The sequence below is a fragment of the Paraflavisolibacter caeni genome (genome assembly GCF_025628885.1).
Lineage (GTDB): Bacteria > Bacteroidota > Bacteroidia > Chitinophagales > Chitinophagaceae > Flavisolibacter > Flavisolibacter caeni.
The window spans coordinates 115,344-173,014 of sequence record NZ_JAOTIF010000009.1; the positions used below are offsets into that span (position 1 = coordinate 115,344).

At 42.1% G+C, this 57,671-nt stretch carries 34 protein-coding genes (1 of these 34 only partly in view); 13 read left to right on the top strand and 21 right to left on the bottom strand.

The features are described 5' to 3' along the window. The 4 genes from OCK74_RS13220 to OCK74_RS13235 all read right to left on the bottom strand — a co-directional run. A protein-coding gene (locus OCK74_RS13220) for a SusC/RagA family TonB-linked outer membrane protein (protein WP_279297519.1) crosses the window boundary here: on the bottom strand, window positions 1-3,299 show its 5' portion. Its footprint begins 82 nt before the window's first position; only the first 3,299 of its 3,381 coding nucleotides appear in the window; it begins with the start codon at window positions 3,297-3,299; its stop codon lies off the left edge, out of view. Between the two features lie 28 nt (window positions 3,300-3,327). Further along, a complete protein-coding gene (locus OCK74_RS13225; RefSeq protein WP_279297520.1) occupies window positions 3,328-4,440 on the bottom strand; it encodes a FecR family protein in 1,113 nt (370 codons plus the stop codon). Window positions 4,441-4,506: 66 nt separating this feature from the next. Next, window positions 4,507-5,073 (bottom strand): RNA polymerase sigma factor, encoded by a 567-nt coding sequence (locus OCK74_RS13230; RefSeq protein WP_279297521.1) that lies wholly within the window; start codon window positions 5,071-5,073, stop codon window positions 4,507-4,509. Window positions 5,074-5,174: 101 nt separating this feature from the next. Continuing rightward, window positions 5,175-7,265 (bottom strand): beta-galactosidase, encoded by a 2,091-nt coding sequence (locus OCK74_RS13235; protein ID WP_279297522.1) that lies wholly within the window; start codon window positions 7,263-7,265, stop codon window positions 5,175-5,177. Window positions 7,266-7,440: 175 nt separating this feature from the next. Here OCK74_RS13235 and OCK74_RS13240 point away from each other — a divergent pair, with 175 nt between their 5' ends. The 4 genes from OCK74_RS13240 to galB all read left to right on the top strand — a co-directional run bounded on the left by OCK74_RS13240 (window position 7,441) and on the right by galB (window position 17,192). Next, window positions 7,441-8,970, top strand: coding sequence for a sialate O-acetylesterase (locus tag OCK74_RS13240; RefSeq protein ID WP_279297523.1), 1,530 nt, complete (start codon window positions 7,441-7,443; stop codon window positions 8,968-8,970). A gap of 411 nt (window positions 8,971-9,381) precedes the next feature. Next, window positions 9,382-12,459, top strand: a complete 3,078-nt coding sequence (locus OCK74_RS13245; protein ID WP_279297524.1) for a SusC/RagA family TonB-linked outer membrane protein — start codon at window positions 9,382-9,384, stop codon at window positions 12,457-12,459. A gap of 64 nt (window positions 12,460-12,523) precedes the next feature. Further along, on the top strand, window positions 12,524-14,239 hold the full coding sequence (locus OCK74_RS13250; protein ID WP_279297525.1) for a RagB/SusD family nutrient uptake outer membrane protein: 1,716 nt from the start codon (window positions 12,524-12,526) through the stop codon (window positions 14,237-14,239). 181 nt (window positions 14,240-14,420) lie between these two features. Then, window positions 14,421-17,192 carry a beta-galactosidase GalB gene (gene galB, locus OCK74_RS13255; RefSeq protein WP_279297526.1) on the top strand — a complete coding sequence of 924 codons (2,772 nt, stop codon included), beginning with the start codon at window positions 14,421-14,423 and terminating at the stop codon, window positions 17,190-17,192. Between the two features lie 12 nt (window positions 17,193-17,204). Here the strand turns inward: galB and OCK74_RS13260 are convergent, their stop codons facing one another. From OCK74_RS13260 to OCK74_RS13275, 4 genes are all read right to left on the bottom strand, one after another. Next, window positions 17,205-18,362, bottom strand: coding sequence for a Gfo/Idh/MocA family protein (locus tag OCK74_RS13260; RefSeq protein WP_279297527.1), 1,158 nt, complete (start codon window positions 18,360-18,362; stop codon window positions 17,205-17,207). A 67-nt stretch (window positions 18,363-18,429) separates the two neighbouring features. Then, window positions 18,430-19,290, bottom strand: a complete 861-nt coding sequence (locus OCK74_RS13265) for a sugar phosphate isomerase/epimerase family protein (protein ID WP_279297528.1) — start codon at window positions 19,288-19,290, stop codon at window positions 18,430-18,432. 2 nt (window positions 19,291-19,292) lie between these two features. Further along, the gene (locus OCK74_RS13270; RefSeq protein ID WP_279297529.1) at window positions 19,293-20,852 is read right to left on the bottom strand and encodes an MFS transporter; all 1,560 of its coding nucleotides are present in this window, start codon (window positions 20,850-20,852) and stop codon (window positions 19,293-19,295) included. A gap of 82 nt (window positions 20,853-20,934) precedes the next feature. Next, window positions 20,935-24,432 carry a PVC-type heme-binding CxxCH protein gene (locus OCK74_RS13275; RefSeq protein ID WP_279297530.1) on the bottom strand — a complete coding sequence of 1,166 codons (3,498 nt, stop codon included), beginning with the start codon at window positions 24,430-24,432 and terminating at the stop codon, window positions 20,935-20,937. Between the two features lie 148 nt (window positions 24,433-24,580). On the opposite strand from OCK74_RS13275, the gene OCK74_RS13280 reads away from it, so the two are divergent. Further along, entirely contained in the window at window positions 24,581-25,450 is an 870-nt protein-coding gene (locus OCK74_RS13280; protein WP_279297531.1) for an AraC family transcriptional regulator, read from the top strand. Here the strand turns inward: OCK74_RS13280 and OCK74_RS13285 are convergent. Genes OCK74_RS13285 through OCK74_RS13295 form a run of 3 tightly spaced genes read right to left on the bottom strand, consistent with a single transcriptional unit; the run spans window position 25,447 to window position 29,369 of the window. After that, window positions 25,447-25,938: a discoidin domain-containing protein gene (locus tag OCK74_RS13285; protein WP_279297532.1), complete on the bottom strand. Its 492-nt coding sequence runs from the start codon at window positions 25,936-25,938 to the stop codon at window positions 25,447-25,449. The two genes, OCK74_RS13280 and OCK74_RS13285, sit on opposite strands and share 4 nt — an antisense overlap. Before the next feature lie 50 nt (window positions 25,939-25,988). Next, window positions 25,989-27,761, bottom strand: coding sequence for a beta-N-acetylhexosaminidase (locus tag OCK74_RS13290; RefSeq protein ID WP_279297533.1), 1,773 nt, complete (start codon window positions 27,759-27,761; stop codon window positions 25,989-25,991). A 39-nt stretch (window positions 27,762-27,800) separates the two neighbouring features. After that, window positions 27,801-29,369, bottom strand: coding sequence for a right-handed parallel beta-helix repeat-containing protein (locus OCK74_RS13295; protein WP_279297534.1), 1,569 nt, complete (start codon window positions 29,367-29,369; stop codon window positions 27,801-27,803). Window positions 29,370-29,611: 242 nt separating this feature from the next. Here OCK74_RS13295 and OCK74_RS13300 point away from each other — a divergent pair, with 242 nt between their 5' ends. Beyond that, the gene (locus tag OCK74_RS13300; protein ID WP_279297535.1) at window positions 29,612-29,737 is read left to right on the top strand and encodes a hypothetical protein; all 126 of its coding nucleotides are present in this window, start codon (window positions 29,612-29,614) and stop codon (window positions 29,735-29,737) included. Here the strand turns inward: OCK74_RS13300 and OCK74_RS13305 are convergent. Both OCK74_RS13305 and OCK74_RS13310 read right to left on the bottom strand, forming a co-directional pair. Further along, entirely contained in the window at window positions 29,688-32,105 is a 2,418-nt protein-coding gene (locus OCK74_RS13305; protein WP_279297536.1) for a serine hydrolase, read from the bottom strand. The genes OCK74_RS13300 and OCK74_RS13305 overlap by 50 nt on opposite strands. A gap of 150 nt (window positions 32,106-32,255) precedes the next feature. Further along, window positions 32,256-33,182 carry a M10 family metallopeptidase domain-containing protein gene (locus tag OCK74_RS13310; protein ID WP_279297537.1) on the bottom strand — a complete coding sequence of 309 codons (927 nt, stop codon included), beginning with the start codon at window positions 33,180-33,182 and terminating at the stop codon, window positions 32,256-32,258. 466 nt (window positions 33,183-33,648) lie between these two features. On the opposite strand from OCK74_RS13310, the gene OCK74_RS13315 reads away from it, so the two are divergent. The 5 genes from OCK74_RS13315 to OCK74_RS13335 all read left to right on the top strand — a co-directional run bounded on the left by OCK74_RS13315 (window position 33,649) and on the right by OCK74_RS13335 (window position 43,076). Continuing rightward, window positions 33,649-37,608, top strand: a complete 3,960-nt coding sequence (locus OCK74_RS13315) for a rhamnogalacturonan lyase family protein (protein ID WP_279297538.1) — start codon at window positions 33,649-33,651, stop codon at window positions 37,606-37,608. 246 nt (window positions 37,609-37,854) lie between these two features. Then, the gene (locus OCK74_RS13320; RefSeq protein WP_279297539.1) at window positions 37,855-38,373 is read left to right on the top strand and encodes a hypothetical protein; all 519 of its coding nucleotides are present in this window, start codon (window positions 37,855-37,857) and stop codon (window positions 38,371-38,373) included. Next, window positions 38,370-39,497 (top strand): hypothetical protein, encoded by a 1,128-nt coding sequence (locus OCK74_RS13325; RefSeq protein ID WP_279297540.1) that lies wholly within the window; start codon window positions 38,370-38,372, stop codon window positions 39,495-39,497. The genes OCK74_RS13320 and OCK74_RS13325 overlap by 4 nt, the downstream gene beginning before the upstream one ends. 53 nt (window positions 39,498-39,550) lie before the next feature. Then, complete coding sequence (locus OCK74_RS13330) at window positions 39,551-40,474, top strand: glycosyltransferase (RefSeq protein ID WP_279297541.1); 924 nt, start codon at window positions 39,551-39,553, stop codon at window positions 40,472-40,474. Window positions 40,475-40,706: 232 nt separating this feature from the next. After that, complete coding sequence (locus OCK74_RS13335; protein WP_279297542.1) at window positions 40,707-43,076, top strand: ABC transporter permease; 2,370 nt, start codon at window positions 40,707-40,709, stop codon at window positions 43,074-43,076. A gap of 51 nt (window positions 43,077-43,127) precedes the next feature. On the opposite strand, the gene OCK74_RS13340 is transcribed toward OCK74_RS13335, so the two are convergent. Both OCK74_RS13340 and OCK74_RS13345 read right to left on the bottom strand, forming a co-directional pair. Beyond that, a complete protein-coding gene (locus OCK74_RS13340) occupies window positions 43,128-44,000 on the bottom strand; it encodes a pirin family protein (RefSeq protein WP_279297543.1) in 873 nt (290 codons plus the stop codon). Window positions 44,001-44,176: 176 nt separating this feature from the next. After that, a complete protein-coding gene (locus OCK74_RS13345) occupies window positions 44,177-44,590 on the bottom strand; it encodes a YceI family protein (protein WP_279297544.1) in 414 nt (137 codons plus the stop codon). 118 nt (window positions 44,591-44,708) lie between these two features. On the opposite strand from OCK74_RS13345, the gene OCK74_RS13350 reads away from it, so the two are divergent. Continuing rightward, window positions 44,709-45,092, top strand: a complete 384-nt coding sequence (locus OCK74_RS13350) for a winged helix-turn-helix transcriptional regulator (RefSeq protein WP_279297545.1) — start codon at window positions 44,709-44,711, stop codon at window positions 45,090-45,092. Window positions 45,093-45,190: 98 nt separating this feature from the next. On the opposite strand, the gene OCK74_RS13355 is transcribed toward OCK74_RS13350, so the two are convergent. Both OCK74_RS13355 and OCK74_RS13360 read right to left on the bottom strand, forming a co-directional pair. Then, window positions 45,191-46,762, bottom strand: a complete 1,572-nt coding sequence (locus tag OCK74_RS13355; protein ID WP_279297546.1) for a glycoside hydrolase family 43 protein — start codon at window positions 46,760-46,762, stop codon at window positions 45,191-45,193. A gap of 10 nt (window positions 46,763-46,772) precedes the next feature. Beyond that, the gene (locus tag OCK74_RS13360) at window positions 46,773-48,134 is read right to left on the bottom strand and encodes an MGH1-like glycoside hydrolase domain-containing protein (protein WP_279297547.1); all 1,362 of its coding nucleotides are present in this window, start codon (window positions 48,132-48,134) and stop codon (window positions 46,773-46,775) included. A gap of 275 nt (window positions 48,135-48,409) precedes the next feature. Between OCK74_RS13360 and OCK74_RS13365 the strand changes: the two genes are divergently transcribed. Next, the gene (locus tag OCK74_RS13365) at window positions 48,410-49,909 is read left to right on the top strand and encodes a PAS domain-containing sensor histidine kinase (protein WP_279297548.1); all 1,500 of its coding nucleotides are present in this window, start codon (window positions 48,410-48,412) and stop codon (window positions 49,907-49,909) included. Between the two features lie 100 nt (window positions 49,910-50,009). Here the strand turns inward: OCK74_RS13365 and OCK74_RS13370 are convergent, their stop codons facing one another. The 4 genes from OCK74_RS13370 to OCK74_RS13385 all read right to left on the bottom strand — a co-directional run bounded on the left by OCK74_RS13370 (window position 50,010) and on the right by OCK74_RS13385 (window position 57,650). Further along, entirely contained in the window at window positions 50,010-50,918 is a 909-nt protein-coding gene (locus OCK74_RS13370) for a metallophosphoesterase family protein (RefSeq protein WP_279297549.1), read from the bottom strand. Window positions 50,919-51,055: 137 nt separating this feature from the next. Continuing rightward, window positions 51,056-52,843: a RagB/SusD family nutrient uptake outer membrane protein gene (locus tag OCK74_RS13375; RefSeq protein WP_279297550.1), complete on the bottom strand. Its 1,788-nt coding sequence runs from the start codon at window positions 52,841-52,843 to the stop codon at window positions 51,056-51,058. 19 nt (window positions 52,844-52,862) lie between these two features. Continuing rightward, a complete protein-coding gene (locus OCK74_RS13380) occupies window positions 52,863-56,318 on the bottom strand; it encodes a SusC/RagA family TonB-linked outer membrane protein (protein WP_279297551.1) in 3,456 nt (1,151 codons plus the stop codon). A gap of 267 nt (window positions 56,319-56,585) precedes the next feature. Further along, complete coding sequence (locus tag OCK74_RS13385; protein ID WP_279297552.1) at window positions 56,586-57,650, bottom strand: FecR family protein; 1,065 nt, start codon at window positions 57,648-57,650, stop codon at window positions 56,586-56,588. Window positions 57,651-57,671: the final 21 nt, after the last annotated feature.

Consider the following 57,671-nt stretch of genomic DNA (forward strand, 5'->3'; position numbering starts at 1 on the left):
GAAGTAGGTACTTGTACTACTCCAGACTGTGCTGCAGATTGCGCATTGCGCAAACTAACCTCTGGATCAATCCCCTTGTAACCAGTAATGATCAATGTATTAAGTGATGCTACGTAAACCCTTGCGGACTGAAATAAATTAGTACCTGTTTTCCTGAAATTATACCCGAGGGTGATATTGTCTATTTTCCAGAAATCCCCATCTTCAATGTAATAACTATTAAACTCAACTGGCGATTTTAATTGAGTGGTTCCGAATACCGGGTCATATGCATTTTTCATCAGGTTATACTGTGCTTGCGTAGGATTCTCAAACATCATACGTTGCAAATTGGCCACCTGGAAATTGAAGGCACCTCTTTGCGTAATGGTTAAATCCCAGTTATTCAGCCTGAAGCTATTGTTCCAGGCCAGGTAATGCCTGGGAAGACCATTACCCAGCACTTTCTTGTCTTCAAAAGCATGGGCAAAATCTTTGTAATTGACCGGCTTTCCATCACGGCCTTCATATATCCATTGACCATAGTTGGCCACATCTGAAGGATCACCGCCTACACCAATTACTTTATAACCATAGAAATCACCAACTTCTCCGCCAACCCTTAAAAGGTGGGAAAAAGTTTGAATAGGAGGAAAAATAGCGCCTACTCGGATATAATCAGTTGAAGTTTTATAAAGGTCATTAGAGAGACTGATTAATTTGTTAGAGTTAGTAGAATAGTTGACCGTTGAATTCCATTCAAAGTTGTTTTTACGGACAGGCACAAAGTTGACCTGTACTTCTATCCCTTTGTTTTGCATGGTTCCAACATTGGCCATGGTCCGGTTGTAAAGATTTGGAGGACTTGGCACTTCAAACAAATAAAGCAGGTTATGTATTTTCCGGTTATACAAATCAATACTACCGCCAATCCGGTTATCCAACATGCTGAAGTCAAGGCCTATATTGGTCTCCCTTTTTTCTTCCCATTGAAGATTTGGATTAGCATTTTGCGACGGCACAAGCGTTTGCACCCACTCTCCATTAGATAACACAAAGCCACCATAACTGAGTGTTGCCAATCCTAGAAATGGCTGGTTGGGTTGCGATCCGGTAACTCCATAACCAGCCCGAAGCTTCAGGTCATTAAAAAGCTTTTGGTTATCCATAAATGATTCCCTGGTAATTCTCCAGCCTGCAGAAACAGCAGGAAAAGTTCCCCATGGATCGTTAGTGCCCCAAAGTTGGCTAGCTTCTTCACTACGGACGCTGGCCATCAAAAGGTACTTCTGATCATAGTTATAGGTGAGCCTGCCGAAAAATCCTATTAAGTTGGTGGTTGCTCTATAACTACCGATCAAACCTGTGTAATCTCCACTGCTAATGGCACGCCCTAAGCCGATATTATGCCAGCTAAACTGATCGGTTGGGAAATCCCAGTTGTTCGTAAAGTCACTATTGTAATCATTCTCCTGGTAACTATATCCACCCAAAAGGGTAAAGTTGTTCCTGTTGAAAGATTTTGAATATTCAGCGGTCAATTCAGCCAGCCGGTCTATAGATGAATTCCCCGAAACACTGGCATAGCCGTTTCTATTATCACGCAATGTGGATGCATGTTGCTTGGTCTCAGCATACCCCGCTTCTAACATTCTTTTGGTATAAGAAAATATACCGGAAAGTCTTAATCCTGTAATGGGTGTAAAAACAACTGAACCCTTATACCTTGAATTGCTTTCACTTGATTTACCATCACTTTCCATTAAATCAGATACTGGGCTCTGGTAATCAAATTTGGTCAATTCCTGGAACCAGGTACCATCAGGATTCTTTACAGGCGCTGTGGGATTCTGCATCGTCGCCTGCCTGTAAATGTTTGAATTGAAACCATTGAACTTACGGGAAGCACTAAAATAGTTTAGATTGATCTTCAGCTTATTGTTAAACATGCTATGGTTAAAATCCATACGCCCAGAAAATTGTTGGTTGTAGGATTTTAAGAACAAACCTTGCAGATCATTATAGTTCACACTTGCGAGGTAGTTGGTGGTTGCATTACCTCCACGGAATGTTAAGTTATGGTCCTGAGATACTGGAGTCCTGGTAATTTCTTTCAACCAGTCTGTACTGGCACCATGATCCAGCATGGGGTAAGAAGTATCTCCTGTAGGTGTAATCACAATGCGATCACCTGAAGCGATCTGGGCCCTGAAATCTTCTGCTGTCGACATATCCAGTTTTCTGGCTATAGTCTGTATACTAACATAACCGCCGTATTCAACTGTCGTCTTGTTATTAGCACCTGCCCTTTTAGTAGTAATCAAAATGACCCCGTTAGTCCCACGGGTACCATAAATAGCGGCTGCAGAACCGTCTTTGAGCACGTCAATAGATTCTATATCCTGGGGGGCTACCATCTTCAGATCTCCAGGCACACCATCAATCAACACCAAAGGATTTTGGTTCACCCCCATGAGTGTTGACTGGCCACGCAAGATAACCTGGGAGGTAGCAGTAGGATCTCCATTGGGAGAAATAATGGTTAATCCGGCTACTTTACCCTGGATCAACTGCCCGGCATCCTTTACTGTACCTTTTATAAAATTCTCTGCTTTCACAGTTGCTACCGAACTGGTCACTTCAGCTTTACGCTGCGTACCATAACCGATAACAACCACTTCATTTAAAGCAGTTCCTATGCCTGCAAGGATCACTGAAATATTGGATGAAGTGCCTACAGTGATTTCAGTTTTTTCAAAGCCTACTGAAGTGATCACCAATACATCACCTTCATTGGCATCGATTCTGAAGCTACCATTCCCATCAGTTGCGGTTCCTTTTGAAGTACCCTTAACGGACACGGTAGCGCCGGCAACAGGTGCCCCATTCTTATCAACAACCTTACCTGTAACATTCTTAGCATTTGATGAACTCACTGAGTTCAGGGAAATAGTATGAGTCTTTGGAGGAATCACAGTGATCACATTCTTTGACAATTCAAAGGAAGTGCCTGTCTGCTGGCTGATCTCTAACAGCAATTGTTTTAAGATAAGCACATCTTTCTTGATGGAGATGGACTTATTAATGTCTACTTCACTGGCATCATAAGCAAACCGTAAAGGAGTTTGTTGCTCCACCAGGCTAAAAAGTGCACCTAGCTTTTCTGATTTTTTAGAAATCTTAATATTGGCATCAAGAGGATCACCCTTGGTTTGCCCATAGTCAAATGCCATTGCTCCATACGTGCATAATATCAAAGCAAATGGCATGAGGAAATGCAATACTTTCCCCTGTAGCAATCGAAAGTTCAAGTTGCTCATACAGTTTGATTTTCGTTTTGAAATGATGTTATTTGATTACAATCGTATCCCCATTGGTAGTATAGGTTAACTTTTTAGAGAGACATATGCTTTCCACGATTTCCACAGCTGATGCGTTACTGAAACTACCAGTAAAACTCCACTGCTTCTTATGGCTTCTGTTCACAAGGTGGATATTAAAAGTCCTTTGAAAACGATCGGCTATTTCCTTAAAATCTGCATTCTTAAAGACAATAATACCTCGCTCCCATCCTAATTCTTCGTCAGGATTATATTTCTTTTTTTGAAGTGCTAAACTGCGCTTGCTGAATAAACCCATTTCTGAAGGATTCAGAAACATCGTTTCGCCAATTACTTTCTTACTTGTTGAATCGGCAATCCTGTCAAGCTTTACTTTCCCGGTAACCAGAGCTACCTTTATCTGCTGATCACCCTGGTAACATTTAACATTGAAGGAAGTCCCTAAAACAGTAGTCATCAGGTTCCCGGAAATGATATGGAATGGATGTAACGTATCCCTTTTTACATGAAAGAAAGCTTCTCCTGTCAAAGTCACTTCCCGCTGTCCTCCTGTAAACTTTGAAGGATAAACCAAACGGCTATCTGCATTTAAATGGACCTCGCTGCCGTCAGGCAGGAGAATACGGGCCTGCTCCCCCTTGGGTACGTATTTCTCCACCATAACTATATTTTCAGTTGCAGTGGATACTTTAGACACCTTGCTGTTGCGAAAAAATGAAAAATAAACACCTCCCAGCAGAACGACAGCCATGCTAAAAATAATGGCTTTACGCACCATCCTTTGTAACGGGCTTACTGAAATGATCTCGGTCTCCTCTAAATAATCATGGTCATTGACTACTTCTGTTTGCTGGAACAGATTAGTATTTCCATGTTCGGAAAGATTTTTTAAGGCGCCAGCAAAGCGCTGTTGTTCCTTTTGAAACTCAGCATCAGAAAGCCTGATAGAAAATGCTTCTATATAATTATTAGCCGAAATAATTACATCCAGCTTTTCAGGATGCCGGCTGATCCAATCAGTCCAGAACTGGATATCGGCTTCATTTTCCTTGAAATAATATCTTAGGTACGACTCATCTGTAACAAAGTCCTCCACCAAATATGCTAAGTAATCCTTCATTCAACCCGATTCTAAAGAAAAGACTGCAGGAAGTCATTTTTTTACCAGAAATTTTTCAACTTTTTTTTACGAAGAATAAGTAGAGGAAAGAAAATAGCGGAGTTGCTTCATAGCCTCATACATATGATTATAGATCGTGCGGGGCTCACTGTTCAGCAGTAGGGCAATTTCCTCAAAGCTTTTGTTTTCGAAAAACCGCAACCTGATGACTTCTTTTTGTTTTTTAGTAAGCTGAGCCAGAGCCTTATCAAGCTTGAGTCTGGTCTCATGCTCTGTTTGAAAAGCAATGATCACCTCTTCATAAGAAAATTGCATCTCATAATCTTCACTGGAGATATTTTGCTCTAAAAACTGTTCTTTTTTCAGAACATCAATAATTTTTCTACGAATGCAGGTGCACAGGTAAGCGCCAACAGAAGATACTGCTGGAATTTTCTCACGTTTTGCCCAGATACTAAGAAACAGGTCATGAATACTATCCTTTGTCAATTCCCTGTCAAGGCAAAGACTAAAACCAGCTCCAAAAAGGTATTGGTAATAAATATTGTACAGCTCTTGCAATGCAGAAGAATCTCCGGACCTCATTCGATCCCATAATAGAGTTGCATTTATCTCGTTTTCTTTCAATGCCAAGGCAAGCGGTTATGTATATAAAGTTAACGAGTATAATTGTAAAAAAAACAATTATACTCGTTTTTTTTCTCTGTACCTGGATAGACCTTGATGTTTCCCCTTTACTGCTCTTCAATTATTTTTATACCCCATGGTTCTAACTGCATCTCCTTCCCTTTTACCATTGTCTCATTTGAAAGCAATTCTTTACCATCACGGTAAGGGTATTGAACAGAATGGGGAACTGCTGAATAATTGAAATAATAATGAATAGCCTTGCCCCTTTGGTTGATGCCTGATTTTGTGATTAAGGGAAAGGAAATTTGTTGATCCACACCCCATAACCCTGCTTTCTTTACAGCATCTGCCAATATCTTCTCCAGCACGGCATCCGTAGTCATACACCCAATATAAGTAGCGACACCTTTCCCATAGTTGTTTTGCGTAATGGCTGCATACTTCTTCCATACAGGATGATCATAATAGGCTAAAACCTTGGCCGTTGTGGGAGTAATCAGTTCCATCCATTTCCGGACTTTGTTTTGCTCAGTTCCGCCATTGAAAAGATCTCCTTTTAATTCAACATCATTTTGGGGATCGGTAAACTGACTGTAATAAATGCCACACGCTTCACTGATAATACCTGGCTGTCGAACAGATCGCACTTTCACGTGCTCATTAGAAAAACCGGATTTAAACGTGTAAACTACATGACCACCATTTTTGATGTATTGATTCAGCCGTTTGAGCAGGCTATCTGGAGCTGCATAAAGTGCAGGAACTACGATCAATTTGTATTGCTCTAAATTGGTGCTGGATGGATCAATAAGATCAACACCAACATTCATACGATACAATACATCGTACATAGGACGGAATAATGTATTATAATTCTCCCCGCTTATAGGAAAAGAATTAAAGGCAGTGAGCGCTTCATTACTGAATAAGAGGGCTACATTGTTTCTTTTTTGAAGATGGATAAGATGAGCACTCAATTTTTGAAAATCAGCCCCGATCGTCTTGGCCTCATCATACGTAGGATTAGGCTCAAAGTCATGGCTCAGCAGTCCTTTCCAGTACGTCTCTATAGCATTGTGAATAGAATGCCAATGCCAGTAGGAAACCATATCAGCCCCGGAAGCCAGGTGACTGAAGGCCTGCAGTCGTAATTGTCCCGGGAAGGGTACCCATTGAGGAAAACCCTGCGCTTCTGTTTCGATTACCAAATAGTTCTGTCCCCCTTTCATTGACCTCGTCAAATCACCACCCAAGGAAATTTCAGCTCCGGTTAGTTGGTTTTGTGAGGGATGATAAATGTCAATCCCTGCAATGTCTAAGGCTTTAGCTGCAGCAAAATGATCGACGTCAGGCTGTATACCATAGGAATGGCCGCGCCACCCGAGATCAAAGTTTTGCGTGATAAACTGGTGAGGCTTTTTGTATTCCCTGACAATTTTTGCCTGCCATGCTAAATAGTTGGTTACAAGTGATCTTTGAAACTTTGCAAACTCCGAACTTAAGCTGGCATTAATACTGCCATTCACAGAGGGAAAATCATCCCAGCTATTGATGCGATTACTCCAGTAATCCAGGCCAAATGCTTTATTAAGACTATCCAGCGAAGGAAATTTTGCCTTCATATATTGAACGAATTGCTTTTGCACGTTTGGCCCACTGGTCTCGTACGACTTTGTTTCATTGTCTATTTGATAACCAATAACAGCAGGATGGTCCTTCACATGTTCCAGCAATTTGCGGATGACCTTTTCTGCATGTTCCAAAAAATGTGGATTGGTAATGTCCATATTCTGGCGCGCACCATATTGATTTTGCCCCCTGGGTGTAATGGCAAGAATATCCGGATACTTTTTAACCAGCCAGGTGGGCACAGCATAAGTGGGTGTGCCAATCATTACTTTGATGCCTGCCTTGTGCATCGCATTTAAAACCCTGTCTATATGAGAAAAATCAAAAACTCCTTCCTGCGTTTCAAGTGTGCTCCAGGTAGATTCTGCAATGCGGACAACATTGATCCCGGCCTCTTTCATCATTTGAACATCCTTATCCAATCGCTCATAAGGCATGTATTCATCATAATAAGCAACACCATATAAAAGTTGATTAGGCTGAAATTGTGCAGCTGATGGCTGTATGAGCACAATGGAGAGTATGACTTGTAACCCGATGAAGAAGACGAAGGAATACCTTTTCATATTTTTATTTTCAAGCAACCATGTTAAGCAGATAAAATTAAATACTATAAATGTAAAAAAAACGATTATTATTCAAATTTTCTTCTTGCTGACTACTGAGTAATGGAGTTTCAGGATACAGCAGGATGGCATAGGCCCTACACCACCCTACATTTGTTGTTTATATTTGTTTGCAATGAAAAATAGAATCAAGTTTTTAACCGTCCTGGTCACAACATTCCTTTCCTCCCTCCTCCACGCCCAAATCAAACTGCCTGCCATCATCAGCGATCACATGATCCTGCAGCAAAATGCAAAGGTGGCAATCTGGGGTTGGGCAAGTCCTGGAGAAACAATTACTATTACCAATAGTTGGAACCCAAAAACGGCAAAAGCAACTGCAGATGCTGCAGGTAAATGGCTTTCCTATATCAACACCACGAAAGCAGGTGGACCTTATACGCTGAAATTTACCGGCAAGAACACGATTGAAGTAAAAGATATTTTATTGGGAGAAGTATGGCTCGCCTCCGGGCAGTCGAATATGGAATTCTTCATTGGCAAAACGCCCAATCCCTCATACACAGGTGTTTCCAATTATGAAGAATTGATGAAAGATGCAGAGCATCCTGATATTCGCACTATTGACGTTCCGAATAAAGTGGCCGATGAACCACAACCTGATTTCAAAGGTGATTGGAAACTGTGTACAGCGAAAACTATTGACACCTTCTCTGCCGTAGCCTATTTTTTTGCTAGGGAGATCAACAAGGCAACAGGTTATCCTGTAGGCATCATCAATGCCACCTGGGGCGGCACGCCGGCAGAAGCTTGGACTAAAAAAGAAGTCCTGCAAGGAAATACGAATTTCGTCCCCATCCTGGAACGGTATAAAAAGGCTTTAGAGGTTTTCCCGGCAGAAAATGAAAACTACAGGCAAGCTGTTGCGAAGTGGAAAGCAGATACCAGTACAACAAAAGGCGCTGCGCCCCGTGCCCCTATGGGACCAACACACAACCACTCTCCTTCTAAATTATACAATGGCATGATTGCCCCGGTTGTACCGTATACTTTAAAAGGAGCGATTTGGTACCAGGGTGAAAGCAATGCAGAAAGGGCCTATCAATATCGCAAGTTATTCCCTGCCTTGATCAACAACTGGAGAGACGACTGGAAAGCACCCAAGATGCCTTTTTACTTCGTTCAGATCTCTCCGCACCGCAGCCAGAATCCCGAGATCAGGGACGCACAGCTGTTTGCTTACAGGACCACACCCAACACCGGCATTGCAGTAACAACAGACAACGGTGATTCTCTCGACATTCACCCGCGCAACAAAGAACTCGTAGGAAAGCGCCTTTCTTTGTGGGCGCTGCATAATGAATATGGCAGGAAAAACATGGTTACCTCAGGTCCATTATATAAGTCTATGAAAATTGAAGGCGATAAGATCCGCATTAGTTTCGACTTTGACAAAGGCCTTACAGCAAAAGGAGGCAACTTAACCGAATTCACCATTGCCGGTGAAGACCAGGCCTTCGTTCCTGCACAAGCGAAAATCGAAGGCAATACTTTAGTAGTTTGGAGCGATGCAATCAAGAACCCTCAGGCTGTTCGCTTTTCTTGGCGAAACATCCCCAAACCAAACCTCTACAACGCCGCAGGTCTCCCTGCATCCCCCTTCCGCACGGATAATTGGCAGTTAACAACCCAGGGAAAAAATTAATTAACAACTCAAAACTGCACTGACGATGTATCTATTGATATGTTGTCAGTGCAGTTTGTTTTTTATATAACCTGTTGTTGGCAACAGCACAGCAGTAAAGCCAATACAACACACCCTGAATCTTCCACATCAAATGATTCAGGCCCGGCTCTGGTCCCATTTCAGTATTCCCTCCCTTCTCAACACCTCGATAGCTCAAGCTCGGGTCAAAACTGTTTTTAAATAAATAGACTGAGGAATTAAATTCTTTGGAAAGCTTATTGCTGTGAATTTTTGATCAAACCATCCTTATAACCGGCCAACACTATACTGCCTGATCCTACCTGTTGAAAATAGTGAGCGATGCTTATACTTGATTCCTGCCCTTTCAGACTTCTATTGACTGTTTAAACAATTCTAAAAAGAACATTTATGAAAATCACGGCTACTAAAATTCCTCCAAAAGTAATGGATGACATTGCCCTGCTTTTGGAAAACGCAAAAGCGATTGGATTGCTTTTTTTAATGACCGTTTTGTGGGTACTTCCTTCTATGGCACAAACCGTTACCGTAAAAGGACGAATTGCTGATGAAAAGAACCAACCGGTAGTTGGCGCATCAGTTTCGGTAAAAGGAACAACGATAGGTGCCACTACCGACAACAACGGAGAGTTTCAAATAACCGCTCCAGCGAATGGTAGTCTGGTGGTTTCTTCTGTTGGCTTTACCGCAAAAGAAATTCCCGTGAACAACCAGGCTAACCAAAACATAACATTGACTGCCGCTACCCAAAGCCTTGAGAATGTAGTGGTGGTAGGATATGGCACCCAAAAGAAAAAAGATGTAACAGGCGCAGTAGCCAGTGTAAATATGGATGCCTTACGAGATGTTCCCAATACGAGCCTGGGTCAATATCTTCAGGGTACAGTGCCGGGGTTGAATGTCGGCGTGTCGACTGTTGCTGGGGGAACGCCTCCGATTGCCATACGCGGGCAGGTTTCACTGAGCGGTAACCAGAATGTTTTGATCATTCTGGATGGTATTCAGTATTCCGGCTCACTCTCCTCCATCAATCCGGATGACATTGCTTCTATTGATGTGCTCAAAGATCCAAGCTCCACTGCCGTCTATGGAGCACAGGCCGCCAACGGTGTAATCCTCATTACATCAAGAAGAGGTCGTGTCAACCAAAAACCACGAATATCCTTCTCGACTTCATACGGAACACAGAAGCCTACTGTTGGAGATCTCAAACCAAAGAACCGGGAAGAATACCTGGCCGGTCTAACAGAGGCTTTTTATGAAAGATCTTATCTGGCTCCTGACTTTACACAGCCTAATCCCAACTTTAATGTTGCTACTGTGGTGGATGCTTCCATGAAAGATGCGAATGGTAATATACTGCCCAATGATTATGACTGGTGGGGCGAAGGAACAAAAACAGGTACGATCTGGGACAACACCCTAAGCATCTCCGGTGGTGGCGATAAAGTGAGTTATCTTCTTTCGGGTGGCTTATTAGATCAGAAAGGGTATATTATCAACGACATTTTTAAAAGAAAATCCATTCGGGCAAATTTGGAAACCAGGCCTTTAAACTGGTTGAAAGTTGGCCTGCTTTCGTCAGCCGCATTTGTCAACCAGGACGGCGCCGAACCAGCTTTGGCCTCCCTGCAGCACATATCCCCTTTATTGGTACCTTATGACTCTGCAGGCAACCTGATTCCATTCCCGACCAATACCCTTGAACCCAACCCTTTCACTACTTATTATGTGGACAACTACGACAGGAACAATTCTTTTTTTGCCACGATTTACACAGATATAGACATACCGTTTGTGAAAGGACTCAATTACCGCATGAACTTTGGCAACAACTACAGAGTCGGCGAGCAGTTTGGTTCCAGTATTTATGCGGCGGGGCAAACAGGTGAAGCCTATAAAGGTACCCAGCATTATTATGATTATACTTTCGACAATATTTTGACTTATACGAAGAGCTTCGACAAGCATAATATCACAGCTACGCTTTTGTATGGGGCTGTAGAAAGGAAATTCGACAGTACATTGGCAAGGGCCACTGGCTTTAGCCGCCTTACGCTAAGCTACAACAACTTGTCGCTGGGCACGAACCAGTTTTCTACATCTGATGCCTGGGAAGAAGCTTTAAATTACCAGATGGCCAGGGTGAACTACAAATACAATGAAAAATACCTGCTGACTGCTACCATACGCCGGGATGGTTTTTCAGGCTTTGCCGAAGATCATAAGTATGCAGTCTTTCCTTCAGCAGCCATAGGCTGGATTATTTCCCAGGAAAGTTTTATGAGTAACGTGAACGTAGTGAATAACCTCAAACTAAGGGTAGGTTATGGTGAAAGCGGGAACCAGACCACCAGGTACAGCTCCCTTTCGACGGTGTTAGCCGGCACTTCCAATGCCTACATTTTTGGTGATGGTGGTACACCCTCCTTTGGCCAGGTAGTGAATACTCTGGGCAATCCAGACCTGAAGTGGGAGCGAACAAAAGGCCTTAATGCAGGTGTTGATTTCGCATTGTTCAAAAACCAAACCACAGGCTCCCTGGACTTCTATAACAACAACACCAAGGATTTATTATTCGGTGTATTTGTTCCAAGAATTTCAGGCTTCGACACTATTACTACCAACCTCGGGCACATCCGTAATACGGGCTTTGAAGCCTCTATTACCCAACAAATATTCAATAAGAAAGATTTTACATGGTCGGCAACGTTGAACTTCTCAACCAACAAAAACAAGATCATTACGTTGACAGGTGTGGACGCCAATGGGGATGGTAAAGAAGATGATTTGATTGCGGACAGCCTTTTTATTGGCAAATCCATCCATACAATTTACGATTACCAGGCAGATGGGATCTATAAGATTAATGATACAAAACTTCCGGGCTTCCAAAATGGCACTGTAAGAATAGTAGACCAAAACAAGGACGGCGTAATCACGCCTGAATCAGATAGAGTTTTCCTTGGCAGGATGGAGCCCTCATACCGCATAAGCTTGCTGAATAGCTTATTTTATAAAGGATTTTCCCTCAGCTTTTTACTCAATTCCGTTCAGGGTAAAAGTGATAGTTATTTGGGAAGCAACCGCCCATGGGCCAATAATAGACCTCAGTATTTCCGGGAGGACAATAGCATCCGGTGGAATGATCTGAAAGGAATCGATTACTGGTCGCCCGCTAATCCTAATGGCAAGTATCCCCGTAATATTTCCGGTTCCCGGCCTATAGAACCTAACCAGTTTGAAAAAAGGAATTTTGTAAGACTGCAGGATGTTTCCCTTTCCTACAATTTCGCTAACCTGGTCAAGGATGTAAAATTCCAGTCTTTAACACTGTATGTAAGTGGTAAAAACCTGGCCACCTGGACCAATTGGGAGGGCTGGGATCCCGAAACAGGAGAAGGCGTGGTGATTGGCGGAAGACCAGTGCTGAGAGCTTTCACTGTTGGGCTAAATATTATCTATTGATACAGATTATCAGATTTGAAACTCCTATTTCGACCTGCCCATTTAAGGCATAAAAAATATACAAATGAAAAATTTACATAGTTTTTTATTACTGCTCATGCTCCTTACAGGCGGCTTATCCTGTAAGAAGGATTTCCTGGATGAAGATCCTCAGGGCTTCTTAAGCACTTCCAATGCATTTAAAACGATAAATGACTTTAATGCATCTGTGAATAATCTATATACATTGGTAAGAAATGAGTTTTATATAGTCAATGATTTCCAGCCTTTTCATTACCTGTACAGAACGGATGTTGCTTTTGAAATTACTGTGGCAACACCTAACCTCGATGCTGAGATCAGCCCTGTCAACAGTCCCTTCAACAGTCACTGGCCAAACTTTTATAAGATCGTATCCGAAGCAAACACGATCATCGGCCGCCTTCCGGCTTCCGAGGTTCCTGCTGCTGACAAAATAGCCTTTGAAGCAAAAGCAAGGTTTTTCAGGGCTTTCGCTTACCGCAGCCTTGCCTACCTATGGGGAGGAGTCCCTCTGCAGTTAGAAGAAGTGACAACAGAAAAGACAGATTTTACCAGGGCAACAAGAAAAGAGGTGTATGCCCAGGCTATAGAAGATTTGAAGTTTGCAGCAACCAACCTGCCCGGAATTGCAGTTGTGAAAGATGGAGAAATTTCCAACCTGGCAGCACAGCACCTTTTAGCTGAAGTATACCTTGCCGACGGGCAATTTGATAATGCGGTAACTGCCGCTTCTGTCGTGATCAATGACCCTAATATGGGTCTTATGACCAACAGGTTTGGCAGACGCAGTACTGTGACACCCGGTGACGTGTACTGGGATCTGTTCCAGGCTGGAAACCAGAACAGGAAATCAGCCGGTAATAAAGAAGCGATCTGGGTCATCCAGTTTGAAACAGATGTGATAGGTGGTGGTGCTTCAACTGCCGGGTCACAGTCAGGTGTATATGCATTAGAACGGGTACATGCACCACTTGTCCGCGATCTCAAGATCAATAACGTGGCGCCCTTTCAGTGGCCAGTTGGTGATTATACAGGCGGCAGAGGTGTTGGATTTTTAGCGCCCTCTTTATATTTCATGAACACGGTATTTGAAAGTGATTTTAATAATGACATCAGGAATGCCAATCACAATTTTGTACGAGATTTTGTTGGCAATAACCCGGCAAGTCCCTTCTATGGCAAGGTAATTTCTACCCGTAATGTACCGCCCGGCACTACTGGCACTAATGGTGCTGTTGTAACTTCCAATAAGCCAGACAGAGCATTCTATCCTTACCAATCAAAGGCCACACAGCCGTTTAATCATCCCGCTGTTGTATATGTCAATCCTGGCTCGTCCGATCCTGTATTGAAATATCAATTAAAATCTTCGGCTGGCGGCACTTATGTCGACCAATATATGTTCAGGCTTGCTGAAACCTACCTGATTAGGGCTGAGGCTTACCTGGGATTAGGCAATACAGCTTCCGCTGCTGCAGACATCAATGTGGTCAGGGCAAGGGCCAATGCAACACCAGTAACACCTGGCAATGTGAATATTGATTATATACTCGATGAAAGAATTCGGGAATTAGGTGTTGAAGAAAAGCGAATGCTGACCTTGTGCCGTTTGGGAAAATTCTATGATAGAGTGGTAAAATGCAATCCTTTTTATGCTAGCCAGATGAAACCCTATTTTAATCTTTGGCCGATCCCCTTCTCAGAAATCGAAAGAAACAGGGGTGCCAAACTGGAACAGAATCCAGGCTATGCCCAATAACCTCACAGAAAATGTAAAAGTTAATTGATGAAGTAAGAAGAAGAGTTCTGAATGAACTCTTCTTCTTACTGATACCATTTTCATGTATACTTATACCATTTTAATTTTCAACCATTAATAATCTAAATCATTCAAAAGATTTAAAAAACCATAAGTATATTCAAAGCCGTAAAGAACGAAGATGAAACTTGATATAACAGTTAAGAATATACGTACTCTTTGCTTTTTTGTTGCACTCATATTGTTTGCTCATACACCTGTCACTGCACAGACCAAAGTTGCAAATCCAAATATGCTGACCAGGGAACGTATTTCTATTGGCCTGGGTTGGAAATTTTACAGGTATGACTCCTCAGAGAAAGCAGACAGCCTGATCTATGATGTCCGGCCGGAGGTCATAAATGAAAGGGACGATAAACCAGCAGATACCAGGCCAACAGAAGGAGTAAAAGTGGCAACAACCAAAACTGTGCTCAAGCCCTGGATTTTGCCTTCTGGCAACAAGTTTATCAAAGATTCCCTCAAATGGTTCAAAAGGCCTGAGGGAAATCCGGGAAGCGATTTCCCCTTTACACAAAACAATTTCAATGACAACTCCTGGGAAAGCATCAACATACCCCACGACTGGGCGATCAAAGGTCCATTTTATAAAGGTCAGGATGCTATTGTTGGAGGTGGTATGGGTCGGCTACCGGTCCATGGAGTAGCATGGTATAGGAAGAAGATCAACATTCCTGTAGCAGACAAGGGAAAATCTATTTTTTTGGAAGTAGAGGGAGCAATGTCCTATGCCATGGTTTGGTTAAACGGCAAATTGGTCGGAGGCTGGCCATACGGCTATAATTCCTGGCAATTGGATCTGACACCCTACATCATTCCGGGTGCCGCAAACCAACTGGCAATACGTTTGGACAATCCCAATAACTCTTCCCGCTGGTATCCGGGAGGTGGTATCTATCGAAATATCTGGTTGATCAAGACAAATCCTGTCCATGTGGCACAATGGGGCACTTTCGTTATAACACGTAAAGTTTCCAAAGCCTCTGCTACAATCGACTTCAAGGTTACTGTAGATAATAACGCCAATACAGCTGGAAATTTCGATGTTTCCACGGAGATCTATCTTTTAGATGCTAATGGACAGAAAGTCGGTAAACCAGTGGGAAAGTTGACTCCGATAAAAGGCCGGATCATGGCACAGTCCAGCAAGGTGGTTTCTGGCTCCATAACGATATCCAAGCCCAAATTATGGGGTCCCCCGCCAACGCAAAAGCCTAACCGCTATGTAGCAATCACACAGGTTTCCTTTCAAGGCAATCCAGTTGATAGGTACGAAACCCGCTTCGGGATCCGGGACTTACGCTTTGACCCCAACAAAGGAATATTCGTTAATGGAGAACATATTTACATCAAAGGCGTGAATCAGCACCACGACCTGGGAGCATTGGGTGCAGCCTTTAATGTGCGGGCCGCCGAGCGCCAGCTGGAGATACTGCGCGAAATGGGGTGCAATGCGATCCGCTTGTCCCACAACCCTCCCGCTCCTGAATTACTCGAGCTGTCTGATCGCATGGGCTTCCTAGTTATAGATGAGATCTTCGACATGTGGGAGTTAAAAAAGACACCCATTGATTTTCATTTGATTTTTCCTGATTGGCACGAGCAGGACTTGCGCGCCTTTATTCGCCGGGATAGGAACCACCCTTCGATAATGATATGGAGTTTCGGCAATGAGGTGGGTGAGCAATACACGGCTGAAAAAGGCGGTGCTGTAGCTACGCATTTATATATGATCGTTAAGGAAGAAGACACAACCCGCCCTGCAACGGTAGCAATGAACTATGCCAAGCCGGAAATGCCTTTGCCAGGAGTGGTAGACGTTGTCAGCTTGAATTACCAGGGAGAAGGGATTCGATATGATGGGCCTTATAAGGGCTTGAAAGGGATCACCACACCACCACTGTTTCCGGCATTCCATGAGAAATTTCCAACTAAAGTGATCCAAAGCAGCGAGAACGCCTCCGCGCTAAGCAGCCGGGGTGAATTCCTGTTTCCCGTCTTCGAAGGCAACAGTGCACCGGTAAGTGACAGTATGGGTGGCAATTCGAAAACGCAGCAAGTAAGTGCCTACGAGTTGTACTCGGTGCCCTTTGGTTCTTCTGCAGACAAGGTGTTTGCCACCATGGAAAAGCATCCCTACGTAGCTGGCGGATTCGTCTGGACAGGCTGGGATTACCTGGGAGAACCAACGCCTTACTACACAGCCCGTAGTTCATATTCAGGCATAATTGATTTGGCAGGTTTCAGAAAAGAACGTTTTTACCTCTATCAATCGCATTGGCGTCCTGATTTGCCAATGGCACACATCCTGCCGCATTGGAATTGGCCCGGCCGCGTTGGCCTGGTTACACCCGTACACTTATTTACTTCCGGTGATGAAGCGGAGTTATTCCTGAATGGCAAATCGTTAGGCAGAAAGAAAAAAGGTCAATATGAATACCGTATTCGCTGGGACGATGTAAAATACAAACCTGGTGAGCTAAAGGCAATTGTATATAAGAACGGGAAGAAATGGGCTGAGGACGTCGTGAAAACCACAGGCGATGCATCCAAACTTATATTGTCTGCAGATCGTCCTGTCATCAAATCAGATGGTAAGGACTTATCGTTTATAACGGTCAGAGTCACCGATAAAAATGGCTTGATCGTACCTCAGGCAAAGAATACTATTCAATTCTCTATAGAAGGCCCAGGTGAAATTGTAGCCACAGACAATGGCGATGCAGCCAACATGGTTTCATTTGCTTCTACCCAACGCGATGCATTCAACGGCCTTTGTCTCGTGATCGTTCGTGCAAAACCCGGCCAGCAGGGTACTATGAAACTGAAAGCAGAGTCAGAAGCATTACAGGGAGCAACGCTTACATTGAAAAGCATCGTACCTGGAAAATAAGAGCAAAGACGATCACGCTACAGCTTCAGCTACGTAAGCATTCTTTATATCAGGTGATAAGCTCAAAGTAAATTCTGGTAAATACATTTGCTTTCCTCCCTGCATTGCCGACTCGTGCGCCAGGATACCTACACACGTAATGTTTGCCGATTGCCGGGCGTTGGGAAAGGGTTGCCGTTTGTCAATCAATGAACTGATGAATTCGTGCACCAAATGAGGATGCGACCCGCCATGTCCTGCCCCCTGGATGAAAGATAAATGTTGATTGCTGTCGGCATCGTATACGCCCCCAGTAGTAAACGATTGTATTTCTGAAGGAAGTAAACGCGCATAATCAGGTACTTTCACCCTTTCAGGCTTTTCCCCTATGTGAATAATGGGATCTTCGTGTTCAACCAGTGTCCACTCGAAGCTTTTCTTAGATCCATACACATCAAAACTTTCACGGTATTGCCTGGCTGTGTTGAATAAAGAGCGGGTTACTTCAGCGGCCAGGTCTGAATTCCTGAATTGAATGTGACAGCTTTCAATAGCAAAGGGAGATCCATATTTGCTGATAAGATCTTCATCAATACGGCCAGATCCAAAACAGGAAACATATTCCGCATCTGCTTTTGCCAAAGCTACAACAGGAGCTACACAATGGGTGGCATAGTGCATCGGAGGTAAGCCTTCCCAATAACCCGGCCATCCTGCCATCTCCTGTTGATGCGAAGCCCGGAGGAATTGCAGTTTACCCATAGCCCCGCTTTCATACATTTCTTTTACAAATAAAAATTCGCGGCTGTACACAACAGTTTCCATCATCATATAGGTGAGACCTGTCTCTTTTACGGCTTCTACAATCAGGCGACATTCTTCCACCGTTGTAGCCATGGGTACCGTGCAGGCCACATGCTTGCCAGCCCTTAAGGCTTTCAGCGACTGCTCTGCATGGTTTTGTATGGGCGTATTGATGTGAACCGCATCAATTGCAGGATCTTTCAATAATTCATCAAAATCGGTATATCGCTTTTCAACACCAAAAGCATCACCTACTTCATTCAGCTTTTCGACATTTCGCTGACAAATAGCATACATATTTGCATTGGAGTGGCGTTGATAGATGGGAATGAATTCGGCACCAAAGCCTAATCCAACAATGGCGACATTAATTTTTCTATAGCTCATAATTTTAGATTTTGAATGTTTATCGTTTGTGGAATCGTTTCTAATGCTAATGGAAAGCCTTTTGAAGTTAATTTGCCCAGCTCTTAAGAAAACTGATTCCCTGCACGGCAAACTCATCCTGGCTTTCAGCTAATGGTCGCCATATGCAAACAGCTCCTGCCAGTTCTTTATTTTCAGGCGTAAAGCTTTCAATGGAAACCACCCCTTTGTAATTGATGGTTTCCAGTCCTCTCTTATAGGCATCCCAGCGAGTTTGTCCTGTACCAGGCGCTCCTCTGTAATTTTCAGATACCTGTAAGTGAATAAGTTGATCGCCTGCAGCAATAATAGCCCTTTCAATATCCGGTTCTTCAATGTTCATATGAAAGCCATCCAGTAAGATTTTTGCGGCCGGGTGATCAATATCTTTTATTAAGCGCATCACATCACCAATGTTATTGATCAGGTCCGACTCAAACCTGTTTAATGGCTCTAATGCAATTTGAAGGTTTCTGTCTGCGGCCATTTCACACACAATTCGTAGGTTTTTAACAGCGAGATCCCATTCAGCTTTTCTTTTTTCCGGTGATATCATTCGCGCTTTGCCTACTGCAGAGTACATAGGTCCTGCAAAGAAACCTGTATTCCATGCCACACAAAGATCCAGGCAGGATTCAATGTACCGGAAACAGTTTTCATGAACCGCAGGATCCTCATGGGTAAGATCACGGCTGGGACCAAACGCACCACAAACGATGGCTTGTAACCCGAACTGCTCCAAGGCTTTTTTCACTGCACCTGCATCGATCAGGGAAGGGTCCTCTATCGCAATTTCAATTGCATCATATCCCATTGCTGCAATTTTGGGAAACAGCTCCTGTATGGATTCAGTCCTGAATGGAGAAGTCCACAGCCAGGTACTCACACCATATTTTATTTGCAAAGGCATGTTTAATGTTGATTGGGTATGGGAATAACAACGGGTTCCTTCTGCAACACCACTGCTTTATATCCGCCTTTGGACCGGAAATAAACGAGAAGTCCTACATAACTCACCATCATGATAATGGGAAAAACAACAATGTACCTTAAGGCTTCCTTTTTGGCCGTGTCGCGGATGGTGGCTACCGTTTGCAGGTCTTCCGGGCTGGCCAGAGCCAGCTTATTTTGATCAAGCGCTTGATAGTCTCCAAACAAACTTGTTTTCTGCTCTGTTACATACGTGCTATGAAGTGCGACTTTATTAACTCTGTCATATTCGGCAACTTTTACATCTACCGACTTATCTTGTATAAAACCCAGAATGCCAGCTCCAATAACTCCGGCAGCGATCATTCCTAAACCTCCGGTGATATTAAGGGTCAAAGCACCTCCTTTCGGAAACCTTTCAGCTACTACACCCAGCATGGTGGGCCAGAAAAATGTTTTTGCCAGGCCATAAATAGTGGCAGCGACCAGGATAATAATGCCGCTGGAAAAAGACAGCATGTACAGGCCAATGGCAGCAATACCGGAGCAAACAGCCAGCAGGCCGACTGAAGATATTTTGTGCAAAATAGGACCTGCAAAAAAACGAAGTACAAACATGATAGCGGAAGTGTACACCAGCACCCACCCGGCCTGTAATCCTAATTTACCCATTTCAGGTGTCATCAGGTCAGTGATCCAGCTATCTGTACCTAACTCGGTTATAGCCAGAGGGATCATGATGAGCAACAATAGGATAAAAAGCGGCTGACCAAAGCTGCGGGTGTAAAAACCAAACAATACGGTAAGCAATAAAGTGATAATAATATTCAGACTGGTGGACCATCCGAATACTGCACCTAGTTGAAATACGATCAACGCTATAATGATTAAAGCGCCTCCGGCTCCTACCTCCTGCAGCATCTCTTTATAAGATACACCTGCCTGCACTCTTTCATTTAACGGAAACTTGCGAGGGATCATCATGAAGGCATATACCAATGTAGGCAGAAGGATTAAACCAATCTTGTATTCCCATTGAATGTCTTGACCCAGTAACAAGGCCATTACTCCACCCAGTACAAGTCCGCCGGCCCAACCGGCATGAAGAATGCTTAACCATTTTGTCTTTTCCCTTGGAAACATAGTAGCTACCACAGGATTAACCACAGCTTCTACCGTCCCATTCCCCAGGGCTACAATGAAGGTACCGATGTAAAGCATCCAGTAACCATTGGCAAATATGGTAATGATAGCAGATGTGATATGGCAGATAATAGCAAAGATCATGGCCGTTTTATAACCGATCTTATCAATGATCAGACTGAACAAAACAATGCTGATGGCAAATGGCCATAAACCCACACCTGAAATTTCTCCCAATTGTGTTTGGGTTAAACGGAACTCTTCTCCCCATTGTGGAAGAACAACCGCACGAAGTATAAAACCGAATGCAGTTGTAACTAATGCGATAAAGCAGGCAATAAACAGCTTCATGTCTGGTTTGGATTCACTAGCTCCTGTAAGTGATGTCGTTTTTTGCATAAGGGCAATCGTTTTAAAAGTTAAGAGCGGAAGATAATCTGTTTACTGAATTTATTTATCATTCACCATTAACAATTCACATTTATTTTGTAACTCTTAGAACTCCTTTCATAATACGCCAGTGACCAGGGAATGTACAGAGGAAAGGATAATCTCCAGGAGTTACCGGAACTTTAAACGTCAATGTATAACTGCTGGATGGATTCACCAATGGGGTCGCAAACAATACCTCAGGCATTTTGGGAACATAATTCAATTTGGCGCCGTTGGCTGCTGTTGCTAATTTATCTGCAGCTGCCCCTACTTTTTCTTCTGAATTCGGTTTAATGATCACCATGTTATGTTGCATGAAATCAGGATTCTGAAATTTGATCTGCACAGTAGTTCCTGCTTTTACTGTAATCAGCTTTTGATCATACTTCATAACATCCTTAACCACTTTTAAGACCACGGTCTTATCAACCTTTGGAACAGTTTTCTTTGCGGCTGCATTTTCTTTAACAGAACCTGGCTCCAGCAATTCTATTTTGGCACTGCTTAACCTGCCTCGTAAATAGAAGGTGTCCGGATAATTACCCAGCTTATTGTCATCTTTTAAATTTTCCCATCCTGCCCTCAAGCCACTGTTAAATTCTTTTTTGAATAAACCGTTCGCTTTAGCCGTAGCAACTGGTTTCTCATTCACCATAAGCTGCATGGTACCATCCTGCTGTAAGGAAGCGTTGAATGCAAATGTGGCCGGTAATGCCGCTGACGTACGAACGATATAAGGCTTACCTTCCTGGTTCACTTGGAAATACACTTGGTTATCCTGGATATACATACCATAACCATTGTTTTTATCTCCTTGCGCTACGATCAATCCATTAGCAGGATTATTCCCTGATTTTTCAAAGTTCCCGGAGATCAACAATTCTCTTCCGCTTATATCTGGTGCATCTTCTGCAGTTAAGCTGAAACGTGGACGGAAAGGAATGGCTTTGATCCGTGAGGCCATGGCAATACGCTGCACAAGAGTAGCTTCTCCCAATGCTGCAGTTTCTTGAATTCCTTTTTTCCGCAACGCTGCTACAAACCCTTGCTGGTGAACTTTTGCTCCGGCAAACAAAGCATCCGCCAACCAGTGATCATTACTGTTTTCCTCTTTTTCTGCCATTTGAAATAAAGCAGCGCCAATTTCATTGGAAGGCTTTATTTCTGCTGCAGCTAATACTGCCGCCAGTCTGACACGCAGATCCTTATCATTAAAAATATTTGCTTTCAGTAAGGCCTGGGCTGTTGCCTGGGTTTTTGGTAGCACCTGGATAGCTGCACGACGCACACCTGCTGCCGGATGATTTAAAGCTTTGGTAGCTAATTCCAATGCTTCCTGGTTACTACCATTCAATGCACCTAAACCATGAATGGTCCAAAACGCATGGATAGCAGGGGCATTGATGCCGACTTCATCTACCTTTTCGTTCAGCACGATTTTGTATAGTTCGGGTAAAACCTTTTGATCTCCCGACTCTACCAGCAATCTCTGGGCCGTGGTACGCCAGAACATATTGTTATTAGAAAGTGCTTCAACCAGGCTCCTGTGATTATTTTTATCCAACTTTGCAATACTGCTTTCCTGACCATTTTTGTATTGAATGCGGTAGATACGCCCACGGTCATGATCTCGTAATGGATTCTCGTGTGCATTTCCTTTTCCATTCTTAAAACCTTGAGGTGTAGGATTGTGCTGAATGATGAAATCATACCAATCCACTACCCATACGTTGCCATCAGGACCTACTTCTGCTTGTACCGGCCCCATCCATTCATCAGCACTGGCCAGCAGATTCCAGCCATCACCATCTTCTGTAAAGCCGGCACCGTTTTGTTTTAGTTCAACCCGGTGTATTAAACGGCCGGTAGGTTCACATACAAAGGCAACCCGATTCCAGTATTCTTTTGGATAAGTCCTGGCTGTATAAAGGCTATGACCGGCTGCTGCCGTAAAGCCACCTTGGACATCTACCTGGCGCAGGTTTTTTGTAGCAACATGTATGGAATAATGCGCATCGATTTTTTCCACTCCAGATTCAGCATTGCCTGTTATATCCAGGTATCTTTTCGGGATGCCCAGGAAAGCAGTATGGGTATTGTTAGCTGTGGAAGCAAAAACATCGAATTCCTCAGAAAACCCTAAACCCCAGGTATTGTTGCTGGTAGAGGATAAATACTCCAAGCTTTTTACATTTTTAACATCAGGTGTAAAATGGTAAATACCTTGAGAGAACCGAATCGAATCCTTTCCGATCTTTCCTGTAAAACCTGAATAACCTACTGTGCCCCAGATTTTATTATCCAACCCGTAACGGAAATTAGAAGGGCCGGCATGGGTATCATATACCCCCCACCCTGTCATGATAGTATCTTTTACATCAGCTTTATCATCCCCGTTCGTATCCTTCAGAAATAAAAAGTAAGGTGCCTGGGCAACAATAATTCCACCGTTGGAAAAAGTAAAACTGGTAGGAATATTTAATTTATCCGCAAACAGTGTGAATTGATCAGCCTTGCCATCACCATTGGTATCTTCCAATATTTTGATTCGGTCATCACCCTGCTCTTTATCTTCTTTTACAGTGTTGGGATAATCTACCGTTTCAATCACCCATAAACGACCTCGTTCATCCCAATTCATATAAATAGGATTGATGATGTCTGGTTCTGAAGCAAACAACTTCAGTTCAAAACCAACCGGAACCTGTGAAAGCAACATGGATTGATGAGGATTCAGCGGCTCTTGTAATTGGGGCGCTGGATCCCTGCGTTCGTAATTGGGAATAACAGCTTCTGTATATTTTGGTTCAGGTAACTGTAAAGCAGCCAGGTCTGACGCCGCTTGATCACCCACAGCCCAGATGATACCATTTCTTACCAGGTGTAAAAAGTCTTTGTTGTTAAAAGTATGCTCATCATTGCCATAGGCAGTATAGAAAATGCGCCCCTTGCCATAATTACGAACCCACGTAAAAGGTTCACGGTGATCTCCTTCCACTCTTTCACTCAACACTTCAATTTGTTTACTGATCTTATCATGTACATATGTTTCATCTGTGGTTGTAAAAGCAGGAATTCCTTTCATTACCGGGTGTTCCGATTTCACAATGACTGCAGGAAACGTTTCATATTTATGGCTCTTGAATTGTCCGCCAATCATTTCCACTACTTCATCTGAATTGCGGAAACAATAAGAGGCACAATGGATTGGAATAAACCCCTTACCACCTTTTACAAAATCCAATAAAGCTTTTTCCTGGGATGCAGTTATGCTATCATAATTTGCATACAGTACCAGTCCATCAAAGTTGTTAAGGTTGTTTTCATTCAGATCATTCGGATCAGTAGTATAAGTTATGTTGATGCCGTCTTTAAAGAATTCTTTGGTAAATATGTCTGCAAGCAATTCTGAATTATGATGTTTGCTTTTATGTCCAAGGAACAAAATTTCCAGGCGGTGCGGTGCAGTTTGCACTTTTACAGCAGCAGCTATCAATAGAGTAGCAAACAGGCAAATAACAATTGTCGTTAGACTCTTTGGTATCATAATGGCAGGTTAAGCGTCAGTAAAATGTAGAAAAGACGAATATCTAGATAATTAATTGAATAAACTTCCAAAATTTTATCTATTTCTGACTATATTTTGACATTGTTAGGGATTACATTTATTTATTATTGTCAAAGTTTAATAGGTCATGAAAGCTGCCATTCACAAATCTGCCATTCCGGATAGCCAGTTATTTGTAGTGAAATACCTTGAAGAAAAACATTTTGATCCAACCTGGCACGCTCATGCAGAAATCCAGCTTTTTGTAGTGCTGGAAGGAACAGGAACCCGCTTTATCGGGAACAGTATGCATTCGTTCTCACCAGGAGAACTGGTATTAATTGGGCCACACTTACCTCATTTATGGCGGAGCGATGAAGCTTATTTTGTTAAAAACAGCTCCTTAAGAACGAAAGGCATTGTGATTTACATGCACCAGGACTTTTTAGGAACCAGCATTATGGAAAAAGAGGAAATGATGCTGGTGAAAAGGCTTTTTCATAAATCTTCACTGGGACTTGAGTTTTATGGAAGCGAGAAAAAGCAGGTGATCAGGTTAATGAAAGAGATGTGTGAGCTAAAGGGATTGGAAAGTGTCATTCACTTGCTCCGGATCCTGAACTTGCTTTCCGTAACCAAAGAATACCGCCTTATTTCCACAACAGCATACCTGAACCCTGCCAAGGCAAGTGAAACAGACCGGATGAATAAGGTATATGAATATGTATTAAAGAATTTCCGTAAAAAGATCAACCTGGCTGACATGGCAAGCTTGCTACACATGACGCCCACCTCGTTCAGCCGCTACTTCACCATGAAAAGCAACAAAACATTTTCCCGCTTTCTTTCAGAAATTCGCATCAAACATGCCTGTAAGCTGTTGATTGAAACTGATTCAAGCATAGAACAGGTTTGTTACGAATGCGGCTTTAATACCCTATCCAACTTTAATATGCAATTCAAAGAAATTATGTCCCAAAAACCATCCGAGTACAAAAAGGAGTTTATGAATATTTAATTTACCTCAATTTCATCTACCAGCAACCAGGCTTTATGACCACCATACGGATTACCTTCTATATCTCCTTTATTCTTTATCAATACTTTTATATAACGCGTAGAAATAGAAGTAAAATGTTTTTCCATAAAAGCATTACCAGTCGCTGAACTGACTTCCTGAGTAGTTCCAACCGAGGTGAAAGATTTACCATCATCAGAATAAAAAACTTCAACAAATTGCGGTGAATAGATCCAGGTTCCTTTCTGATGGAAAAAATGAACTTTCACATGACTAATGTTCTGTGTTGCACCAAGATCAATCACTGCTTCACAATCAGTCCCCAAAAAACCTAAAAACTCTGTTTGCTTTTTCAATCCTTTACTATTCTGTACGCCATCAACTAATGTGAAAGCCCCATTTCCCAAAAAATTTTCAGAAGGCCCGTTACTCAAACTGATCTTCTTGCCGGTAGCTCCATTTATTTTGAATAATTGATGTAATTGCATTGCAGGCTTATTGGCGATCATCAATATTGCAGACTGCTCTCCTGTTTTGTTTATTTTGATTGGCTCTTTATATACTGAACTACCAGTAGCATTATTATAACGGATAGTTGCCTCAGGATGATTGGATGAAAGTTTCCATTTAACACCAATAAAGTCATCTGAGGCAATACAGTTGCTTCCAATCCAAAATGGGCTTTGCTATAATTGACCTTCCAGAGGTCATACCTTTGAAGTTGTGGTATCAATCTTTTTTCAAAGTCATTCCAGTTCTTCTTTTCTTTTGGTGTCCATAATACTTCACTGATGGCACTGATCCGTGGAAAAAGCATATACTCCACTTTGCGAGGATTGGTGATGTATTCAGTCCAAACATTACCCTGTGCGCCCAACACATATTTACTTTCTTCCGGACTTAATTCTTTTGGAATTGGTTCGTAATTATATACTTTTTCAATAGGAGTAAACCAGTTTTCATTTTTAGCATAATCAAACCAGCCAATTGTTACCGAATCTTCACGCTCTACCTGGCTATAATCAAAATATAAATGACTACTGGGTGTCATGATCACTTTATGCTTTTCTTTGGCCGCAGTTATGCCGCCACTTTCGCCTCTCCAGCTCATAACAACTGCATTAGGCGCCAATCCGCCCTCCAGGATATCATCCCATCCAATGAGTGTACGGCCCTTGCTGTTTAGATATTTCTCAATCCTTTGTATAAAATAACTTTGTAGCTCATGTTCATCCTTTAAACCTTCATTTTTTATTCTCGCCTGACAACGGGGACAAGTTTTCCAGCCATCCTTCGGACATTCATCTCCCCCAATATGAATGTATTGGGAAGGAAAAAGCTCAAGTACTTCATCCAGTACATTCTGAAGAAATTCAAAAGTATATTCCTTGCCGGCACAAAATACCTGTGCGTCAACCCTGTATACCTCTGGCACGGTATAGGGGCCTTCGGAACATCCCAGCTCAGGATATGAAGCCAATGCAGCATAAGAATGGCCAGGCATTTCGATCTCCGGTAATATGGTAATATATCGGTCAGCTGCATATTGCACTATTTCCTTTATTTGCTCCTGGGTATAATAGCCGCCATAACGCTTGTTTTCAAACCCGATTCCTGGATAGCGGCCCATCAAAGATCGATTGCGCCAGGCACCAACTTCTGTTAGCTTGGGATATTTCTTGATTTCAATGCGCCACCCTGGATCATCAGTTAAATGCCAGTGGAAATAATTCATCTTGTGCAGAGCCAGATAATCAATGTATTTTTTGATGAAAGCCACAGGGAAAAAATGACGGCCTACATCTAATAATGAACCACGGTGCATAAAGCGAGGTTCGTCCTGAATGTATACTGATGGAATTTTTAATGAAGCAGCCTTTTTAGTGGGCAGTAATTGAATCAATGTTTGCATACCATAAAAGGTACCAGCATAAGTATTTCCCTTAATCAGAATACCTGCAGGACCTGATTCAAAAGTATAAGCATCCTTATCCTTATCACTTGTATTATTATTCGTAAAAATTGTTATTGCCTTTCCTGTTGCATGTTTTTGAAAAGGCAATTGAAACCCATAGATCTGTTTCAGGTAGCTGTTCAGAAAATAGGCACTCTTTTTATCTTCTTTATTTTGAATAACGATAACAGTATTCTTTGTAAGCATGAAACTGCCAGCCTTTTTAGTTAAATGGGCAGGCTGCGGAATGATCTGAACTTCCTGGGCATGAATAGAAGTAGCAAATAAAGAGATAAGTAACAGACCATTAATAAAACGCACTTTCAAAACCCATATGTATAAAAATTGCTCCTGCATACATAGAAGATTCATAACTTAATGAAACAACAACACAAACTAATTTTCTTTCCACTCAAAAACACCTGGTTCTGGGTTAATACCCTGAGGTATAGGTGTACCATAAAAATCATGTGATGCGGTCGGATTTTCAAATAATGCTTTCAAATTAAGTCCAGTATTTATTAAAGGCGAACTGGATTGTAAAGTATAATTAGTGAGCGTATGCAGCTGATTAGGATCTATAAGTTTCGTTGTAAATGGTCCCTTCAACAAGGGATCGATCTGCCTTCCCGCTAATTGTCCGTTCCACTTTTCTTGGCCGGTTTCATCCGCCCACACAAACAGGTTTTTATAGCCCCTGAACCTTATATCACCACCTGTCGTCCACCACACATTACCAATGAACTTTTCACCGGAACTAGGCCCATTTACAATTTGCTCTGCCCCGATAAATATGTTGTTATAGAGGAAAATATTTTTGTTTTTACTGGAAGGCTCAAATTCAATAGCTGGTGCATGTGTTGAATATACCAGGTTATTATGTACGATACAGTCAGCCAGTTGAACGCTGTCATCAGACCCATTCCAGAAGAAGATTCCTCCCGATCCCTCTGTTGAGGTTGCATCGTTAATGCTAATGCAATAACGTACAGTATTGTTGTACCATAATGAGGCTCCGGCATATTGAAATAAGCCATATCCCGCACCTTCATTTTCATAAGAAAGACAATATTGAATCACAGAATTTGTAACGCCGCCATCCAGGTCAAATCCGCCACCATCTTTTGCGCCTTTGGCTGTCCTGTTCCGGTAACTGATGCAATATTGTATCAAAACATGATCGCTTTCATAAGCCCAAATTCCTACAGGCCCATTTCCAATACGAGGCATATCCCAACCATTGTTAGTAGCAGTACAATGATCAATGGTTACGCTATCTGAGTGCGCTATCAAGATGCCATTACCACTATGGTTTTCAAGCATTGTAGGATCGCCGGGATTATTCTCGGCATTACAATTCTTTACCAGTATATTTCTTGATTTCTTCTTGTCTGAACCTCCAATATTAATTCCACTAAATCCGTTTTCCAGTGCATATACATTTTTAACCTGAATGCTATTACAGTCATACAGGTCAAGGCCGGACTTTTGAAAACCCTGTGTATTTACATTTTCTATACTAGCATAACTTGCTTCTATTAAGCTGACTCCATTGGTTGAATTTCCAGTTTTACGTCCTGCCCCCCTTGCATTTATGTTACTAAGCTGAAAATAACTGCCTTTGATGATGATCGCTTCTTTATTGCCTCCATTGATAGTAGCAGCACCTTTTTCATAACTACTGATTACCACTGGTTTATTATTACTACCCTGTACAATAAGCTCCAACATTCCATCGAATGTTTCACCACCTTTAAATAAAATAGTATCACCGGCTTTAAGTTTAATCTCATTAACCTTTCTTAATGTTTTCAAAGGCCGCTCTAAAGTGCCAGGATTGCTGTCATTTCCGTTATTGGCAACATAGTAAGTGTTTCCGAAAGCGCTACACACAACAAGCGGCTTGGCACTTACAAGAACAGCAACAATAAGAATGAACAACAACCTTAATATTTTATTGCTCATATGTACTTCTTTATTTTTTATTATGGCAATTCTGTTTTATATACCACTCATTAATGTGCAACCATTGAATGCACCAATTTTTTAACATCAATCCTTTACCTTCACCGCTTCAATCGAATTAAAATGAAATTGGAAGAATTGGACAGCAATCACTGGAAAGCATTATCGGAAAGTATGTAGAGCGAAGTGCCGGGTGTGCAGGTAGTTACCTGGCGAATACTGAATCGCTGGGAGATACGGTTGTGCTCACCAAATCATTGGATGTAAAAGGCTCTACCCTCAATGCCAAAATGGGAGCAGTTGTATCTCCACAGCCCCTCACTCTACTCTTGGCAACTCACTATCCCCTCCATTCATCCTTAACTTAGCCTTATTCACTTTCCCATTTTCATCTTTGATAAAAGAGATCTTGGCATTGATTTCCTTAAACACAAATTCAGTATTGGAAACTGGGAACATCTCAAGCTTGCCCTGCCCCGTTGGCTGGGCAAATAACTTGTCATTCTCTTTAATAATGGTAACCACGATTTGATCATTCAGCTTGTACTTGCCGGTATATTGATCCAGCAATACTGGATCTATGGTTACAATGCTATCTTCTTTAAGCTTCTTCACATTCAGAGTCTGCCCATTCTGCCTGAACTCGGCACGATTGACAACTCCGTTTTCATCCGGGATAAACTTGATCTTCGCATCAACTACCTTCCAGAAAAATTCAGTTTGTGAAGAAGGATAGATCGGGAATTTAGCCTGGCCGCTAAGTTGCGCAAATAGTTGATCGCTTTCCAATGTCACCTGCATCACTGCGCTCATAAAATCATACCTCCCGGTATAGCGTTGTAAAACTTCAGCAGGCACACTAACAACTTGTTTCGCAGTTTCCTTTTCCATTTCATTCCACAAATACGCCTCGGCTATCTTATTAGGATCAAAGGTCACTTCGGGAGTCATTGTATTGGAAAACATCACAACACTCAACTTCTCCTTGGGATAATAAGCCAGTTGAGAAACAAAGCCATGCAGTCCGCCACTATGCTCTATATAATCAATTCCGCGGTATTTTCCTGTAACAAGCCCATATCCATAATTCATGGCTGGTTGATCGCCATTCTTTAAAGTAACCGTTGTAAGCGCCGCCTTTAGGCTTTCCGGGCGCAGCACTTTACCAGAATGCAGTGACATATTCCATGTATCCAAATCATGTAATGTTGAATACAATGCTCCGGCTCCTCCTGCCCAGGACATATCCCAGTTGATAGCATCATCATATTTGCCATTATTAGATCCATATCCATGTGCTTCTTCTTCAAGCTTGATGCCCGCATAATGAACACCGGTATTCTTCATTTGAAGTGGATCAAAAAAAGTCTGCTTCAAATATTCGCCATATGACTTCCCGGATACCTTTTCAATAATATAACCAAGCAAGAAATAACCTGAGTTATTATACATAAAATTTTCACCCGGGTTAAAATCATAAGGATCATTCTTGAAAGAATAAATAAGGCTATCCTCTGAAATTGTTTTGGTCACCTTATTAATAAAATCCGGTTTGTTTGTATAACTGTGGATGCCCGAAGTATGGGTCAATAAATGATGAATGGTCACTTCTTCCCCCCTCGGAAAATCAGGAATATACTTGGAAAGCTTGTCGTTCACACTGAGTAATCCCTGCTCCTGCAACTTTAAGATGGCCGCTGCAGTGAACTGCTTGGTAACAGAGCCGATCCTGAACTTAGTATTAGGAGTCACTATTTTTTTGCCTTTAATATCTGCATAACCAAAGCCCCTTTCATATACGGTTTTACCGTCCTTAGAAACCAATACGGCAATCCCTGGCATTTCTTTGCCTTTCAGAGATTGGTAATAAGTATCGATTAATGTGGCTGCATCAGGAACCGCTTCCTCTTTAGCCCCCTTTTTGATCAGGTATTGAACAATATCTGTTCTTCCCGCAATTTTCGCAGCAACCAGGGGTGAAATACCTGCACTACTCTTGGCATTGACATCTACTCCGTTGTCTATCAGTAAATTCATTTTATCAAGATCACCTCTGCTTACCGCTACTCCTAACTGGTCACTTAAAGCTGTTTGATCAAGCAATCTTGCAACAAAGCCCCAGCCTCCTTGTATATCCTGCACCTTGATCAATATCTGGTTGCTTCCTCTCACCAGTGGAAGCGGAACAACATCATCATCTTTCTGAACACCCCTTGGAATCCAGTTCTCATGTACCAGTTTCCCGTTCAGCCATACTTTAACACCATCATCGCTGCCAAGCCCCAGCATCACGGTACCGGCCTTTTCTGCCTTGATCTCTGCAATTGCGTAGGCATATACAAAATCATAGCTCTTTTCACCAAAAGCCTTGTCAAGCATCACCGCATCTTCACTTGATGAAATACTTTTCCATTGCAAAGTATTTTGCTGTACATGTACCGGCATCACTGGCTTTCCTGTAACAATAGGAACAGAAGAAATAATATCTTCTTTAAAGGTCTTCTCCTGCACCGAACTTGCCGGCATAGAATCAGCGCTAACCGGAACAGGCCCGGCTATTAGCCAGTTCTTCATAAACTTGCCCGTTGCTACAGCGCTATAGGTTGCCTTACCATAGCCACTGATAGTGGCAGCGCTTGTCTGTGCGGAAACAGTATGGGAAATAACGGCGGTTATAAATAAAATTGAAGATGAAATAATCACCTTGAAATATGCAGAAAAGTGACAGTGTCTCATAAACTGGAGTTTAAGAAGAGAGATGAAGACATAAATCTACTTTTTTTATATCAGGCCTGGTACTTTTTATGATGACCGGTAGGTTCCTGATTTACCTTGATAGCCATCCCAGGCCTGCCACCTCTCATGAAACAACTTGCATAATAAGGCCTATTTTTTTGGCCAATTCGCCCATATAGAACAATGCCCGCCATTATCAGTACCTCGAAGGCTGCGTTGTTCACCGGAATAAGCAGCATTCATCACAGCCTTTGGCGTAAAATGAAGTTTTCCATTACTGTTAGTTAAAAATGCTTTTCCAAAATGTGCTTGTGATAATCCATGTCCTGATTCATGCAGCGCAATAGATTCTATGTCAATGCCGGTACTGCTATTGGTACTCCAAACAAAATTATCATTGTAATAAATCTCGGCAAATGACACATCTGCTAAGCCATTGCCATCGATGTCGGATACATTTCCATCTTCGTCAAAAAATATGAAATGATAAGTGATCCCAAGTATGAAACTACTACCGCCAGGAGCGATCTGGTCAAAAAATGCACCTGGCAAAAATCCGGAATGCTGGATATCTGCAACCTGGTCCAAACTGCCACCAAAACCACTAAAAGCCTGCACCCAGCCAAGGTCTCCATTGTGAGGGATCTCAGTAAGATTGAGCTCAGAACACTTTACAGCTTCCCATGTAGCCATAGCATTGTTGATTGCCGTTGCCACTTGCACATGTGATAATCCGTTATCCGTGGTGGTCTCGTTATCAATAGCATAGGTAATGTTTGTTCTGCCTCCACGGCGTGGATCAGACGGTACAAAATCTACATCCAGGTGTTTATTGCCTACATCCTTGAAAAATATAGTCTGCCCTGCTTTCCCCGATTTAGCTGTAGTAATATAATCCGCACTGTAAAGGACTGCCTTATACGTTTTCCGGTCCGTTTGAATCATTACCTTACTGGCCTGACCATCTGCTTGGATCACTGGCTTGTCAGCATTGTTGCTCTTAAAATTGTCTGTTTTTGTACAACCTGCCAAAAGCAGGATAAAGAACATGGCGAATAGGAAGGGTGTTTTCGTCATAAATGAACTATTAAGGGTGAAAAATGACTACTGATGTTCATCCCATTTTCAAACAGATAAACCGGGGCCATTGAAAGGCTCTATACAGGGGCTCTTGTAGTATTCAATAGAGCAAGGATTGTACAAAACTATCTGAGGGCGATTACAAAAAATTAAAATTAATATAATAAATGTAATATAAAAAAATCTATATAAATACTGCAGGCAAACCCGTTATAGGAGCAAAAATCACAATACACCGCACAAAGCAATCCATAAGTCAGGACAGATCAGGATGCTGAAAGACCTTTTGCTACGTATTCTTGTTGTGATATTATCCTAATCCCTAACACTAAATCGCTTGTGTATGAAACTATGTCTACGGTCATACTTGGCCGTTTTCCGTCCCTTACGATTATCCCCCAAAAACGCTGCTGATCCCCCAAAATCCTCAAGGAAACCATTTATCCTAATTTCTTGCCTTACTTTGCTCGTCCTTGTATCTGTCAACACTTGGGCACAACAATGGCAGGTGATTGCCAATGAACAGACGATTGCTTCTTCAACCTCCAGCTATACCAATATCGCCATGGTCAGCGATGGAGCAGTATCCATTCCCTATGTGATTTACACCGAATCTGGAATAGCCAAAGTAAAAAAACAACTGGAAGATTCCTGGATACAGGTGGGCGGCAACGTTTCTTCAGGAAGCGCTACCTATACGCGCATTTATGCTGATGAAACCGGGAATGTTTACGTCACCTATGTGGACGCAGCCAACGGCAACAAACTGGCTGTTAAAAAATTCAACGAAGCCTCCGATACCTGGGAGCCGCTGAACAACAACAGCAATAATCTCTATGTCTCTGCTGGTTCAGTCACATACAGCATCAGCCAATACAACTCTACCCCTAGGAGCGCACTGGCCTTTGATGCGAACAATGTTCCCTACATTGTCTTTGGCGATGGCTCAGGCCTGAACCCTTTTGTAAAGAAGTTCAACGGCTCTGCCTGGGAAACGCTGGGTTCAGGCGCAATCTCTGCACAAAGGGCAGTTGGCGTTGGTATCGCCATTGATGAAAACAACGTCCCTTATGTAGCTTTTGCCAACCAGTCTTCTGCCTCCTCCACTACTGGTAATCTGGTTTTGTACAGGTATAGCAACAATGCCTGGGAATCAATAAGCGTCCCAGCCCAGGTGAACGGTGCTGCCTCAGGGGCCACGACAGGAATTCGCCACACCTGCATCGCTACCAACAACAGTGGCAACCTGGCAATTGCTTATTTTAATACAGGCAACTCCAACAAAGCCACGGTAATCGTTTACAACAAGACTGCCGGCACATGGAGTTATTCTGCGGCTATATCTACCCGTGATGCACCAAACATCAGCCTGATCAATGATATTTCCGGTAATCTGTACGCCTCCTTCGCCGATGTCATTTCCAATGGCTCAGGACGTTCCGTGACCCGTGTAATGAAACTCGCTGTTGGCACTACTTCCTGGACCGAGTTAAAAGATGCGTCCGTAACTACTGGTATTGACGAACCTGCGGGCAGCATTTCAATTGCTGTGAACGAAAGCAGCCGGCCATACATCGTTTATACAAAACCCAATAGCGTATCAGTAGCTACTCCTATAGTCCGGTTCTATGTTCCTGGTGTTGTTACCCCACCCGATCCCCCTGCTCCCGACCCGGTAGTGAACACACCCAAACAAATGGAATTCCTGAGCCGCGGTGTAGTGGCAGTACGTACCTCAGATGCCAAAGTTTATGTTGGCTGGCGCATGCTGGGGACCGATCCTTCCAACATCGCCTTTAACCTGTACCGTGATGGAGTGAAACTCAATCAAACACCTATTACAACTTCTACCAATTATACTGACGAAACATCGACAAACGGCACATATACCGTTAAACCAGTCATCAATGGCGTGGAAGGAGCTGCTTCAGCCCCGGTTTCAGTTTGGGCCAATAACCAATTGTCCATCCCCCTGGATATTCCGCAAGGCGGCATGACTCCCGATGGTGTTGCCTATACTTATTCGGCCAATGATTGCAGTGTGGGCGATGTGGATGGAGATGGAGAATACGAGATCATCGTAAAATGGGATCCATCCAACTCCAAAGACAACTCACAAGCAGGCTATACAGGTAATGTATACCTCGATGCCTATAAATTGAACGGCACCCACCTTTGGCGCATCGACCTTGGACGCAACATCCGCGCGGGCGCTCACTACACCCAGTTTATGGTCTACGACTTGGACGGTGATGGCAAAGCCGAAGTGGCTTGTAAAACTGCAGATGGTACAATAGATGGAAAAGGCATTACCATTGGCGATCCATTTGCCGACTACCGCAACACCTCCGGTTATGTGTTAGCTGGTCCCGAATTCCTGACCATCTTTAACGGCCTAACTGGTGCTGCTATGGCAACCACAAACTACCTGCCTGCTCGTGGCACTGTTTCTAGCTGGGGCGACAACTACGGTAACCGCGTAGATCGCTTTATAGCTGCAATAGCCTACTTGGATGGAGCTCGTCCAAGCCTGGTGATGGGACGCGGTTATTACACCCGCCTGGTAAGAGTAGCCTGGGACTGGCGCAACGGCCAACTCACCCGCCGCTGGACTTTTGATAGCAACGATGCAGGCAACGGAGCCTATGCTGGTCAGGGCAACCACCAGATGAGTATAGGCGATGTGGACGGTGACGGTAAAGACGAAATTTTCAATGGATCGAGCACCATCAACGACAATGGTAAGGGTCTTTGGTCCAACGGTTTGGGTCATGGCGATGCCATGCACATGACCGACATGGACCCTGACAGGCCTGGTCAGGAAATGTGGAGCTGCCACGAAGACCAGGGTTCTTACAAAACCAACGGCTTGGTATTGAAAGATGCCAAAACCGGCGTGCCTTTCTGGGGTGTACCCACTACTGGCGACATCGGCCGTGCTATGGCCGCCGACATTGACCCCACCCATAAGGGCTATGAAATGTGGGGGTCCTCCGGCAACCTATACGATGCCAAAGGTGTGCAGATCAGTACCAACAAACCTACCTACAACTTCGGTATCTGGTGGGACGGCGACCTGAGCCGTGAACTGCTGGATGGAACGAAATTGGACAAATGGAATCCAGCTACCAACTCATTGAACAGGCTGTATACCATTTACAACGCAGCTCCTGTTTCCTCCAACAACAGTACAAAGGCCAATCCTGGCCTCACTGCCGACCTGCTGGGCGATTGGCGCGAGGAAATGATCTTCCGCCGCTCCGATAATACGGCCCTGATCCTGTTCACAACCACCATTCCTACGGAACACCGCATCTATACCCTGATGCACGATCCTCAGTACCGCACGGCAATCGCTTGGCAGAACTCGGCTTATAACCAACCGCCTTATCCGAGCTTTTATCTGGGCAACGATATGGCCACCCCGCCTGTCCCCAATATTGTGGTGACTGACTTTGTACCACCTTCGGTGTCCGGTGTTACCAAGCAGACAGCAACAGCCGAAGTCACCAATGCAACTTCAGTGACCTACAGGGTAAACTTCTCTGAAAACGTACAAGGTGTGGATGTGTCCGACTTTAGTCTGGCAGCGACTGGAACTGCATCCGGCGACATTGCTTCAGTAAGCGCTGATTCCGGCGCTTCCATTGATGTAACAGTAAATAACATCACCGGTGATGGAACACTGCGTCTGAATGTAAACAGCAGCAATACGGGCATCACGGATGAAGCATCCAATCCATTGACCGAAGGCTTCACAGCCGGTGAGACCTATAACTTCGATCATACGGCACCAACGTTCACTAATGCCTCCGTCAATAAACCATCTTTGCTAGTGCCTAACCATAAAATGGAGGACATAAAGCTGAACTACGAGGTATTAGACGCAAATAGTACAACTGTTGTAATTTCTATAACCAGCAATGAAGCTGAAAATGGTTTGGGTGATGGCGATACAGCTCCTGATTGGGCAATAGTGGACGAGCACAATATCCAACTTCGTGCAGAACGCTCAGGAACTGGCGCTGGCCGTACCTACACCATTACCATCGAGGCTACTGATATAGTCGGTAATACAAGCTCACAAGTGTTGACAGTGACTGTGCCACCCAACCAGAAAGGACAAAACAACAAAGCCTTGATCGCTGCAAATGTTGAAACGATAGCACAAAAAGGATTAAATGTAAGTGCATATCCCAACCCCTCTGCACAATACTTTAACCTCAACATCCAAAGCAGCAGCAATACACCAGTTACAGTGATCATTACAGATGTTACTGGCCGTGTGATGGAAACAAAGAGTGGAGTTGCTTCCAACAGCAACTTAACCTTCGGTCACTCCTACCAGCCTGGCGTTTACTTGGTTCAGGTAGTGCAGGGAACCGAAAAACTAGTCATCAAACTGGTAAAAAAAGCTGATTAAAAAACTCAAACATGCTATATGAAATCCGACTGCCCCAAGAATTTGGGGCAGTTTTTTATTAAATAATTATGAAATAAAAAACAAGATATTTATCTTTAAATCTATATGATCTGTTTCCCAAGTTAACTCCACCCAATTTGCATATTGCATTTTCTTGATCTGTACCACTCTATTATCAATGATTAACCATAAAAAGAGTTGTGCGGCAACTCGTTATAATAATTGAATAACCTTTTTATAGCTATTATGAAAAAAAAGAGATATGTACAATTGTACATTTTAGTAGCATTATTCTTATTTGTTCATCTTTTTATAGCTAAGTTTTACTCAGAACCATATCCATCCCTTGTTTTTCCTTCTTTTTCAAAAATCGGGAAGAGACATGATATAATAGTGGTCCCTTTTCAAAATGTTTATGCAATTGATAAAATGCATGACACTTTTTTCGTCAATAAAAAAAAAGTATTCTCAATATCCAAATTGGTACATGTTAACAAAATGATAGAAACGGTAAAATTGAAAGAATACTTAATTAGTAAATACAAAGAAGACATAAAACAATATAAGAGTAAAAAAATAATTGATATACTAAATGATAAACAACTTTTTATAAGCTTAACAAAAAAGAATTTACAAAGGCTTTATCCAAATAAATCCTTTGTTTCTCTCCTTATCATAGAAGGTAAAAGAAAGTATAGTGCAAAAAAACAAGAGTTTTATAATGAGGTATTTGATGAAAGAAAAACTTTAATTAAACTTATATGATACTACTTGAAAAATTTTTGTTCCAATCCTATAATACATCAACAAAACATTTAGCGATTTACCGTATAATTTATTGTGTTTTTATCATTGTGTTTACAGGATTACCATCTTTTAACTGGTTAAGCAATTACTTTAATTATTTCTTTTCCCCACCCAAATTAAGTATTGCTAATCTATTTGATAGTTTTCCCAATCAAAGCTTTTTCACTTTCCTATCTGTAATAAATATCATTTCATTCTTTTTTATTTTTTGGGGAATATGGACAAAATATAGCTCTATTATTTTCACATGTACTTACATTCTGGGATCAAACTTTGTTTTTTCATTTGGAAAAATTGACCACGGTATTCTTTTATATATAACACCACTATTTTTAGGGCTAGCAGGATGGGGAAGATATTATTCATTTGATAACTGGCGGCGAAAAACAACTCATTCGGAAGAAGATACAGCATCTACGGACCGTAAAACATTTATTATTTCTGTCCTCGCCTTGATGATCGGTTTTAGCTTTTTTACAGCAGGAATTGTCAAGGCATACGGAGGATGGTGGAAATGGAATGTTGAAGCAGTGAGATTTCATCTCTATGATCATTATTATTCATGGGAAAGGGTGAAATATCTGGCAAATTTTTTCATTAAAATTGACAATCACCTCTTTTGGAAATTATTGGATTATTTAACCTTGTCTTTCGAAATTGGCTTTTTATTAAGTGTAGTTCACCGCAACATTTTCAAATACTTTCTTTCAGCAGCAGTAATATTTCACTGCTTTGTATTATTAATGTTTAATATCACTTTTGCCGCTAATTTAATTGTTTATCTATTATTTATTGATTGGGAAAAATTCAGATATCCTTCATTTATCAACAAGCCAAATCAAAGTACTAATTATAAAATAAAAATTATAGCATTTCTTATTTCATTGTCATTATTGTTTTGTTGGATTTATAAAGCATTGAATGTACATGATACTTCAGATTACCCTTCCATCATTGGTATCACTATGAATCTTCTAAGTAAACCAGATATTTCAACGATCCTTATTTTCCTTTTATCTATTCCAACATTAGCGTTTATTTTATTTATTCAATGGAAAATGGATATAAAAACTACTCAATAAACCACAAAGAGCCTCGTCTTCAGACATAAAGTATAACTTTTAATAAACTTTTCATGGTTAAGTCACTTGCCCCAGTTGTCTTATTTGCTTATAAGAGATTAGAATCTTTACAAAAAACAGTTGACGCGTTACAAAAAAATTTTCTAGCAAAAGAAACTGAACTTATTGTTTTTGCAGATGGGCCCAAGAACCAAAGTGATAAAAAGAAAGTCGCTCTTGTTCAAAATTATATTGATAAAATCGATGGATTCAAAAACGTCACAGTTAAAAAGTACACTGTTAATAGGGGACTTTCAAAGTCTATCAAAGCCGGAGTGTCTGAAGTGCTGACATCATATAAAAGCGTTATTGTTGTTGAAGACGACCTGTTAACAACACCAAATTTTTTAAATTTTATGAACCAGGCTCTTCAAACCTATGAATACAATGAAAAAATTAATTCAATATCTGGCTACACATTTGCTTTAGTCCCATCTTACAACTATGGATATGATAATTTCTTTAACTTAAGAGCTTCTTCATGGGGATGGGCTACATGGGCCAATAGATGGTCTTCAGTTAATTGGGAAATTTTGGATTGTATAAGCAGGTCTTCCATTAAAGAGACGAAAAAATTTGGAACAGATTTTCCATCACTAATACAAAAAGCGAAGTCGCGTGTTGTTGATTCCTGGGCTATTGCTTGGTTTTATTTTCAACTTAAAAATAATCTTTATACAGTTTATCCAATTATATCAAAAGTTCAGAATATTGGTTTTGATTTAGATGCTACTCATACCTTGAAATCAGAAAAGAGATTTAAAACGAAATTGGATGAAAGTCAATCTATGAATTTTAATTTATGCCCAGATATAATAATGGATACAAATTTGCAAAAGCAGTTTAAAAACAACTTTTCGTATTCTACAAGATTTAAATCACTTATGTTTTATTATTATAAAACAGTTTTCAACTACATTCTTCCAACACGATCTTGATAAGATAAAGCTACTGCTAAGCAAGCTGCGTATTCGCCTGCACTTGCAAATTCCTTTTCATTGAAACACTCCTCCCCTACCTTTCATTCATAATATGGTCGCTCTGTTTGGATTCGTACACTTTTTGTACCAGATTCGTACACTGTTCGAGCTAAAGAATTCATAATAAATTGAAAAACAATGGCTAATAAATTGGTATATACTTGGAAGCAATAGATCACATGCTATCGCTATGTTTAAAAACTATCTGAAAACAGCCTGGCGCTATATGATGAGGAATAAAGTTTATAGCGCCCTTAACGTAATTGGGCTGGCTATCGGTATGGCAGTCACGCTATTGATAGGGCTATGGGTTTACCATCAATATTCGTATGACAAGTTTCTTCCTGATTATCAGCGGCTTTATCAGGTAAAGCACAACGCGAATATAGAGGGGGAAATACAAACATTTAATAGCACATCCTTGAAGTTGTCGGATGCATTGCGTACCCAATATCCTGAAATTGAATATGTCGCAGTAACGGACTGGTTTGGCCCACATGGATTGATGAGAGAAAATAAGAAGCTCTATATTCAAGGTGGACAAGTGGAAGAAGATTTCCTGGAAATGTTTCAGTTTCCTTTATTGCAGGGTGATGCCGGCAGTGTCTTGAAAGACCCCTATTCCATTGTATTGACAGAATCAACCGCAAAGGCATTGTTTGGCAAGGAAAATCCCATCAACAAAACCATCCGGTTCGACAATAAGGATGACCTGAAGGTAACTGGTATATTGAAAGACTTACCAGCCAATTCTACTTTTCAATTTCATTATTTGGTACCATTTAGTTATTATGAATCTACAAGCCCTTGGGTAAAAGATGATCGCAACCTTCCTTTTGGCAGCGGGAATAGCTATCAGCAGTTTGTACAACTAAAACCGGGCATTTCCTATGCACAGATAGCTCCTAAAATTATAAACATTGAAAAAACTGGGAATGATCCGGTAGCTAAAAAAACAGAAGTCATTTTACAACCGCTAAAAGACTGGCATTTATATACAAGATATGAGAACGGCACTTCCGTGGGAGGTTTCATTGAGTATGTACAAATGTTTGGCATTATCGGTGTATTTGTATTGCTGATCGCCTGCATCAACTTTGTCAATCTAACGACGGCCCGCTCAGAAAAAAGGGCAAAGGAAGTTGGAATAAGAAAGGTTGTTGGATCTGACCGGAAGCAATTGGTGATTCAATTTTTAACCGAATCCTTTTTACTGGCATTCATCGCTTTTGTGTTTTCTATTGTCTTTGTTCAACTAAGCTTACCTGCTTTCAATATATTGACGAATAATAAAATAAGCATTCCTTTTTCTAATGGACTTTTTTGGATGCTGATGCTGGGCTGTGTAGTAATGACCGCATTATTAGCCGGCAGCAGACCTGCATTTTACTTATCTTCCTTCAAACCGGTAAAAGTGTTAAAAGGTGGCCCGCAAATAGGCAAAACGGCAACCTTGCCACGTAAAGTATTGGTGATACTGCAGTTTAGTTGTTCCATTGGATTGATCATTGCAACCCTTATCGTTTTCCAGCAAATAAAACACGCAAAAGAAAGACCCATTGGTTATGATTTGGGTCGGTTGTTAATGACAAATATGAGCGATGACCTTAACCGTAACTATGTGGCACTTAAAAATGAATTGCTCAGCAAAGGAATCTTAGAAAGCATAACAACGGCTTCAAGCCCCGCGACCAATATTTACTGGCACTCTGATCTTGACCGCTGGCCCGGTAAAAAAGCGGGCGAGACAGTAGAAATGGGTATCATCAAGGTTTCGGAAGATTACTTTAAGACCCTCAATATGAAAATGATGCAGGGTAAGGATTTCAAAGATATCAATGACAAGACAGGCGTGATATTGAATGAAACAGCAATAGAGCGGCTCCAGTTAAAAGATCCTATCAATCAAATCATTCAATGGGACACTTCGCGAAGGATCGTTGGCGTGGTGAAAGATGCCTTGATGCTTTCACCCTTTGCGCCTGCCGATCCTACCATGTTCATTTACGAACCGGGCGCCCAGGGCAACCTTCTATACCGGTTATCAGCCAATATAAATACACAGGATGCAATAAATGAGCTTACGGCGATTTTTAATAAATACAATCCCTCCTATCCTTACGATTATAAATTTGCTGATGCGAGTTATGCAGCCAAATTTAATCTGGAAGTATTGGTCGGAAAACTGGCGGCAATCTTTGCAGGTCTGGCAATCTTTATCTCCTGTTTAGGATTATTTGGCTTAGCTGCATATACAGCCGAACAACGTACAAAAGAGATTGGTATAAGAAAGGTTTTAGGTGCATCCATGCTGCAGGTTTGGATATTGCTCTCGAAAGATTTTATAACATTGGTATTAATAAGCAGTTTAATTGCTTCCCCCGTTGCATTATATTACCTGCAAAATTGGTTACAACAATATGAATACCGCATCAATATCAGCCCCTGGATATTTGTATTAGCAGCTCTTGTTGCAATTGTGATCACCCTTATCACCATCAGTTTCCAGGCTATTAAGGCTGCGCTAGCCAACCCCGTGAAAAGTTTGCGGACAGAATAATATTCGATGATTCTATCCTCACCATCCTCAGTATCCTCAAGTCCTCATTTCTTACAACAATATCCTTTGACTTTCAGGAACGGTTGAAATATGCTGCATTTGGCCTTGTCTGTATTCCTGGTACAAACGGGAAATGTCTTCTAGGCTTTCAGCAATAAATGGTCCGTAAGAAACAATAGGGTCCTTTGTTGGTTTGCCTGCATAAAGAACAAGACGAACCGAATCCTTGCCGCCAGCTAATTTCAGATCACTTTCGGAACTTTCATCGTACAAATCCAGCCAGCCGATCTGGTTTTGACGTAATGGTTGTCCATCTTCACCAACCTTTACGTCACCATTAATTACATACAAAAACGTATTGTAGTTGGCAGGTAAATGCAGCACAGTTGATACACCAGCATCTATGGTAATATCAGCTACAATGAGCGATGTATAGTTTTGTATGGGAGAGCTAATCCCCGCTAAGGAACCGCTGTACAGTTTGATGGCAACTCCATTTTCATTGCTTGTAGGGACATGTTCAAGCGGTAAATCCTGTACCCTTGGCTTTACCCACATGTCTTTCTTTGGAAGAGCCAGCCATAGTTGCAATATCCGCAATTTTGTTTCTTCCTCTATTGTTTCTGTGTGAATGATGCCACTTCCTGCCGTCATCATTTGAAAGTCGCCTGCCTGCATGGTATGTGCAGCATCGCCAATTTTACCTTCAAGCACAAAGGTGACCGTTTCAAACCCTGCATGAGGATGTGGACCACCAACAGGCTCATTACCTTTCTTATCCAGTAGATCATCCATTAACATAATGAAAGGATCAGTTTTTGAAAAACTGCCATTGACCACCGGACGGGCAGTATGACCTGGACCTAAAAATCCTGGTTGTCCTACTGGTGTATTGATAGTTACAAGACTTCTTTTAATGGACATAATAAATGCATTTTTAAATGATTATTGAATCATTGATGATTAAGCAGCGACACTGACAGCCTGTTTCACCAACTGAATGTCACCCTGGACTCTTACTTCTTCACTCAGCGCTACACCACCTGTTTCTAGGATAGCATTGAAAGTAAGGCCAAATTCGCTGCGTTTGATTTTACCCTCTACTGTAAAGCCAGCCCTTTCACCGCCCCATGGATCTCTTTGGTAACACCGCTATATTCAACACTCAGCTGAACTAGCTTAGTGATGCCTTTTATTGTTAGGTTACCCCAAACAATGTAAGTTTCATCATCAGTTTTTTCCACCTTGGTTGACTGAAACTTCAGCTCAGGATATTGCTCCGCTTCAAAGAAATCTGAAGTGCGCAGATGCGCATCCCTTTGCTCATTTTTCGTGTCGATAGAAGCTACGTCTGCTGTGACATAAATTGCTGCAGAGGTTAAATCATCTCCACTGCTTTGCATTTCAACTTGGAAATTGTTAAATGAACCTGAAACATTACTGATCATCAGGTGTTTGATTTTAAATCCTAATTCACTATGTGTGGGATCGAGCACCCATTTTGTTTTTTCCATGATTTTCGTTTTTAAAGTTTTAATTGGATGTCACAAAATTATCTACCTTTACTTTCAAAAGGATAGTACTATACAAAAGGTTAGTAGTTACCTTTGGGTTAGCTTCAAATAATTAGGTATGAGTAAACTGAAAGACAATAATCTGCTTCCCCAGGATCAACAGTGTAAAGCAAGATTGAATGCTGTTGCAGATGCACTCTATGCCATTGGCGGAAAATGGAAATTGCGAATAATTGTTGCTTTAATGGATGGCAACAGGCGGTTTAATGAGTTGCAGCGTTTGATTGAAGGCATTTCTGCAAAAGTGCTTTCTAATGAATTAAAGGAATTAGAGCTGAACGGCTTTATTAAACGTAATGTATTTACGAGTACACCTGTAGTTGTTGAATATGAATTATCAGAATATGCCGAAACATTGAACGGCGTCTTGCAGGCGTTGAGTGAATGGGGTACCATGCACAGAGAAAAAGTGAAAGAGAGCATGAAACAAGAAATTGCCTAACGAAAGACTTATCCCATTTCAATTTAACTGGTAATTTATTGACCATTCACCATTGACCATTCACGACCAATTCCCAAATTATTCAACCTGAAAAGGTATTACCCCTTCGGCCCATCATAATCATAACGGAACCAATTAAACGCAGCTTCACCGCCATCACCCAATTCATTATAGCTAAACAAACCGATCCTGCTCCCCTTCCAATACCCCCACCTTGCCACAAAGGAAGATCCAAACGGAACAAACGTCTTATGATCCAGGCTGTAATAGAATTGATTCTTGTTTTCCTTGATATTGAGTTGAACCTTAAAATAGATCGTGTTGGCTGCTATATTTTGTTCCTTATATCCCTCACCATTTTGATCAAAAAACAGGTACAGCTTCCCTTCTTTCTTCCGCACGCCAATCAGTCCATAAGCCTTACTCATCACACAGAGACCAGCCTTCTGACCTTCAGCAATATTTCGTACATCCATCTCAGTTACAGCTTCTCCTATAGTCCCCATGATCTTCTGTGTAGCCGTATTATGAGCTTGTAAAAAAGTTTCCGCTTTCAATGCTTTCAATGTCAGCCACCCTGGCCGTTGTGTAAGTGACCAAGCTTCATCTACAGGATTATGGTTCCACTGCCACTGCAAACCCAACTGACCTCTGTTAAAATCATCATCTGTTTGAGGCGCAGAAATTGGAAAGGATGTCCCCACATCAGGCTTTTTCCATACATATACAGGTTCTCCAATACCATTTCGGTCTATATCCACTCCAATCAGGGGCCAGCCATCCTGCCAGCTGACTGGTTGAAGATGCAATACCCTTCCCATAGCACCATCAGATTGAAAATGATAGAACCACCACTCCCCTTTTGGCGTTGCCACCAGGGCTCCTTGATGCGGACCATTGATAGGCGTACTACCCTTTTCCAATACCACCTTCTTCTCATAAGGCCCATATATGTTTTTAGACCGCAGCACCGTTTGCCATCCCTCTCCTACCCCACCTTCCGGTATACTGATGTAATAAAACCCATTCCATTTATGGATCTTCGTTCCTTCTGCTACAGGACCAGTATACACGGTAAAGCCACTATCCAGTAGCTGGGTACCATCAGCACTCAACCTGTGAATGATAATAGGTCCCGCTCCATGCAGACTATGACCCAGGTAGGCCTTACCATCTTCATCCCAAAAAGGACAGGGATCTTCCCATTTCGGCACCTTCTTGACCTGCACAAGTGGCGTCCACGGCCCTTCTGGCCTTTGCGCCGTACTCATAAAAAGTCCTTCATCAGGCGTACAGAAATAAACCCAAAACTTTTTATCATGGTAGCGGATAGTCGGCGCCCACGAGCCGCCGGCATAACGCTGGTTAGCATTATACTCTGGAAAATTCAACCCTGTATAAATTCTGCCGATAATTTTCCAGTTCACCATATCCTCGGACTGCAATACAGGCATGCCCATAAAATGAAATTCCGAACACACCATGTAGTACAAATCGCCAACCCTGATCACATCGGGATCCGAATAATCTGCATACAATACCGGGTTAATGAATGTCCCATTGCCCTGATCTCCCCACGAACCGGTTTTAGATTGAGAAAGTCCAATCAATGGAAAAACTAAACAACAAAAGAAGAATAGAAAAGCCCTGATCATTTTGCAAGCAAACATATTTTCGTTTTTAAAACTCCTCAACAACCTTGGAACCATTATACCAGTTGATCATATTTAAAACCAGGTAATTCCAGTTTTGGAAACCCTTGTTCAACACAGGAGCCCCGGTGTCCGGTTCATAATACTCATGCAAGGCACCAGTTTGCTGGTAATCCCTTCCAAATAGTTGAATGGTTTTCACCGCAAGCTCTTTAGCTTCCTGATCAAATCCATATTTCACTAAACCACGAAACGCCAGGTAATTAGACACACCCCAAATAGGCCCAAGCCAGTTAGAAGGATTATTGCTGGCACGCACACTATACATTTTTTCTATCTTGGACAGCGTCCTCACGCCATAAGCAGCATTAAAAGTCCGCTTATCTTCTAGATTTTCCTGGACCATTCTCTTGGCCTGTTCAGGAGTAGCAATACCTGCCCACATGGCCATAAACCCTGACCATACACCAATCCTTTGGATCAGGCAATCATACGCTCTTGGATAACCACTATGCAGCACAAACTGTTGACCGAAAATGATAGAGGGTTCATTGGTGACAGGCCTTAAATTTATATCAACCGAATAATAATATCCATCCTTTTCATCCCAGCAGTTCTTTTGAATCGCATTTTTCAGATCTTCAGCAGCTTGATCATATTCCTTACTGATGTCGTAGAGCTTGAGACATTCAGCCAGGTACACCATCGCCTTCAATTCTTTATACATCAGGCAGTTTAAAAATATGGAAGCAGAACTGCCGCGTGGCCGGAAGAAAGTAGAGGGATCATTATCAACTCCTATAGCTAGGTCATCCTGCCAGTAATACAAACCTGTTGACTTATGACGATGGTGCGACTGGTAGTTATTGATAAAGGCCTGCATCAGGCTAAACTGCTCCCGCAACCATTCTGCATTGCCATTGTTCAACCGGGTCAAAAATGCCGCATGCTGTGCAATCACGGGCTTATGCATATTGGTCTCATAGATATTCTTAGGCTTGATGATTTTGGGATCCGACTTCTTCGCAACCAATATGGGCATATAGCCATCAAACTCCGTATAAGACAGGAAGTTCAACACACAACCCTGCTCATATTGAACAGCATCCTTTCTGTCCTTTTCAGATCCTACATCTGATAAGATTTGCCTTAGGGCGATATTGCTTAACCAGGAATCCCAATCCCACAGGTCATTTGCATAAGCACTGCTACCTGGAGTGATATATGGATAATTCAAAGCCCCGCCCGGTTCTCTGAACATGCCCTTATAATCAGCGTAAATATTTTTCTTGATAAGGGAAATGTAGGGCTGCACACTATCCTGTTTCTGTGCTAAAAGCAATGAAGATGGTAAGATGAACAGTACCATCAATAATTTAAGTTTCACCATTGTATTTTATAAGCTCTTTATTCCAACTTTTGATCATACAGCCACTCTGCCATATGTCCATAAATATATGTGAAGTTGACAAATTAAAAATCATCCCCCTCCTCATTCACCATTGCCCATTCACAATTGACCATTATTACCCCTGTCACCAATATCCGGGCATAAGAATAATCAAATGACTTTAATCAGTAAGTAAAATGAATGAAAATTTCTACTAATAATAACAGTTAAATTTACCGCCTGAAAGTAATTATATTATTAAATTATACCATGTAATGGCGCTCCCGGAACTTCATGATTTAATTGATACATTTAGCCTGTCTTACCACTTGGAAAACACCCCCTTTGGTGTGATACTCTGGGATGGCAACATGAAGGTTGTTTATTGTTCCAAAAGGGCCGCTGCAATGTTGGGATGTGCGCCCGATGAACTTTTGCAAAAACCAATCAATTTATATCAATTTGTTCATGAAGAAGATGCCGCTGGTGTTGCCGCCCTGGTTGCCGAGATCACTTCAGGCCGTACCAACCACAATGAAAGCCTGAATCGGAATCTCACAAAAGATGGTAAGGTTATTTACTGCCAATGGTATAACTCTGCCCAGAAAGATAACGGGGGCAAAGTCATCAATATTTTATCCCTGATTCATGATGTGACCTCCCAGGTCGAAACACAACTTGCGTTAAAGAAAAGTCAGCACCAGCTTTCTCTTGCCTTTAATAGTGCTATTGACCCAATGTGGCTGATCCGGGTGGAAGGGCATAATATATTCCGTTTCGAAACCATAAACCTTGCTTTCACAAAAGTGACCGGCTGGACACCCGAACAGGTGGAAGGCCAACCTATCGAGAAGATAATGCCTGAAGCTTCACATGACCTGGTAAGAGAAAAATACAATGAAGCAATAGAGTCGGGGAAGATCATCGATTACATTGAAGAAGCCCTTCACCCTGCCGGAATAAAATACGGAGAAATCCGGGTAATACCCATTCATGGGGAATCTGGAGAACCGGTACGAATCCTTGGTATAGCCAATGACATCACAGAAAAAGTCTACTTGCAAAAGAAGCTGGATGCAGAACGTGAAATCAAAAGCCGTCAAATTACTTCAGCTGCCATTAGGGGCCAGGAAAGCGAGCGGTCCAAGGTAAGCCGGGAACTTCATGATAATGTGAACCAGGTCCTAACTACCATAAAGTTGTATATCGAACTTTGTATTGATCAAAAGATCGATACTGCTTCCATATTACCTAAATGTGTCGCTTTCTTAAATGACACGATTAATGAAATTCGGAGTCTGTCTAAGCAGCTTTCTGCGCCCTCGCTGGGGAGCATCAATTTTAAAGAATCCCTAACGGAACTGTTTGAATCTTTACGCTCCTCAATGCAAATTGATGTGCATATCGAGTTCGGTGCACTACCCTTCCTGGAAATGGAAAGCGAGCTTCATTTGACACTTTACCGTGTGGCCCAGGAACAGGTAACAAATATTATTAAACATGCAAAAGCAGATCGTGTCAACGTCTCATTAACAGAGGAAAGGTCTCTTTTGCGTTTCACCATCTCTGACAATGGGGTAGGTTTTGATCTCACGCAGAAAACGCACGGCATTGGCATTACCAATATGCAAAGCAGGGTGGAAATTCTAAATGGCCATTTTCAAATTAAAAGTAGCCCGGGAGCAGGAACCTGCCTGGAAGTTGAGATTCCTGTCATAATTGAGGATAATATTTGTTATGCCGAACAGGCCATATTAAATCCTGCCTTTTCTTAAGCATGTAATTTGCTGACCCCCTGGCTGCGACCATACATTTACTTTTTCCTGCACTTTACAAGCGGTTGACGACGCTATAAAAACAAGCCACGTTTACCTATTAGTATGAATGCGGGAAATATTGATTTTTTATAGAACCATCATCAAACAAATCCAGAATAGCGTAACCGGGAGGTGTTTCTTTATAATAGTATTTACCTGCTGATTCTTTATCACCTTCGCCCCACCAATACCCACTCATAGAGCCATTACAAAAATATTTCACACCGTTATAGTCTGCATTGTCCAGTAAATGAATATGCCCGCTTAAACAATTGATTTTTTTATCCCGGTGTTTGTAGAAGAGGTTGGTGATGTAGGAAGAGTCCGTATGATTACCACCCACTACATGGGTGCATACGGCCAGTATAGGATAATGGCTTAAACAAATAACCTGAGTATTTGCAGGCAGGGCTTCCAATTCTTTTTCCAGCCAATTTCGTTGTTCTTCATCCAATGATCCGGCGTTTCCATTATTGCTGTCCAGAATTATAAAATGCCAGTTCTTTTTGTTGAAACTATAGTAGCGACCAGGGATTCCCAATTGCTTTACTACATAATCTTTACCGTACATAACATCCTTTTTATCCGGTGCAGCCCACCACATATCATGATTGCCCAGACAGCTATGCACTTCAAATTGATTGATACACTGTGTAGTTTCATGCCATATCTGCCACAATTCATTTACTCTTTCACGGGTAATATTATTATAATCGGCTGCAAGAATGCTATCTCCTCCATTTAGAAAAAAATCAACATTGTGTTGTTTAATTTCTTCCAGGCATTTTTGAAAACGGCTGGGAGCATTTTCCTCCGGCCGGATATGCACATCGGTAATATGCGCTATGCGTAAAACTCTTTTTCTCTTGGTTATTTGCGCTGCAGTGGAAGCAGCAATTCCCTGACCACCCAACGCAACTGCACCCACTGTCGTGCCTATATGTTTTAATATTTCTCTCCTTTTCATAATAAATTTTAAAAGCAGGGAAGCACACATTGAAGAATGCCTCCCTGCACACCAATAAACCACTTTTTTATTTACTTATATCCATGATGTTTCAAGGACAACATTACCAGGTCTATTCAATTGAAATTGGTATTAATTTAGTCCCAGCCGAATATCTGCGGACCAAGATTGGGATTGAGTGTCATTTGGTTAAAGGGAATAGGTCGGTAATAATACTTGGGAGCAACAAATTGTCGGACCTTGTTATCGGTAACAATGGGGCCGCCATTTTTACCATTTTTCAGGTACACGGTAACATCCTCTCCATAGCTGCCTGCCTTATAATAAACCAATTTTACCCCTAATGAGTTGGCTTCCTGGGAGCCGGATGGCGGAATGGATGCCGTTTTATCAATAAGGATAATGTCCTCTACACCGTCGCCAGTCAAATCATATTTCCCCAGGCCCGGGAAATACATGCCTTCCGGAATTTTTTCCAATTCCATACCGGTATTCCATCTCATCAGGTCGTCAAAGCGGTAACCTTCTGCAGCAAATTCAACCCTTTTTTCCCGCCGGATTTCTAAAATTACGCCTTTGTTGGCCCCTGTTACATCCGGATATTTTGATGCTAAAACAGGATCAGCATTACCATTGGCCGCAGCCAGGTTAAGTGCCGGCATTCCTACCCTGCTTCGCAACAGGTTAACTGATTTGTCTAAATCCCCCTGGGTAAGAGTGCCCAGTTCGGCCAAAGCCTCGGCGTAGATCAACAAGACCTCCGCATAACGATAAGCCGGAAAATCAACACTGTTGTTAACCTTTGAATCGGTAGTATTGATATAACCTTTTAACTGGTGGTAACCGGTGAAGTTTTTGTTCAGTCGCAGAACGTAGGGCTGTGTATTCGGCGCCAATTTTATTCCCGGATACATGAATGTTTGCGATAGCCGCGGGTCGCGGTTTTGAAACTCCTGTACAAAGCTAAAAGTTTGGTAGTCCGGCTGGTCAGTAAATCGGCTGCCGTCCTTCATTAAATAAGTTTGTACCAGGTCACGGGACAGGGATTGCTCATAGTTATTAATATAGCCATTATTTCCGCCGCTTCGGTTCAAATCCTGGTCATATATATTAGCTAAAATAACCTCCTTGTTGCCCGCCAGGCTGGCACTGTTAAACAAAGCAACATAATCACCATGCAACTGGAATTTATTGGAGGCAATGATCTCATTAGCGATCTGTGCTGCTTTTTGCAAAAAGCTATTCGCCGTGTTTTGCAAATTCAATTCAGTATGGTATCTGCGGTAAGTACCCTCGTACAATGCCGCTCTTGCGTACACTAGTTTTACTACCCATTTGCCCGGCGTGCCTTCAGGTACTGATTCTTTTACGTGTGAAGCGGCAAATTCCAGATCGGTCATTATACTATCTATGATAAGCGTCCGTGGATCCCGGCTTTTATACAAGTCCACCGTATCGCTGGGATTGAGTGCCCGTGAATACCAGGGCACATTCGAAAACCTTTTTACCTTATCAAGATAAAACTCAGCCCTGTAATATCGGGCCAGTCCTGCATAGTGATCCTTCACCTCTTGGGTTACTGCAGCCTTATCATAATTCTGCAAAAAATAATTGATATTCCGCAAGCGGCTCCATGTCCATCCGCCGGTAATATTCTGCGAATTAGGCGTGCCGGTCATCATGGATTTTATTTCTTGGGCGGAAGTAGTTGCTTTGTCATCTGTATTCTGATCACTGACATATGACCACCTGTCGGGTAATGAAATCAACCCATTAATGTATAATGCCAGGTCTTCTTCCGACTTAAAAAACAAATCGGGCGGAATAGAAGTTTGCGGAAAGCGATCCATAAAGTCTTTCTTACATGATGCAGCCATGATCAGCATCATGCAACAGATTACTATATAAAGATTATTTTTTCTCATTTTCTGATGTTTAACGCGCTTAGAAATCAAGATTCAGCCCCATTGCATATTTGCGTTGGAAAGGATAGGCCCAGCCATAACCATCAGCTACAGCCTCTGGATCAAAATATTTTTTGACCTCAGAAAACTCAAACAGGTTTTCACCGGTAACAAACAACCGCAAACGGCTGATCTTATACCGCTTAGTGAGTGCAACGGGTAAGGTATAACCCAGCGTTAGGTTCTTTAGCCGCAAATACGCTGCATTCAACAAATATTTGTTCTGTGGAAGATCCAGGCCACTGCCATAATTGTTATCGGCGAGCCAGGCTTGCAATACCGGGAAATAAGCACCCGTATTGGCATCAGCTAAACCGGCTGCTATATATGAAGCGGAATGTCTGGCCCTTTCGGCACCTGTTTCAGAAGCAGCACGGTAAAAATCCAGGTTCCAGGGATATACGCCCGCATAAGGTTGCTGGTAAGGTCCCCAAAACAGGTAATGGTGAGGGTAAAAATCCTTTTTAGCCACTCCTTGCAAAAAGGCAGAAAAATCAAAATTGTTCCAATCCATATCTAAGTTGAAACCGAAACGGTACCTGGTGCTGCTGTTCCCAATGACTTTCAAATCCCCCGGGTTTGTTTGGGTGTTCCCTTTAGTTATTTTTCCATCCTTATTCTGGTCTACATATTTAGGCCAGCCTTTTACAATTTCTAATGCCCCCCAGGGTACAATGGCCGACTCATTGAGGCTGTTTATTTCCTCCTGGGTTTTGAAATAACCGTCATTTTCAAGCCCCCAGATTTCTCCGATATACTGACCAACCCGGTAGTTGTTTAACAGGAGCTGGTCATTTTTATATTTTGTGATCTTGGTACGGGAGTCCGATAGGGTAAACCTCGCGCCAAAACCAAAAGGCTTTGAAGCTAGTTTGAAATTGTCCCGGAAACCAACTGTTAATTCAAATCCTTTGGTAGCCAGATCAGCCACATTTTGTGTTGGAGCACTTGTGCCGAGTACTCCAGGCAACTCAGCAACCGGACCAAGCATGCCTATTGTTTTGCGGACATAGTAATCATAACCAATCTGCACCTTATTCTTCAATAACCCAACGTCTGTACCTACGTTAAAAGTGGTTACCCTTTCCCATGTATAGGTATCGGGATCCACACGCAATGCAGGTGCACCAGAAACTACGGTAGGATAAGCATTATTAATCAGGTAGGAAGATCTTGCAGTAGGCAAAGTTTGAATATATCCAAAGTCGCTTACACTTTGGTTGCCTAAGTCCCCGTAAGATGTACGAAACTTAAGCGTAGGTACGTATTTGGTCAGGGATTGTAACAAGGGCTCTTCGCCGGCTACCCATGCAGCAGAAACCGAGGGGAAAAAGCCCCACCGGCGTTCTTTAGGGAAACGGGAAGAACCGTCACGCCGGCCATTGGCTTCGATAATATAACGGCCTTTATAAGTGTAATTAAAACGGCCGAAAATACTGCGAAGTGCATAGGTAGTATAATCTGCACCAAGAGTAGCCGTACCTGTAGTCAGGCCAATGTAAGGCAGGGAGGAGGAAATCAGCACATCCCTGGACGCCTGCTCATAAGACCAAATGTATTCTTCCTGGTTATAGCCTGCCATTAATTTAAGTTCATGATCACTGCCCAGGTGCTTGGTATAATTTGCATACAGATCATATACATCATGCTTCACATTGCCATTCCTGATGGAGACAGAACCACTACCGCCCTCTTCGCGTATATCCGTAGGGCCATAGCCAATCTTGTATTTTTGATAATCGGTATTATTCCTCCAGAGTTCTCTTTTGAAACTGGCACTTCCGGTAACCTGCAAATCGTTGTTTAAAAAACTGGCAACGCCTTTGATGATGTTCTGAAAGCCAAACCTGCTTTGCTCATTTCGTCCACCTTTCGTTAATTGTGCGCCCAGTCTTCCCGCTGCTGTATTGGCCCATGTGCCATCAGGATTTTTAGCTACCTGTGTAGGCTGCAGATAATAAAGATCGGTTATAGAATAGCTGGGGGCAGATGAAATGGTCTGGTAAATATTCAGGTTGTTATCAAATTTCAAACCCTTGATGGGTGTAAAATTTACACGGGTTCTTAGTCCATACCGTTTCCAATCATCTTTAGCCAATTTGTTCAGACCGTTTTCTTTTGTATAATCTGTAGAGACCAGGTAACTGAAAGGTTTTCCTTTACCAATTTCCGATCCGCCACTGAAGGAAAGACTATGATTTTGCGATGAACTTGTTTTATTAAAGAAATAGTCATTCCAGTTATTGCTCCCCATATAGATCCATTTGTTCGGATCATTGGGGTCTGTTCGGATGTCTTCTACTGAGGGATTGTCAGAACGCTCTTTGGCCCATTGGTAATAAGAATCGGAATAATTCACATAATCCCAGGGCGTATTATCAGTAGAGGTTTCCAATACTCTGGAATAGATATAGGGATCTGTTACCATTTCTGGTAATACGGTGCTGCGGGACCAGGAAAAATAATTATTATAACTAATGCGCTGTTTTCCACCACTGGCTCCCTGCTTCGTTGTGATCAGGATAACGCCAAAGGCGGCACGGGCTCCGTAAATGGCTGCCGAAGCTGCATCCCGCAGCACGGTAACAGAAGCAATATCAGAGGGATTGAGACGCATGATATCATCCGTAGCCGATGCTATCCCGTCAATAACAATCAGTGGAGAGGCTCCACCGCCCGTAAGGGTTGTAACACCCCGAACATTTATGGCAGGAGTAGAACCCGGCCTTCCACCCGAATACGTAATGTTCAACCCTGGACTAAGCCCCTGCAAGCCCTGAAAAATATTGGCAATGGGTCTTTTTGCCAATTCTTTACCAGAAACCTGGTCCACCGCACCGGTCACATTGATTTTCTTTTGCGTTCCATATCCCACTACCACAACTTCATTCATGGTATTGTCAATAGCCGCTAGGGTAATAGAAACCGAGTTTCTTCCGTCCAATGCTATTTCCTGGCTAGTATAACCCACGAAAGAAAATACTAGCACCGCATTTTCCGGTACTTTTAATTCAAATTCCCCTCTTTCATTTGTTGTAGTTCCAAGGTTGGCATTTTTCACCTGAACACTCACGCCTGACAAGGATTCACCAAGGCTATTGACCACTTTTCCCGTTACACTAACATCATTGTTTTCTGAACCACTGGGAGCAATGACCACTAGGTTGTTGGCCATCAGCCGGTAACCCAACTTTGTATTGCTCAATAGCTCATTTAAGAGCTGGTTGATCGTCCAATCCCGGGCTTCGACATTTATCTTTTTATTCAGAGGGAGATAATCATCGTTGTATACAAACCTGTAGCTGGTTTGTTTTTCAATCATTGAAAAAGCATTCTCCAGGCTTTCCCTGGAAATTTTGATGGAAATTTTCTGAGAATGTCCTGTAGCACTTACCTGCATGCAGAGAATTAACAAGAAGACAGCTGTGAATTTCATAATGAGAAGCAGTTTATGGTGGCTTCGCTCCTTGTGAAACCATTTCGGCAGTAGCCTTTTTTTCATAACTTTGAATTGTTGGTTGATAAATATTGTGGTGAACGTCAAGACATAACAGTATCATTAACCAATAATTTTTAGCGGGAAATGGGCCAACATTTCCCGTTTTTTATTGGTTCAAATGACTGCTGTATTTTTTTTGAATTAAGTAGAGAAGGATCTTTTCATCGTACAGTTATTTTGGTAAATAAAAATTTCATTTGATTGTTATTCTATCCAGATGACGCCACTACTGTCTTTTTTATATTGAAAATTGTCGCCGGATGCAAGTTCAAGCGAATACAATACCTCTTCTAAATCCTCTTCCTTTTGATATACTCCGCTAAAAACAAGGTTTCTCTTATCATCATTTTTAAACCTGATCTCTTCTCCATACCATTTCTCCAACAACAAGGCTATATTTCCCAAAGGCATTTTTTTAAATGCCAGTTTGTTGCTTACCCAAGCCGTTTCCAACTGCACAGTGTCCTGCACAAGGGTCATTTTTCCTTTTACTGGCAACAGAGCAGAAACAGCTTGTTGATCATTTAAGTTTTGAGCTCCGTCACCCTTCTCTCCAATCATAGGAAGAGTAAGTTTTTCATTGGGACGTAAGAGGATGCTCCTTTTTTCCTTTTCTCCAACGATCACTTCCACAGAACCGTGCACCAGTGCAGCTACAGCACTGTCTTCGTCGGGATAAGCCCTTACATTGAAGCCAGTACCCAACACTTTTATTTTAAATGCTTTGGTGTGAACAAAGAAAGGTTTCTCCCTATCTTTCGCCACTTCAAAATAAGCTTCGCCCTGTAGCTGAACATCCCTTGTCTTACCATCAAACCGTTTGGGATAATCCAAGGTACTACCTGCGTTGAGCCAAACCTTTGAACCATCAGGCAACACCAACTCTGAACGTGAACCATTTTGTGTAACCAATTGCTGCTGATATACAATATCCTGTTGATTATTCCTTCCAACAAGCCACCATTTCCAGGCGCCAATAAGAGCGAAAATGATACAAGCGGCGGCGGCATAGCTCCTCCAACCTATTTTTCGCACCGGTGTTTCCACTCTCGTTCGATCGAGGATGGATTGCACCATGGCCTCAGCCTTTTGGGAAGTGAGGATATCTTCAAAACTGTCTAAACTATTACCGCTTTGCTGAACAAGTTTTGCTAAGTCCTCGTTGTCCTTGGATTCATTGATCCATTGCATCAACTCAGCTCTTTCTTCTTCCGAAGCCGTTTTGTTGTAATATCGCTTGAATAGTTCTTCTAACCGGGAAGGAACCATAGTATTGATTTGTTTATCCAA

What these genes read in the sequence shown, in the direction of transcription:
- OCK74_RS13270 (WP_279297529.1), bottom strand. Translation starts at nt 20,852, where the DNA reads ATGCAAAAAACGACATCACTTACAGGAGCTAGTGAATCCAAACCAGAC.
- OCK74_RS13360 (WP_279297547.1), bottom strand. Translation starts at nt 48,134, where the DNA reads ATGGTGAAACTTAAATTATTGATGGTACTGTTCATCTTACCATCTTCA.
- OCK74_RS13370 (WP_279297549.1), bottom strand. Translation starts at nt 50,918, where the DNA reads ATGAAAAGGAGAGAAATATTAAAACATATAGGCACGACAGTGGGTGCA.
- OCK74_RS13305 (WP_279297536.1), bottom strand. Translation starts at nt 32,105, where the DNA reads ATGAGACACTGTCACTTTTCTGCATATTTCAAGGTGATTATTTCATCT.
- OCK74_RS13385 (WP_279297552.1), bottom strand. Translation starts at nt 57,650, where the DNA reads ATGGTTCCTTCCCGGTTAGAAGAACTATTCAAGCGATATTACAACAAA.
- OCK74_RS13265 (WP_279297528.1), bottom strand. Translation starts at nt 19,290, where the DNA reads ATGCCTTTGCAAATAAAATATGGTGTGAGTACCTGGCTGTGGACTTCT.
- OCK74_RS13260 (WP_279297527.1), bottom strand. Translation starts at nt 18,362, where the DNA reads ATGAGCTATAGAAAAATTAATGTCGCCATTGTTGGATTAGGCTTTGGT.
- OCK74_RS13285 (WP_279297532.1), bottom strand. Translation starts at nt 25,938, where the DNA reads ATGCAATTACATCAATTATTCAAAATAAATGGAGCTACCGGCAAGAAG.
- OCK74_RS13355 (WP_279297546.1), bottom strand. Translation starts at nt 46,762, where the DNA reads ATGTTTGCTTGCAAAATGATCAGGGCTTTTCTATTCTTCTTTTGTTGT.
- OCK74_RS13345 (WP_279297544.1), bottom strand. Translation starts at nt 44,590, where the DNA reads ATGGAAAAAACAAAATGGGTGCTCGATCCCACACATAGTGAATTAGGA.
- OCK74_RS13235 (WP_279297522.1), bottom strand. Translation starts at nt 7,265, where the DNA reads ATGAAAAGGTATTCCTTCGTCTTCTTCATCGGGTTACAAGTCATACTC.
- OCK74_RS13250 (WP_279297525.1), top strand. Translation starts at nt 12,524, where the DNA reads ATGAAAAATTTACATAGTTTTTTATTACTGCTCATGCTCCTTACAGGC.
- OCK74_RS13290 (WP_279297533.1), bottom strand. Translation starts at nt 27,761, where the DNA reads ATGCAGGAGCAATTTTTATACATATGGGTTTTGAAAGTGCGTTTTATT.
- OCK74_RS13340 (WP_279297543.1), bottom strand. Translation starts at nt 44,000, where the DNA reads ATGTCCATTAAAAGAAGTCTTGTAACTATCAATACACCAGTAGGACAA.
- OCK74_RS13375 (WP_279297550.1), bottom strand. Translation starts at nt 52,843, where the DNA reads ATGAGAAAAAATAATCTTTATATAGTAATCTGTTGCATGATGCTGATC.
- OCK74_RS13295 (WP_279297534.1), bottom strand. Translation starts at nt 29,369, where the DNA reads ATGAGCAATAAAATATTAAGGTTGTTGTTCATTCTTATTGTTGCTGTT.
- OCK74_RS13280 (WP_279297531.1), top strand. Translation starts at nt 24,581, where the DNA reads ATGAAAGCTGCCATTCACAAATCTGCCATTCCGGATAGCCAGTTATTT.
- OCK74_RS13225 (WP_279297520.1), bottom strand. Translation starts at nt 4,440, where the DNA reads ATGAAGGATTACTTAGCATATTTGGTGGAGGACTTTGTTACAGATGAG.
- OCK74_RS13325 (WP_279297540.1), top strand. Translation starts at nt 38,370, where the DNA reads ATGATACTACTTGAAAAATTTTTGTTCCAATCCTATAATACATCAACA.
- OCK74_RS13380 (WP_279297551.1), bottom strand. Translation starts at nt 56,318, where the DNA reads ATGAAATTCACAGCTGTCTTCTTGTTAATTCTCTGCATGCAGGTAAGT.
- OCK74_RS13320 (WP_279297539.1), top strand. Translation starts at nt 37,855, where the DNA reads ATGAAAAAAAAGAGATATGTACAATTGTACATTTTAGTAGCATTATTC.
- OCK74_RS13245 (WP_279297524.1), top strand. Translation starts at nt 9,382, where the DNA reads ATGAAAATCACGGCTACTAAAATTCCTCCAAAAGTAATGGATGACATT.
- OCK74_RS13275 (WP_279297530.1), bottom strand. Translation starts at nt 24,432, where the DNA reads ATGATACCAAAGAGTCTAACGACAATTGTTATTTGCCTGTTTGCTACT.
- OCK74_RS13310 (WP_279297537.1), bottom strand. Translation starts at nt 33,182, where the DNA reads ATGACGAAAACACCCTTCCTATTCGCCATGTTCTTTATCCTGCTTTTG.
- OCK74_RS13335 (WP_279297542.1), top strand. Translation starts at nt 40,707, where the DNA reads ATGTTTAAAAACTATCTGAAAACAGCCTGGCGCTATATGATGAGGAAT.
- OCK74_RS13365 (WP_279297548.1), top strand. Translation starts at nt 48,410, where the DNA reads ATGGCGCTCCCGGAACTTCATGATTTAATTGATACATTTAGCCTGTCT.
- OCK74_RS13240 (WP_279297523.1), top strand. Translation starts at nt 7,441, where the DNA reads ATGAAAAATAGAATCAAGTTTTTAACCGTCCTGGTCACAACATTCCTT.
- OCK74_RS13330 (WP_279297541.1), top strand. Translation starts at nt 39,551, where the DNA reads ATGGTTAAGTCACTTGCCCCAGTTGTCTTATTTGCTTATAAGAGATTA.
- galB (WP_279297526.1), top strand. Translation starts at nt 14,421, where the DNA reads ATGAAACTTGATATAACAGTTAAGAATATACGTACTCTTTGCTTTTTT.
- OCK74_RS13350 (WP_279297545.1), top strand. Translation starts at nt 44,709, where the DNA reads ATGAGTAAACTGAAAGACAATAATCTGCTTCCCCAGGATCAACAGTGT.